The sequence below is a fragment of the Streptomyces sp. NPDC051173 genome (genome assembly GCF_040689515.1).
Taxonomy (GTDB): Bacteria; Actinomycetota; Actinomycetes; order Streptomycetales; family Streptomycetaceae; genus Streptomyces.
This window is the reverse complement of record NZ_JBFBBD010000043.1, coordinates 1-57671: the sequence shown is the minus strand read 5'-3', so window position 1 is coordinate 57671 and position 57671 is coordinate 1. Positions and strand designations below refer to the sequence as shown.

Annotated in this window: 42 protein-coding genes and 1 pseudogene (1 of these 43 running past the window's edge); 32 read left to right on the top strand and 11 right to left on the bottom strand. The window is 71.7% G+C overall.

Translation table 11 applies throughout. From position 1 onward, the window contains the following. The 3 genes in view from AB0435_RS22085 to AB0435_RS22075 are tightly spaced (at most 56 nt apart) and all read right to left on the bottom strand, a layout consistent with a single transcriptional unit that may run on beyond the window. Positions 1–78, bottom strand: the 5' end (the start) of a protein-coding gene (locus tag AB0435_RS22085; protein WP_366005299.1) for an MbtH family protein. Its footprint begins 168 nt before the window's first position; 78 of the gene's 246 nt are visible here — the first part of the coding sequence; the start codon lies at positions 76–78; its stop codon lies beyond the left edge, outside the window. Between the two features lie 56 nt (positions 79–134). After that, entirely contained in the window at positions 135–3920 is a 3786-nt protein-coding gene (locus AB0435_RS22080; RefSeq protein WP_366427759.1) for a beta-ketoacyl synthase N-terminal-like domain-containing protein, read from the bottom strand. Beyond that, entirely contained in the window at positions 3913–12669 is an 8757-nt protein-coding gene (locus tag AB0435_RS22075; protein ID WP_366427758.1) for an amino acid adenylation domain-containing protein, read from the bottom strand. The genes AB0435_RS22080 and AB0435_RS22075 overlap by 8 nt, the downstream gene beginning before the upstream one ends. Positions 12670–13472: 803 nt before the next feature. Between AB0435_RS22075 and AB0435_RS22070 the strand changes: the two genes are divergently transcribed. The 6 genes from AB0435_RS22070 to AB0435_RS22045 all read left to right on the top strand — a co-directional run bounded on the left by AB0435_RS22070 (position 13473) and on the right by AB0435_RS22045 (position 18275). Then, the gene (locus AB0435_RS22070) at positions 13473–14753 is read left to right on the top strand and encodes a condensation domain-containing protein (RefSeq protein WP_366427757.1); all 1281 of its coding nucleotides are present in this window, start codon (positions 13473–13475) and stop codon (positions 14751–14753) included. 61 nt (positions 14754–14814) lie between these two features. Beyond that, positions 14815–15342 carry an RNA polymerase sigma factor gene (locus tag AB0435_RS22065; RefSeq protein ID WP_366005295.1) on the top strand — a complete coding sequence of 176 codons (528 nt, stop codon included), beginning with the start codon at positions 14815–14817 and terminating at the stop codon, positions 15340–15342. A gap of 276 nt (positions 15343–15618) precedes the next feature. After that, positions 15619–16026 carry a cell division protein SepF gene (locus AB0435_RS22060; protein WP_116214386.1) on the top strand — a complete coding sequence of 136 codons (408 nt, stop codon included), beginning with the start codon at positions 15619–15621 and terminating at the stop codon, positions 16024–16026. 24 nt (positions 16027–16050) lie between these two features. Then, positions 16051–17232, top strand: a complete 1182-nt coding sequence (locus AB0435_RS22055; protein WP_366005294.1) for an ATP-binding protein — start codon at positions 16051–16053, stop codon at positions 17230–17232. Positions 17233–17261: 29 nt separating this feature from the next. Then, positions 17262–17675 (top strand): nucleotide pyrophosphohydrolase, encoded by a 414-nt coding sequence (locus AB0435_RS22050; protein ID WP_366427761.1) that lies wholly within the window; start codon positions 17262–17264, stop codon positions 17673–17675. A gap of 141 nt (positions 17676–17816) precedes the next feature. After that, positions 17817–18275: a DUF6099 family protein gene (locus AB0435_RS22045; RefSeq protein WP_366427756.1), complete on the top strand. Its 459-nt coding sequence runs from the start codon at positions 17817–17819 to the stop codon at positions 18273–18275. Positions 18276–18286: 11 nt separating this feature from the next. On the opposite strand, the gene AB0435_RS22040 is transcribed toward AB0435_RS22045, so the two are convergent. Continuing rightward, the gene (locus AB0435_RS22040) at positions 18287–18490 is read right to left on the bottom strand and encodes a hypothetical protein (RefSeq protein WP_366005292.1); all 204 of its coding nucleotides are present in this window, start codon (positions 18488–18490) and stop codon (positions 18287–18289) included. Positions 18491–18726: 236 nt separating this feature from the next. Between AB0435_RS22040 and AB0435_RS22035 the strand changes: the two genes are divergently transcribed. The 10 genes and pseudogenes from AB0435_RS22035 (at position 18727) to AB0435_RS21990 (ending at position 30563) form a co-directional block, all read left to right on the top strand. Then, on the top strand, positions 18727–19650 hold the full coding sequence (locus tag AB0435_RS22035) for an LLM class F420-dependent oxidoreductase (protein WP_366005291.1): 924 nt from the start codon (positions 18727–18729) through the stop codon (positions 19648–19650). Positions 19651–19687: 37 nt separating this feature from the next. Then, the gene (gene mmuM, locus AB0435_RS22030) at positions 19688–20614 is read left to right on the top strand and encodes a homocysteine S-methyltransferase (protein WP_366427755.1); all 927 of its coding nucleotides are present in this window, start codon (positions 19688–19690) and stop codon (positions 20612–20614) included. Between the two features lie 296 nt (positions 20615–20910). Continuing rightward, positions 20911–22425 carry a hypothetical protein gene (locus AB0435_RS22025; protein ID WP_366427754.1) on the top strand — a complete coding sequence of 505 codons (1515 nt, stop codon included), beginning with the start codon at positions 20911–20913 and terminating at the stop codon, positions 22423–22425. 5 nt (positions 22426–22430) lie between these two features. Further along, complete coding sequence (locus AB0435_RS22020) at positions 22431–23111, top strand: NUDIX hydrolase (RefSeq protein WP_366005288.1); 681 nt, start codon at positions 22431–22433, stop codon at positions 23109–23111. 105 nt (positions 23112–23216) lie between these two features. Continuing rightward, positions 23217–23396, top strand: a complete 180-nt coding sequence (locus AB0435_RS22015; RefSeq protein WP_366005287.1) for a hypothetical protein — start codon at positions 23217–23219, stop codon at positions 23394–23396. An 11-nt stretch (positions 23397–23407) separates the two neighbouring features. Beyond that, positions 23408–24718 (top strand): annotated as a pseudogene (locus AB0435_RS22010) (AAA family ATPase); the annotation flags it as partial. A 225-nt stretch (positions 24719–24943) separates the two neighbouring features. After that, complete coding sequence (locus tag AB0435_RS22005) at positions 24944–26200, top strand: arginine deiminase (protein ID WP_366427753.1); 1257 nt, start codon at positions 24944–24946, stop codon at positions 26198–26200. Between the two features lie 75 nt (positions 26201–26275). Next, on the top strand, positions 26276–27277 hold the full coding sequence (gene argF / locus AB0435_RS22000; RefSeq protein WP_366005285.1) for an ornithine carbamoyltransferase: 1002 nt from the start codon (positions 26276–26278) through the stop codon (positions 27275–27277). Positions 27278–27474: 197 nt separating this feature from the next. Beyond that, complete coding sequence (locus tag AB0435_RS21995; RefSeq protein ID WP_366427752.1) at positions 27475–28302, top strand: enoyl-CoA hydratase family protein; 828 nt, start codon at positions 27475–27477, stop codon at positions 28300–28302. A gap of 2 nt (positions 28303–28304) precedes the next feature. Further along, entirely contained in the window at positions 28305–30563 is a 2259-nt protein-coding gene (locus AB0435_RS21990) for a bifunctional salicylyl-CoA 5-hydroxylase/oxidoreductase (protein ID WP_366427751.1), read from the top strand. A 15-nt stretch (positions 30564–30578) separates the two neighbouring features. Here the strand turns inward: AB0435_RS21990 and AB0435_RS21985 are convergent, their stop codons facing one another. Both AB0435_RS21985 and AB0435_RS21980 read right to left on the bottom strand, forming a co-directional pair. Then, on the bottom strand, positions 30579–31418 hold the full coding sequence (locus AB0435_RS21985; protein WP_366005282.1) for a PaaX family transcriptional regulator C-terminal domain-containing protein: 840 nt from the start codon (positions 31416–31418) through the stop codon (positions 30579–30581). Then, a complete protein-coding gene (locus AB0435_RS21980; RefSeq protein ID WP_366005281.1) occupies positions 31411–33051 on the bottom strand; it encodes an AMP-binding protein in 1641 nt (546 codons plus the stop codon). The genes AB0435_RS21985 and AB0435_RS21980 overlap by 8 nt, the downstream gene beginning before the upstream one ends. A gap of 185 nt (positions 33052–33236) precedes the next feature. Between AB0435_RS21980 and AB0435_RS21975 the strand changes: the two genes are divergently transcribed. After that, positions 33237–34361, top strand: coding sequence for an acyl-CoA dehydrogenase family protein (locus tag AB0435_RS21975; RefSeq protein ID WP_366427750.1), 1125 nt, complete (start codon positions 33237–33239; stop codon positions 34359–34361). Continuing rightward, complete coding sequence (locus tag AB0435_RS21970; RefSeq protein ID WP_366005279.1) at positions 34358–34786, top strand: RidA family protein; 429 nt, start codon at positions 34358–34360, stop codon at positions 34784–34786. Before AB0435_RS21975 ends, AB0435_RS21970 begins: the two co-directional genes overlap by 4 nt. A gap of 8 nt (positions 34787–34794) precedes the next feature. Here AB0435_RS21970 and AB0435_RS21965 read toward each other — a convergent pair whose 3' ends face one another. Both AB0435_RS21965 and AB0435_RS21960 read right to left on the bottom strand, forming a co-directional pair. Then, positions 34795–34968 carry an Rmf/CrpP fold protein gene (locus AB0435_RS21965; RefSeq protein ID WP_366005278.1) on the bottom strand — a complete coding sequence of 58 codons (174 nt, stop codon included), beginning with the start codon at positions 34966–34968 and terminating at the stop codon, positions 34795–34797. Between the two features lie 62 nt (positions 34969–35030). Then, a complete protein-coding gene (locus tag AB0435_RS21960; protein WP_366005277.1) occupies positions 35031–36560 on the bottom strand; it encodes a UDP-N-acetylglucosamine 1-carboxyvinyltransferase in 1530 nt (509 codons plus the stop codon). A 321-nt stretch (positions 36561–36881) separates the two neighbouring features. Between AB0435_RS21960 and AB0435_RS21955 the strand changes: the two genes are divergently transcribed. The 5 genes from AB0435_RS21955 to AB0435_RS21935 all read left to right on the top strand — a co-directional run bounded on the left by AB0435_RS21955 (position 36882) and on the right by AB0435_RS21935 (position 42167). Continuing rightward, entirely contained in the window at positions 36882–37055 is a 174-nt protein-coding gene (locus AB0435_RS21955; RefSeq protein ID WP_366005276.1) for a hypothetical protein, read from the top strand. Between the two features lie 210 nt (positions 37056–37265). Then, positions 37266–39980 (top strand): aconitate hydratase AcnA, encoded by a 2715-nt coding sequence (acnA, locus tag AB0435_RS21950; protein ID WP_366005275.1) that lies wholly within the window; start codon positions 37266–37268, stop codon positions 39978–39980. Positions 39981–40183: 203 nt separating this feature from the next. Continuing rightward, positions 40184–40453 carry a hypothetical protein gene (locus tag AB0435_RS21945; RefSeq protein WP_361526097.1) on the top strand — a complete coding sequence of 90 codons (270 nt, stop codon included), beginning with the start codon at positions 40184–40186 and terminating at the stop codon, positions 40451–40453. Between the two features lie 32 nt (positions 40454–40485). Beyond that, positions 40486–40815 carry a hypothetical protein gene (locus tag AB0435_RS21940; protein WP_366427749.1) on the top strand — a complete coding sequence of 110 codons (330 nt, stop codon included), beginning with the start codon at positions 40486–40488 and terminating at the stop codon, positions 40813–40815. A 107-nt stretch (positions 40816–40922) separates the two neighbouring features. After that, a complete protein-coding gene (locus AB0435_RS21935; protein WP_366005273.1) occupies positions 40923–42167 on the top strand; it encodes a hypothetical protein in 1245 nt (414 codons plus the stop codon). Positions 42168–42232: 65 nt separating this feature from the next. Here the strand turns inward: AB0435_RS21935 and AB0435_RS21930 are convergent, their stop codons facing one another. Continuing rightward, the gene (locus tag AB0435_RS21930; RefSeq protein ID WP_366005272.1) at positions 42233–43267 is read right to left on the bottom strand and encodes a VCBS repeat-containing protein; all 1035 of its coding nucleotides are present in this window, start codon (positions 43265–43267) and stop codon (positions 42233–42235) included. A 91-nt stretch (positions 43268–43358) separates the two neighbouring features. Then, entirely contained in the window at positions 43359–47204 is a 3846-nt protein-coding gene (locus AB0435_RS21925; protein WP_366427760.1) for a GH92 family glycosyl hydrolase, read from the bottom strand. A 546-nt stretch (positions 47205–47750) separates the two neighbouring features. Here AB0435_RS21925 and ngcE point away from each other — a divergent pair. The 3 genes from ngcE to AB0435_RS21910 are packed head-to-tail and all read left to right on the top strand — an operon-like array spanning position 47751 to position 51086. After that, positions 47751–49193 carry an N-acetylglucosamine/diacetylchitobiose ABC transporter substrate-binding protein gene (gene ngcE, locus AB0435_RS21920; RefSeq protein WP_366005271.1) on the top strand — a complete coding sequence of 481 codons (1443 nt, stop codon included), beginning with the start codon at positions 47751–47753 and terminating at the stop codon, positions 49191–49193. A 37-nt stretch (positions 49194–49230) separates the two neighbouring features. Next, entirely contained in the window at positions 49231–50154 is a 924-nt protein-coding gene (locus AB0435_RS21915; RefSeq protein WP_366005270.1) for a sugar ABC transporter permease, read from the top strand. Positions 50155–50165: 11 nt separating this feature from the next. Next, entirely contained in the window at positions 50166–51086 is a 921-nt protein-coding gene (locus AB0435_RS21910; protein ID WP_366005269.1) for a carbohydrate ABC transporter permease, read from the top strand. Positions 51087–51125: 39 nt separating this feature from the next. Here AB0435_RS21910 and AB0435_RS21905 read toward each other — a convergent pair whose 3' ends face one another. Beyond that, positions 51126–51527, bottom strand: coding sequence for an ATP-binding protein (locus tag AB0435_RS21905; protein ID WP_366005268.1), 402 nt, complete (start codon positions 51525–51527; stop codon positions 51126–51128). A 146-nt stretch (positions 51528–51673) separates the two neighbouring features. On the opposite strand from AB0435_RS21905, the gene AB0435_RS21900 reads away from it, so the two are divergent. The 6 genes from AB0435_RS21900 (at position 51674) to AB0435_RS21875 (ending at position 57534) form a co-directional block, all read left to right on the top strand. Continuing rightward, positions 51674–52522: a helix-turn-helix transcriptional regulator gene (locus AB0435_RS21900; protein ID WP_366005267.1), complete on the top strand. Its 849-nt coding sequence runs from the start codon at positions 51674–51676 to the stop codon at positions 52520–52522. After that, positions 52519–52776 (top strand): DUF397 domain-containing protein, encoded by a 258-nt coding sequence (locus AB0435_RS21895; RefSeq protein WP_366005266.1) that lies wholly within the window; start codon positions 52519–52521, stop codon positions 52774–52776. Before AB0435_RS21900 ends, AB0435_RS21895 begins: the two co-directional genes overlap by 4 nt. A gap of 139 nt (positions 52777–52915) precedes the next feature. Beyond that, positions 52916–54115: an ROK family transcriptional regulator gene (locus AB0435_RS21890; protein ID WP_366005265.1), complete on the top strand. Its 1200-nt coding sequence runs from the start codon at positions 52916–52918 to the stop codon at positions 54113–54115. A gap of 176 nt (positions 54116–54291) precedes the next feature. Beyond that, a complete protein-coding gene (locus AB0435_RS21885; protein WP_366005264.1) occupies positions 54292–55395 on the top strand; it encodes a substrate-binding domain-containing protein in 1104 nt (367 codons plus the stop codon). 34 nt (positions 55396–55429) lie between these two features. After that, positions 55430–56242: an ATP-binding cassette domain-containing protein gene (locus AB0435_RS21880; RefSeq protein WP_366005263.1), complete on the top strand. Its 813-nt coding sequence runs from the start codon at positions 55430–55432 to the stop codon at positions 56240–56242. Continuing rightward, entirely contained in the window at positions 56239–57534 is a 1296-nt protein-coding gene (locus AB0435_RS21875; RefSeq protein ID WP_366005262.1) for a sugar ABC transporter permease, read from the top strand. Before AB0435_RS21880 ends, AB0435_RS21875 begins: the two co-directional genes overlap by 4 nt. Positions 57535–57671: the final 137 nt, after the last annotated feature.

The window sequence follows — 57671 nt, the reverse complement described above, 5'->3', positions numbered from 1 at the left end:
GGAGTGCTCCCCGGCCGCGTTCGTGAGCACCAGGTGCGACTCCTCACCCTGGCCTGGGTCCTCGAACGGACTGCGCACGGTTCTACCTTTCCTTGCTGTGCGTTGGTGCTGTGGTGCTGTGGTGCGTGCGGGGGTCAGTCCGCGGCCGGCCGGAGTGCCTCCGCGAGGACCGCGCCGATCCCGGCGAGCGGCTCCGGCTCGGTCATCTCGTAGTGGCCGCACGGCACGGGGTGGTCCTCGACGGTGCCGTCGACGTACGCCCGCCACTCCTCGACCTTGGCCATGGCGTCCGACGACCCGGCGGCCGCCGGGTCGCCCGCGGCGCTGAAGAACAGCACGTCGCCGGTGAACACCTCCGGCTCGAAGCCGGGCGCGATGCGCAGGTTGTTCCGCATGACCCGCGCGAGCGCCGTCGCCTCCTCCAGCGAGACGGCGGCCGTCCCGGCGTCACCGAGCAGGGCGAGCGCCCGGGAGACGTCCAGGGACCCGTCCTCCGGCAGGTCGAGACCGGCGACCCGGAGCAGCAGGGACGCCACTTGGCGCTCCGTCTCCTCCTCGGTGAGCGGCCGGCCGTGGGTCAGCGGGGCGTCCATCATGGCCAGCAGCTCGACCTGTTCACCCGCGCGCTGGAGCGCCGTGGCCATCACATGTGCCACGGTGCCGCCGTAGGACCAGCCCAGCAGCCGGTACGGGCCCTCGGGCTGCACCTCGCGCAGGTGCCCCAGATAGGACTCGACCATCTCCTTCGCGTCGGCGGCGGGGGCACTGACGCCGTCGAGGCCGTGCGCCTGGATGCCGTACACCGGCTGCCGTCCGCCGAGGTGCGTCAGCAGGCCCGAGTAGCGCCAGCCGATGCCGCCGCCGGGGTGCACGCAGAACAGCGGGCGCTGGTCGCCGTCGGCGCGCAGCGGCAGCACCGGAGCGAACGCGTCGTTGCCCGCCCCTGTGCGGCCCATCCCGTCGAGGACCCCGGCGATCGTGGGGGACGACAGCAGGGCGGCGGCGGGGATGTCGAGCCGCGAGGCGGTGCGCATGCGGCCGGCCAGCATGACGGCCCGCATGGAATCGCCGCCCAGGTCGAAGAAGTTGTCGTGGACCCCGATGCCCTCGATGCCCAGCGCCTCCTCCCAGTGCCCGGCCACGACCCGCTCCACCGGGGTGCGGGGGGCGACGTACTCGGTCGCGAGGTGCGGCGGCCGCGGCGCGCGCCCGGAGGCCCGCTCCGGGGTCTGTGCCGCGTCGTCGTCCGCGCCCGTACGGGGCCGGGCGGTGGGCGCGTCGATCCAGTGGCGCCGCCGGTCGAAGGCGTAGCCCGGCAGCGGCACCCGCCGCGGCTCCTCCGGGGCGCCCGGCGCGGCGAGGCCGACCTCGGCACCGGCCGCCCACAGCCGGCCGATCGCCTCGGCCAGCACCTGGCCGTCCGGGCGCTCCGCCTTGGCGTGCCGCATCGTCGCCACCGTCACCAGCGGCTCGTCCCCGAGCCGGGCCGTGGCCAGCTTGGCCAGCACGTCGCCCGGACCGATCTCCACGAGCAGCGGGTTGCCGCGCTCCCAGACGGAGGCGATGCCGTCGGCGAACCGCACGGTCCGCCGGGTGTGGTCGATCCAGTGCTTGCGGCTGGTCGCCTGCTCGTCGGTGATCCACGTGCCCGTCACATTGGTGACGAACGGGATCCGCGGCGGCCGCAGCGTGACCGTGCCCAGCGCGTCCTCGAACGCGCCCAGCACGGGGTCGAGCACATGGGAGTGCGCGGCGGCCGGCATCCGCAGCCTTCGGAACGTCACCTCGTCGGCCAGCAGCCGCTGTTCGAGCGCCGCCACCGCCTCCTCCCGCCCGGCGACCGTGCACGCCGTCGGACCGTTCACAGCGGCCAGCGACAGGTCGTCGGTGAGATAGGGCCGCAGCTCCTCCTCGCCCAGCGCCACCCCGACGGTGGCACCGCCCGCGGAGGCGATCAGCCGGATCCGCTCGGCGACCAGCGGCAGCATCTCCTCCAGGGTCATCACCCCCGCAAGAGCGGCCGCCGTGTACTCGCCCAGCGAGTGCCCGATCAGCGCGTCCGGGTGCACCCCCTGCTCCATGAGGGTCACGGCGAGGGCGTATTCGGTGACGACCAGCGCCAGGAACGCGTCCACACTGCCGGGGTCGGCGTGCTCGAACAGGGCCGTCCGCAGATCACGGCCCAGGACGGGCCGGAGGATCGTGGCGCAGCGGTCGACCGTGTCCCGGTAGACGGGGTGGTCGCGGTAGAGCTCCGCGCCCATCCCCACGTACTGCGTGCCGCCGCCCGGCAGCAGGAACGCGACCGCCGGCGCGCCGCCGTCCCGCACCTCCGGGAGCGCGGGCAGCGGGTGGCCCAGGGCCCGTACCGCGTCCTGTGCGGTCCGTGCGACGACCGCGGCCCGGTGCGGCATGGCGGGCAGGAACGTGGTCAGCGAGTGGGCGACGTCGGCGAGATCCAGGTCGGGACGGTCCGCCAGGTGCCGCCCGAGGTTGTCGGCCTGGCCCCGCAGGGCGCCCGGCGTGCGGGCCGACAACGGCAGGACGTGCCACCGCGGTTCGGTCTCCTCGCGGGGGGCCTCCTGGGCGGCCGGCGGGGCCTCCTCCAGGATGACGTGGGCGTTGGTGCCGCCCACGCCGAAGGCGCTGACGGCGGCCCGGCGCGGCTCGGCGCCCGCCTCCCACTCCTCCAGGGCCGTGGGCACCCGGAAGGGGCCCGCCGCGAAGTCGATCAGCGGGTTCGGCGCGTCGAAGTGCAGGCTCGGCGGGATCTGCCGGTGCTCCAGGGCCAGTACGGACTTGATGAACCCGGCGATCCCGGCGGCCGCGCCGAGGTGGCCGATGTTCGTCTTCACCGACCCCAGGGCGCAGAACTGCCGTTCGTCCGTGCTCTCCCGGAACGCCTGGGTCAGGGCGGTCACCTCGATCGGGTCACCGATCCTGGTGGCCGTGCCGTGCGCCTCCACGAAGCCGATCGTGTCGGCGCCCACCCCGGCGGCCGCCTGTGCCGCGAGGATCGCCTCGGCCTGGCCCTCCGGGCTCGGCGCGGTGAAACCCACCTTGCGGCGGCCGTCGTTGTTGATCGCCGAGCCCTTGACGACGGCCCGGATCCGGTCGCCGTCGGCCAGCGCGTCCTCCAGCCGCTTGAGCACCACCGCGCCCACGCCGTCACCCGACGACGTGCCCGCGGCGTCCGCCGCGAAGGCCCGGCAGCGCCCGTCCGGCGAGAACGGCCCGTCCGGCACGTGCCGGTAGCCGAGCATCGCCGACGGATTGAGCGACACGGCCCCCGCGAGCGCCACGTCGCACTTGAAGTCGATGAGGTCCTGGCAGGCCGTGTGGATGGCGACCAGGGCCGTGGAACAGGCCGTCTGCAAGGACAGGCTCGGTCCCGTCAGCCCCAGCTCGTAGGAGATCCGGGTGGCCAGCGCGCCCAGCGAGTTGCTCGTCGCCGCGTGCACCAGGGCCACCGACGCGCTCTGCCCCGCGAACCGCGGATGGACGTTCGCCGGGTAGTACCGGCTGTCCCCGGCGCCCGCGTACACCCCGACCTGCTGCTCGCCGTGGCCGCCGGCGTAACCGGCGTCCTCCATCGCGTGATAGGCGCTCTCCAGCAGCAACCGCTGCTGCGGGTCGACAAGTTCGGCCTCGGCGGGGCTGTAGCCGAAGAACGCCGAGTCGAAGCGGTCGATGCCCTCGATGACGGACGCCATCCGCACCAGGTCGGGGTCGTCCAGGTGCACCGGGTCGCCGCCCGCCGCCAGGAACTCCTCGTCGCCGACGGGCCGGATCGACTCCCGCCCGGCGGCCAGGTTCGCCCAGAACTCCTCGACCGTGTCGGCGCCGGGGAAGCGCCCCGCCATGCCGATGACCGCGATGGCCGGATCGGCCTCGTACCCGGTCTCTGCTGTCTCATCCATCGTTGCGGGGCCCCTTGTTCTTGGTGTTCTTGGTCGTACGGCGGGCCCGCGCGGCCCGCTGGCGCTCCGCCTGCTGCCGGGCCCGGTCCAGACCGGACGCGGGCGCGGCCCCGGCCGGAGCCTGCGGAGCGCCGGGCCCGTCCACGGCGCCGACGCCCGTCCGGGCGAGGTGCTTCGCCAGGGCCCTGACGGTGGGGTGGCTGAAGAGGTCCACGACCGTCAGGTCACAGCCCAGCTCCTGGTTGACCGTCGTCTGGGCGCGCACCAGCAGCAGCGAATGGCCGCCGAGGTCGAAGAAGTTCTCCTCCACCCCCACATGGTCGCGGCCCAGGACCCGGCACCAGATCGCCGTCAGCGACTCCTCCAGACGGCGCGCCCCGTCCGGGCCGGCGTCCGCCGGCCCCCCGGCGGAGTCCGCCGACGCACCGGCCGCCCGCAGCACCCACGCGCCGTCCGCACCACAGGCACGGGCCGCCGCCCCGGCCGCCTCGTACAGGGCGCCGAGATCGGCACCGTCCTCCAGCGCCACCCGGCCCGCCAGCCGGTGCACCGGACGCGCCGTGGCCCGCACATGGGAGCGCACCCACGGCGCGCTCCGGTCGGCACCGATCAGCACGTGCGGCTCGTCGAGCCTGAGCGCCAGGTCGAAGGAACGCAGCCCCGCGGCCGGTTCCAGCACGCGGTAACCACGCGCCTCGGTCAGGGCCTTGAGACCGTAGCCCTCGCTCATGCCGAGCTCGTCCCACATGCTCCAGGCCAGGCTGTGCGCGTCCAGCCCGGTACGCCGCTGGTGCGCGGCCAGAGCGTCCAGAAAGGCGTTCGCCGCGGAGTACGCACCGCTCATGGACCCGCCGAAGAACCCGTTGACCGAGGAGAACGACGTGAACGACGCCGCCCCCAGCTCCAGCGCGAGCCGGTGCAGCACCCAGCCGCCGGTGACCTTCGCGGCCAGCGCGGTACGCCACTGCCCGGTGCCGTAGTCGGTCACGGCCCGCTGGTCGAAGTCGCCCGCGAGGTGCAGCACCCCGGCCAGCGGCACCGACCACTCACCGGCCGCCTTGTCGACCGCCGCGCGCACCTGGCCCGGATCGGTGATGTCTGCCGCCTCGTACCGGACGGCACCCAGCTCCCGCAGGCTCCGGAAGGCCGCGACACGGCGGCCGAGAGCGCCGCCCTCGGCGACGTGCGCGTCCCAGGTGTGCTCGTCGGGCAGCTCGGTGCGCCCGACGAGCAGCAGCCGTGTGCCCGGCGTCCTCAGCAGGTGCTCCGCGAGGCGCACCGCCACTCCGCCGAGGCCACCACTGATCAGCTGGAAGCCCTCGGCGACGGCCGGCGTGGCGCGCGACAGCGGGGTGGACAGCGGAGCCAGGCGGCGCACCCAGCGGCCGCCGTCACGGTAGGCCACCTCGGCGTCGGCCGACGGCACCGCGATCTCGTCGAGCAGCAGCCCGGCCGTCTCCCGCGCGTCACCGGCGGGCAGGTCCAGGTGGGCCGTCCGCAGCCAGGGCAGCTCCTCCCGCAGGCTCTTGAGCAGACCACCGGCCGCGGCGTGCGCGTACGAGGCGCGCTCGCCCTCCACGACCGCCTGGCCGCCCGTACCGACGAGGTACAGCGCGACCTGCCGGTCGGCGGTGTGCCGGGCCGTCAGCGCCTGTGCCAGGCACAGCAGGCTGTCGGCGCTGTCCCGCTGCGCGTCCAGGAGCTCCTCGACACTGCCGGGCTCACCCTCGGAGGCGGCGAAGGCACCCAGGTGCACCACCGTGTCCACCGGCCGCCCGTCGGCCGCCAGGGCGTCGAGCAGCAGCCCGTGGTCCTCGACGGCGTCGATCCGGACCCGGTACCGCGCGGCGTCCACCCGGGCGAACTCCTCGCCCGCGGTGACGACCGTGCACAGGGAGCCCGCCGCGCGCAGCCGCCCGGCCACCGCGTCCGCGACCTCCGCGGCCGCGGAGTGCCGCCCGGCGAGCACCAGGGCGTGACCCGGCGCACCGGACGGCCGGTGCTGCCGCGCGGCCCGCTGCCACACCGGGCGCAGGAACCAGTCCGGCACGGTTGCGGAGGTGGCCAGCAGGATCTCCGACGCCTGCACCGGCTCGTCGAACTCGCCCGCCTCGAAACGCTTCCGCAGCTGCGTCCGCTGGATCTTGCCGATCTCCGTCTTGGGGATCGTCGCGGCCTCCACCGGCACCAGATAGGCCGGGCTGACCCCGATCTCGCGGGTCACCTTGCCGCGGATCGCCCGCAGCGCCCGCGCCACGTCCTGACCGGGCTCCAGGTGGAAGAACAGCGCGAGCTCGTCGGTGCTCGCCGACGCGTCACCGCGCACCGCGACGGCGGCGGTGAAGCTGCGCACGACGGAGGGCAGTTCCTCGACGCAGGTCTCTATCTCGTGGCTGTAGTGGTTGACGCCGTTGACGATGATGACGTCCTTGGCGCGGCCGGTGATGTACATCTCCCCGGCGCGCAGGAACGCCAGGTCCCCGGTCTCGAACCACCCCTCCGGGGTGAAGGACTCCGCGTTCGCCTTGTCGTTGTCGTGGTAGCCGCCGGTCACCGTCGTGCCGCGCACCTGGAGCCGGCCCACGGTGCCCTCCGCCACGACCTGGTCCTGGTCGTCGACGATCCGCATCGCGAAGCCCGGGTAGGGCAGGCCGCAGCTGACGAACAGCTCCTCACCGTCCGGCGCCTCGGCGGGCAGCACGGTGTCCGTCACCACCGACGAGGTCTCCGACATGCCCCAGCAGGGGTGCATGACGTCCTGTGGCATCCCGAAGGGCTTGAGGGTCTTCAGAAAGCCCCGCGCCGTCGCCGCGACGACCACCTCGCCCGCGTTCATCACCAGCCGCACCGGGGACAGGTCCCACCGGCGGTCGCCCGTCCGGTGCGCCTGCTCCGTCACGAGGCCGAACGCGAAGTTGGGCGCCCAGATGACGCTGGCACGGTGCCGGTCGGTGACGTCCATCCAGCGCAGCGGGTCCTCCAGGACCCAGGAGGTGAGCGCGTGGACCTGACGGCACCCGAGATAGACGTCCCGCAGGTGGAACATCACCACACCGGTGACATGGTCCAGCGGGATCCAGTTGAAGGAGACGTCGTGCTCCGACAGCGAGTTCATCGCGGCCGTGGCCGCCGCCCGCGTCAGCACGTTGCGGTGGGTGAGCCGCACCGCCTTCGGCAGACCCGTGCTGCCGGACGTCAGCAGCATGAGGATCACGTCCTCCGGGCGGGCCGGATGCCAGTCGGCGTCCGAGGGCCCCTCGCGCAGCGCGTCCACCGTCGTCAGCCGCAGCCCCGGCCAGTCCCGCCGCTCCGCCAGATCGCGCAGCCCCGCCTCACCGGACGCGGTCGTGACGATCCACGGGCGGTGCAGCATCTGCCACACGCCCTCCAGCTTCGCCAGCGGAGCGGACTCCGCCGCGTACGACGACGGCACGGTCAGCGGCACCGTCACGAAACCGCCGAGGATGCAGCCCCACAGGGCGGCCAGGAAGTCCTCGGTGTCCTCGCACTGGAGGATCACCTGGTCACCCGGGCGCAGCCCCAGCGCACGCAGGCCCCCGAGCACCCGGGACGCCTCCTCGATCAGCGAGGCGTAACTGCGCCGCGTCTCACTGCCGTCGGCGCGCACATGGACGACCTCCGCGTGCTCCCCGCCCCCGGCGGCCCGCCGCAGCGCCTCCGCCCAGGTGTGCGCGGTCAGCTCCGGCAGCGGCGGTCCCTCGCTGAGCGCGGGCACGGCCCCCACGGCCGCGCCCGCGGCCGGCGCACCCGACGCGGCGGTCTGCCGCGCGGCACCCGTACCGACGTACAGCCGACCGGTCTCCTCCGGCACGTCCTCCAGTCCGACCGACGCCGAACGGACACCGGGCAGCGCGGCCAGAGCGCCCTCCCAGGCACCGGCCGCCGCCGCGTCGATCACCGGCAGTGCGCCCAGGGCGGCGGCGTCCAGAGTGCCGTCCGCGTTCCTGGGCAGGTCCGACACGGCGGCCACCCGCGGCGCCCGCGCCGGGTCCCCGGCCGTCCGCAGCAGCTCCTTCGCCGCCTGCTCGACCGCACCGGCCCGGGCGGGCACGGCCAGCACCACCGGACGGCCATCCTCCGACGGCAGCGTCACCGCGTCCCGGATCCCGCCGCCCGACAGCAGCGACGCCGCGTCGAACGGCTCCTCCGCCACCGCCTCGCCGCGCGCGCCCCGCGCCTCGACGGACGGCAGCGCGCCGATCCGCAGCCCCGGGTCCGCGGCCACGGCCGCCAGCAGCGCGCGCAGCGCACCGCCCAGCCGCTCCGCCGTCTCCCGGTCGAACAGGTCCTCGCTGTACTCGACATGGCACGCCAGACCCTCCGGCGCGCCGTCGGCCCCACGCCGCTCCAGCACGTCGACGAACAGGTCGAACTTGGCCGTCCCCGTCGAACGGGGCTCCAGCGGCGCCCGGTTGCCACCCAGCGCCAGCACGGCCTCGGTGTTGTTCTGCAGCGCCAGCATCACCTGGAACAGCGGGTGCCGGGCCGGCGTACGGGCCGGGTTCAGCTCGTCCACCAGCCGGTCGAACGGCAGGTCCTGATGGTCGTACGCGGCCAGGTCGAACTCCCGCACCCGGGCGACGAGCTCACGGAACTCCGGGTCACCGGAGGTGTCCGCGCGCAGCACCAGCGTGTTGGCGAGCAACCCCACCACGTCGTTGAGCGCCTCGTCCACGCGCCCGGCCACCGGCGTGCCGACGGGAATGTCCGTGCCGGCGCCGCAGGCCGTCAGCAGCGCCGCCAGGGCGCTCTGGAGCACCATGAACAGGCTCGCGCCGCTCTCGTCGGCGAGCCGCAGCAGATCCTGGTGCAGACCCGCGTCCACCTCGACGGCCAGACCGCCACCGCGCCGGCTGGGCACCTGCGGCCGCCGCCGGTCGGCCGGGAGCGCCAGCTCCTCCGGCAGCCCCGCGAGGGCCTCCTTCCAGAACGTCGCCTGGCGCCCCAGCGGACTCGCCGGATCCGTCGCCGCCGCCAGCAGATCCCGCTGCCACAGCGCGTAGTCGACGTACTGGACCGGCAACGCCTCCCACCGCGGCGCCGCGCCTTCGGCACGGGCCGCGTACGCGGCCGACAGGTCCTCCGCCAGCGGCCGCAGCGACCAGCCGTCCGCCGCACTGTGATGCAGCACGAGCACCAGCGTCCGGGACGCACCCGTGCCGTACAGGCCCGCCCACAGCGGGGTGTCCCGCGTCAGGTCGAACGAATGCCGCAGCGCGCCCGCCACATGAGCCTCGACCTCCTCCCCGGGACAGTCGACGACCTGGAGCACCGGACGTACACTGCCGGGCGCGCACACCTCCTGCCGCGGCGCGCCGTCGGTCTGCGGCAGCAGCGTGCGCAGGCTCTCGTGCCGGTCGGTGACGTCCGCCAGGGCCGCCCGCAGCGCCGCGGGGTCGACCTCCTGGTCCAGCCGCACGACCAGCGGGATGTTGTACGTCGCCGCGGAGGTGTCCAGCTGATTGAGGAACCACATGCTCTGCTGCGCCGAGGACAGCGGGATCACCGCGGGCCGCTCGGCGGGCACCAGGCCCGGCCGGGCCTGCCCCGCCGCCGCGTCCTCGGGGAGGTGCGCGGCGATGCCCGCCGGAGTGGGCGTGGTGAACACCGCGGCCATCGGCACCTCGGCACCCGTCGCGGCACGCAGCCGCGTCAGCAGCCGGGTCGCGAGGAGCGACTGGCCGCCCAGGTCGAAGAAGTTGTCGTCCGCCCCGACGGTGCCCTCCGGCAGGCGCAGCAGCTCCTCGTACAGCCGGCACACCAGCGCCTGCGCCGCGCTCACCGGTGCGCGGCCGCCGGCCGCCGCCGCGAAGTCCGGCGCGGGCAGGGACTTGGCGTCCAGCTTGCCGTTGGCGGTCAGCGGCAGCTCATCCAGGACGACGCACGCGCTGGGCACCATGTGCTCGGGCAGCAGCTGCGCCAGGTGGGCGCGCAGCTGCGCCGGGTCCGGGGTGTGTCCCGGCGCGGGCACGGCGTAGCCGACGAGCATCCGGTCGGCGGCGCCGTCCGTCTGCCGGGCGACGACCGCGGCGAGCGCGACCGAGGGGTGTGCCGCGAGCGCCGCCTCGATCTCCCCGGGCTCGATGCGGAACCCGCGGATCTTCACCTGCTGGTCGGAGCGCCCGGCGTACTCCAGGGTGCCGTCCGCCGACCGGCGGGCCAGGTCGCCGGTGCGGTACATCCGCTCGCCCGCCCGCCCGAAGGGGTCGGCGACGAACCGCTCCGCGGTCAGCGCCGGACGGCCGAGGTAGCCGCGCGCCAGGCCCGGTCCGGCGACGTACATCTCGCCGACCCAGCCCGGCGGCACCGGCTGCAGGCAGTGGTCGAGGACGTACACCCGCAGGTCCGGCAGCGCGGTGCCGATGACGCTCCGCGCCCGGCCGTCCTCGATGATCCGGCGCGTGATCCGCTGGTACGTCACGTGCACGGTCGTCTCGGTGATGCCGTACATGTTGATCAGCTCGGGCGCCTCGTCGCCGTGCCGCTCCAGCCATGGACGCAGGTGCGCCGGCTCCAGCGCCTCACCGCCGAAGACCACGTAGCGCAGTGCGAGCGGACCGCCGTCGGCGCCGGCCGCCAGGTCCGCCTGGATCAGCTGCTGGAACGCGGACGGCGTCTGGTTGAGGACGGTGACACCCTCACGGCGCAGCAGTTCGAGGAACTCCCCGGGCGCACGGGTCGTCGTGTGCGGCACGACGACGAGCCTGCCGCCGTGCAGCAGCGGACCCCAGAACTCCCACACGGAGAAGTCGAAGGCGTAGGAGTGGAACAGCGTCCACACGTCGTCCGGGCCGAAGGCGAAGTGCGCGGCGGAGGTCTCGAACAGCCGGATGACGTTGGAGTGCGGGATCACCACACCCTTGGGACGGCCGGTGGAACCGGAGGTGTGGATGATGTACGCGGTGTCCGCCGGGGTGAGCGGGGCGGACCGGTCGGCGTCCGTGAGGTCCGTGGACGCGAGCGCGGCCAGCTCACGGTCGGTGGCCTCGTCGCCGAGGACCACGGCGGTGGCGCCGGTCTCCGGCAGCCCCGCCGCCACCTGGGCGTCCGTCACCAGCAGCGCGGGAGCGGCGTCCTCGGCCACGGCACGGATGCGCTCGGCGGGGTAGCCGGGGTCCAGCGGCAGATACGCGGCACCGGACTTCAGCACGGCGAGCAGACCGACCGTCAGCTCCAGTGAACGGGGCAGCGCCAGGGCCACGATCCGGCCCGGGCCGGCACCCCGCTCGACGAGGAAACGGGCCAGCCGGTTGGCGCGCGCGTTCAGCTCCGCGTAGCTCAGCGCGGTGCCCTCATAGGTGACGGCCGTCGCCTCGGGCGTACGGGCCGCCTGGGCCTCGAACCGCGCCGGGAGGGTCGCGTCGGCAGGGGCCTCCACGGCACCGGCGGAGACGTACGCCGGGTGCTCACCGTCGCGCAGCAGCGTCGTGCGCGCGAGCGGCAGATCCGCGTCCGCGTCGGCGAGCCGGTCCAGCAGCAGCAGGAACCGCTCCTGGTGGTCGGCCAGTTCGGCCTCGGTGTAGAGCGCCGGGTTGGCGTCGAAGGAGAGCCACAGACCGGTGTCGTCGGCACCCGGCCGCACATTGATCTGGAGGTCCTCGACGGGCCCGCCCGTCAGATGGTGCGAGGTCGTCGGGTGGCCGGCGAACGTGAGCTCGTTGGTGAAGGGGATGAGGTTGACGACCGGCCCGTACAGCCGCCGCCCGCCCCCCAGCAGCTTCAGGTCGCGGCGCAGGTCCTCGCCGCGGTACTGCTGGTGCTTGCGGACGGCGCGCTGCTCGTCGGCCACCGCGCGGACGAGCTCGGAGACGGTGGTGCCGGGCCGGACGTCCAGCCGCAGCGGCAGGATGTTGGAGACCGTGCCGGGCACCCGCATGGCGGTGGAGCCGAGCCGGCTCCAGGTGGTGAGCCCGAGGATCACGTCCTGGCTGCCGGTGACCCGGTGGAGGTAGGCCGCGGTGGCCGCGAGGAGCAGGTCACCGCGCGCGCCACCGAGCCGTGCCGCGGCCCGGGAGAGCCGGTCGGCGTCGGCGGCGGACAGCAGTGTGGTGCGGCGCAGGAAGGGCGCGGACGGCGCGGCGGCGCCCTCGGTGAGGCCGACGGCCACGGGGGCGTCGGCGAAGCGCCCGGTCCAGTGGGCGCGGTCGCGCGCGAAGCGCTCCGAGGCGCGGTACGCGACGTCGTCGTCCAGGAGCGCCCCGGCGGGCGCGAAGGGCGTGTCGGAGGGCTCGTCACCGGCCACCAGCGCGGTGTACGTCTCGGCCAGCCGGCGGGCGACGAGCTTGAAGCCGTAGCCGTCGAGGAGGACGTGGTGCGCGCGCAGGTACCAGAACCAGCGGTCGGGCGCCGCCTTGACGAGGGCCTGGGTGAACAGCGGTCCCTCGGTGAGCTCGACGGCCGTCGCGAGGTCGGCGGCTATCCACGCCTCGGCCGCGGCGCGCGGGTCGGGCTCGGTGCTGACGTCCATCAGGCGCAGGGGCCAGTCGGCGGCGGGTGCCAGGGTGCCACGGGGACCGTCGGCGGACTCGGTGATCCGCAGCCCGAAGACGTCCGCCTCGGCGACCGTGCGACGCAGCGCGGCCTCGAAGAGCTCCGTGTCGACCGGGCCGTGGATCTCCACGTACTCACCGGTGTTGTAGGCCGCGTTCGCGGGGTCGAGTCGCTGGGCGAACCAGATGCCCTCTTGGGCGCCCGACAGCGGGCGACCGGCGTCCTCGTGAACAGACATGGCACCAACCCTCAGTAGGTGTATGGAATTTTCTGCCGGAGACCGGAGAAAGGCAGGCCCTGCGGGACTACCGCGCAGGGCGACGTTGGGCGGGCGCTTGCGATCGGCTCCACGACCGGGAAACGGTATGTGCGAGGACGCTCAAGGGATCGCAAAACACGGCAGGATGCGGCGCATTGGGTCGGCCTTGAGAGCGCCACGGCGAGGCGGCCCTTCCACCGGCATTAACCCTGCATGAGGGGAACTCGGGCAGTCAAGGGAAGATCGTTCCAAGTTCCGTTTGACTTTTCGGCGGGGAGTCAACTTGCTTTGATTTCAACCTGAACCAGGGGTTCCGGTCTGGTGTCCACGCATGCATAAAGAGCAAACTCCTGATGCCAGGAACGCATACGGAACGCGTCAAGGAACTGTTTCGGGATGGTGTCCGTTCCCCTTCCGCAGGTGGTCCGGACCAACGGAAGGATGCCCGGGGCAACCCCTGTACCGCGCCCGCGCGGAAACGGCGGGCGGGCCTGATGTGGCATCAGGCGATTGCCTCAACCTAGCGGTTCCGTACGGGAAAGAATAGCGACACCCGGCCGGACCGCCATGAGAGGTAAGCCACGCCCCGGTACCGCGCGAAGCCTCTTGAAAGACGACGGAAATCCCGCTTCACTGAAACCGCGATTCCGCTTCGGCGGGCGAGGCGATCCGAGGGCAAGCCCCACCGCACACCATCGATTTTCGGCCAACGTCCGGCCGAACCCCCTCGCCGGACCGGCGATTCCGCCCCGCTGAAGTCTGAAACATGAAAGGCAAGTGGTATGCACCGCAAGTTGTGCCCGGCGGAGACGCTCTACGTCGCCCAGCGGAGCCGCGCCGTGCTCTCCTGCACCGTCCACGGCGACCTCGACGAGAAACTCCTCGCCGCCGCCTTCGACGCCAAGGTCGCCGAACACCCCTCCCTGCGCTCCCGCATCGGCCTGGAGGGCGACACGTACGCCCTCCGGCCGCTGGACGACGCCGACCTGCCCCGCCTCGTCGTGCGCCCCGGCGGCCCCACCGCCCTCATGGACGAGCACAACACCCCACTGCCGGAGGGCGGTCCCCTCGTGAGGGCCGTCCTGCTCCGCGGCGAGAACGACCACACCGTCGTGCTGAGCGTCGACCACACCATCACCGACGGCCACAGCGCCATAGCCCTCTACGACGCGATGTGGCGCACCTACGCGGCACTCGCCGACGGCGCCACCGCCGCCCCGCAGGCCACGGCGTACGACTGGCCCGCGCCCGCGACCGACCTGCTGCCCCCCAGCGCGCCCGAGGAGACCGAGCGGTACGTCGCCCGCCGTGTCGAGCGCACCCAGCGCTTCCCCATCACCGCCCTGCCCTACGAAGCCGCCGGCACCCGACGCCCCGCGGGAGAGCACAAGGTCGCCGTCCAGCGCGTGCTCCTCCGGCCCGAGGAGACCACCGCCCTCCTCCGCCACTCGAAGGCCACCGGCGTCTCCGTCCACGGACTGGTCAGCGCGGCCCTGCTCAAGGCCGTCCGCGCACGGCTCGACGGCGACGGCGCCACGGCACTGGGCTGCATGTCACCCGTCGACCTCCGCTCCCGCGTCACCCCGCCCCTGCGCCGCGAGGTCATGGTGCCCGCCGTCACCTCCTGCCTGGACGTCGTGGACGTCGCCCGCGACACCGACCCGCTGGAACTCGGCCGCCAGATCACCGACAACCTGCACGGGTCCATCGAGCGCCGCGAGTTCATCCACGAGACCCGCATCCTCGCGCAGGTCGTCCGCAACCCCGCCCTGCTGGCCACCAGCGTCATCGTGACCAACATGGGCCGCGTCCCCGCCCCGCCCGCACCCCGCGGCCTGGAACTCACCGACGTACGCCTCATCCCCGTCCGCGACAACTACTACCCCCAGGCCGGCCGGGGCCCCGTCATGGGATGCGTCGTCTCCTTCGACGGCCGCCTCGCCATCGAACTGCCCTACAGCACCGAATGCTTCGCCCACGAGCAGATCCTCGGGATCCGCGACAGCGTGCACACGGCCCTGCTCGAATTCGCCGCACACGGCGAAGCCGCCGTCGCGAGCTGACGGCCCACCGGCCGCACGCACAGCATCCCCGTCATCAGGCTGAGTCAGGAGCGCGCCTGAAGTGAGAACACTGAACGACCCGTGTGCCTTTACCGTCACGCCCCTGCTGCGCCGCGCGCAGGCCGGTGACCGGCAGGCCATGAACGACCTCCTCCTGCACATAGCCCCCTACGTGGGACGGCTCTGCCTGCCGATCGCCCACGGGCACAGCTCCGATGCCGCGCAGGAGGCGATGCTCGCGATCTACCGCGGCATCCGCGGCCTGCGCGAGCCGGCGGCCTTCTACGGCTGGGTCCGGGCCGTGACGGTGCGGGAGGCGATCCGCACCTCCAAGCGGCTCAGCCAGGGCTCGGCCGACGGCCTGCCCGACCTCGCCCAGGACGCGAACCCGCTGGACACCGTCCACATCTCCGACGTCATGGACCGGCTGCCCGACCAGCACCGCCAGATCCTCACCCTCCGCGCCGTCTACGGCATGAACGAACAGGAGATGGCGGCGACCCTCTCGCTGCCCGTCGGCACCGTGCGCTCGCGGCTGCACCGCGCCCGGCGGAACTTCCAGGACGCCTGGCACCAGCGCGCCGCCTGACGGACCGCCGGATGCTCTCCGGACCGCATGGTCACCGCGGTCGACTGTACGGAATCCACCGTCACCGCATCTGACCTGCTGGTATTCTGAAGGGATGTACATCCGACCCTTTCGCGGCCCGCTCGGCGGCCACGCACCGTGCGCACGCGCGGCGACCCACGGGCCCGTGTCGGCATGACCGAGGCCCCCACGCGTGTCATTCGGAGCAACGCCGAGTCCCAGTCCCTAGGATTGCGGGATGTACATAGCCAGCACGTTCCCCGGAGGGGTGATCCGGTGAACAGGTCCGAGGCCACCGATGAGCAATGGGAGGGCCTTGCGGAGGTCGTCCCCTTGCGCGGACACCATTCATGGCCGTCCTGGCCCAACCACCGGGCGCTGCCCGAGGAGGAGCCGGAGCCGAACCGCCGTCAGCTCGTCGTCCTGCGCGTCCAGATCTTCGCCGACGCCCGCGAGGTCGCCGAGCACCTGATGGCCCGTATCCCGGTGCTGCTGGACCTCACCAGCGCCGACACCGACGTCGCGAAGCGGATCCTCGACTTCTCCAGCGGCGTGGTCTTCGGCCTGGGCAGCGGCATGCACCGGGTCGACACCAATGTCTTCCTCCTCGCACCCGAGGGCACCGAGGTGGCCTCCGGGTACCCCGATCGTAGGAAGAGTGATCAGCTGAAACGGTTTGGCTGAGCGGTCGCCCCATACGGTCCGGGCATGGACACTCACCGTGCCCGACCGGCCGCCGCCCCCCACTCCCAGCGCCCCGCGGTGACCGAACTCCGGCTCTCCGCCTTCAAGTCCCACCGCAACGCCGTCTTCCCCCTCGGCCCGCTGACCCTCTTCCGGGGCGCGAGCGGCAGCGGCAAGTCCAGCGCCCTCCAGGCTTACGAGGCGTTAGCCCGCCTCGCGGGCGGCGACAGCCTCGACGAGGCCCTCGCCCCCATCGCGGGTGGCGCCCCCGCCTGCGTTCCCCATCAGGCGAGACCCGACGCCCAGGGGCGCCGCGGCTTCCGTATCGGCTGCACCGTCGACGGCCCCGCGGGCACGGTCCTGCTCGATGTCGCCGTACAGGCCGAACCCGAACTCCGCGTCGTCGGCGAACGCCTGACCGGCTCCGGCCGCACCCTCCTGTCCACGGCCCTGCGCGACCCCGGGCTGCGTACGGTCGAGGCCGCCTGGCACACCGCCGGCAGCGTGCCCGTCACCCGGGCACCCCTGCCCGACGACCGGCTGGGCACCGCCCTGTTGCCGCTGCGCGTCGCCGGCAAGACCGCGGGCCAGCGTTTGGTCCTCGACGCCGCCGAGCAGGTCGTGGTGGCGCTGCGTTCCGTCTTCGCCTGTGACCCCCGGCCCGAGCTGATGCGCACTCCGGTCGCCGCGCGCGACGGACTGCTGCGGAGCGCCTGCGACAACCTGGCCGCGGTGCTGGGCCGTACCCGCCACGAATGCGCCACCCGTCACGCGGCCCTGGTCACCGCGGTGGGCGCGGGCTGCCGGGGCCCGGTGGAGGGCCTGTCCGTGCAGGGCCTGGACGGCGGATTCGTCCGCGGCGTGCTGGCCCGCGACGTGGGCCCGGACACCCCGCTGGAACGGCTGGGCGACGGCGAACTGCGCTACCTCGCCCTGAGCCTGGTGCTGATGACCGGACCCGGCGTGCTGGACATGGACCCGGTCGCCGAGGTGCTGCCCGCCCGGCAGGCCCTGACCGTGCTCGCCGACGGCTTCGACCGCTGCCTGGACCCCCGGCAGGCCCGCTCCCTGCTCGCCCTCGCGGCGCGGATGTGCGAGCGGGGACATGTGCGCCTGGTGGGAAGCATCAGGGGAGACGTGGCCCAGGAGTCCCAGGAGGTGGGGGAGGAGACAGGGGTGGCGTCGATGGTAGACCTGGGTGTGTGACCGGAGAACATCATCAGGAATCAGGGCGGATCGACGAGCCGTCGCGAGGGCAGGGCGACGGGCCTTCGCGGACGGCGCGGCCGGGCGGCGAACTCGACGCGCTCCAGCGCCGGCTCGCGGACTTCGCGGCGGCCCGCCGCTGGCAGCCCTTCCACACACCCAAGAACCTGGCCGCGGCCCTGAGCGTCGAGGCGTCCGAACTGGTCGAGATCTTCCAGTGGCTGACCCCGGAGGAATCGGCGCGGGTGATGGACAGCCCCGGCACGGCGGGGCGGGTGGAGGACGAGGTCGCGGACGTCCTCGCGTATCTGCTCCAGTTCTGCCAGGTCCTGGGGATCGACGCCGCCGCCGCGCTCGCGGCGAAGATCGAGCGCAACGAACACCGCTTCCCCGTACCGGAGGAATCCACTCCGGATTCGCCAGGTCGTCACTCTCCGGAGTGATTGAGTTATCCACACCGCATCTGGTATCCACAGATTTCTGAATTCCCCTGGCTTTTCCGGCGGTTACTCATCACTCTGGGTAGTGACGAAGTGGCGGACGCGCAACCGGGAATCCGGCAGTCGGAATGTGGGGGACCAGACATGGAGGCAATGCGGCTCATCGGGGCCACGCGAACGGCCCTGGCGCAGGCCAGGGCCGTCCAGGACATCGTCGTCGAGGCCTGGCAGACACAGGCCCTGGCCGGAGCGATCGGCAGTCACCTCGCCGTCCACGGCCCCTTCGAGGCCCGGGCCGCCGCGGGCGGCCTCAGCGAAGCGGGCACCCGCGCCTCCGGCGCCCTGCGCCAGGCCCTGCGCGCCGGCCCCATAAGGGCCGCACAGCTCACCGAAGTCCGCGACCACTGGAGCGTGTTGACCGGGCTCTGCGCCCTCCTCGGAGAGGTCGGCATAGCCCTGGTGGGCGTCGCCTGCTCCTCCGACGAGGACGCTCTCTACTGGCAGTGCATCGAAGCCATCGACGCCGCGGACGAGACGAGCGACCGGGTGCGCTGGTTACAGAGACGGCTCGCACTCCGCGAGCGCGAAGGAGGCGCCGCGTGAAGCGCCGACGATCAGCTCGCACCACCTTCGCCGGACGAGGGCCCCTCGCCGGGCGACTGCGCGGGCGACTGCAGATCGGCGTCGAGCTGCGACAGATCGGCGTTCAACGCGGCCATCAGCTCCTCCATCTGCTGAAGCAGTCCCTTGGGTGCGCCCTGCTGCGGGGGAGCGGACTGTGCGGGCACCGATCCGTCGGGCACGGCTTCCTGGGTCATCGCGGCCTCCTCGGCCCTGGCCCTCCCGGTGCGGGCGGGCGGCGTTGCGGTCGTCGCCTCCGGCAGCGGACACCGGTGCGGGAGCCGGGCGGTCCGGCTCCGCCCGAGCCAACGATCACCGGGCCCGGCGGACACTTCCCACCCGGCGCCGACGACCGAATTTCACCCGACCGGGGTGGGTGGGGCGAAGGAGGGTACGGACGGTTGACGCACGTGCGGCAGTGCAGGATGGGGGCATGGATCTGCGTATCTTCACCGAGCCCCAGCAAGGGGCGAGCTATGACACCTTGCTCACCGTCGCCAAGGCCACCGAGGCCCTGGGCTTCGACGCCTTCTTCCGGTCCGACCACTATCTCGCCATGGGCTCCGCCGACGGGCTGCCGGGCCCCACCGACGCCTGGATCACGCTGGCCGGGCTCGCCCGGGAGACCCGCCGCATCCGCCTCGGCACCCTGATGACCGCCGGCACGTTCCGGCTGCCCGGCGTCCTCGCCATCCAGGTGGCGCAGGTCGACCAGATGTCGGGCGGACGGGTCGAGCTGGGGCTGGGGGCGGGCTGGTTCGAGGAGGAGCACCGGGCCTACGGCATCCCCTTCCCCAAGGAGAAGTTCGGGCGCCTGGAGGAGCAGCTGGAGATCGTCACGGGACTGTGGGAGACGGAGGCCGGCAAGACGTTCAGTTTCCACGGCACGCACTATCAGCTCATCGACTCCCCGGCGCTGCCCAAGCCCGCACAGGACAAGCTGCCGGTGCTCATCGGCGGGCACGGCGCCAAGCGGACCCCGAGGCTCGCCGCGAAGTTCGCGGACGAGTTCAACATCCCCTTCGCCTCCATCGAGGACAGCGCACGGCAGTTCGGCCGGGTCCGCGCGGCCGCCGAGGAGATCGGCCGGAAGGGCGGCGACCTGGTGTACTCCAACGCCCTGGTCGCCTGTGTGGGCAAGGACGACGCGGAGGTGGCGCGCAGGGCGGGGGTCATCGGCCGTGACGTGGCCGAGCTGAAGGCCAATGGTCTGGCGGGCTCGCCGGACGAGGTCGTCGACAAGATCGGACGGTACGCGGAGATCGGCTCGTCCCGGATCTACTTCCAGATCCTGGACCTCGACGACCTCGACCACTTGGAACTGATCTCCTCGAAGGTCCAGTCCCAGCTGACCTGATGTCACCGACAGCCGACGTGGCCCGAGGAGCGAACCCGTGACGCCTGCCCCCACTGTCCCTCTTGCCGACGCGCTCGCGAGCGGCCCGCTCGTCCTCGACGGCGGTCTGTCCAACCAACTGGCGGCGCAGGGCTGTGACCTGTCCGATGCCCTGTGGTCGGCCCGGCTGCTCGCCGACGGGCCGGAGCAGATCGAGCGGGCGCACGCGGCCTATGTGCGGGCGGGCGCGAGGGTGCTCATCACGGCGAGCTACCAGGCCACGTTCGAGGGCTTCGCCGCCCGGGGCATCGGCCGGGCGAAGGCGGCGGAGCTGCTGCGCGGCAGTGTGCGGCTGGCGAGAGGGGCGGGGGAGGGGGAGGGAGGGGAGGGGGGAGGGCCCCCACCCCCCTGGGTCGCCGCCTCCGTCGGCCCTTACGGCGCCATGCTCGCCGACGGCAGTGAGTACCGCGGCCGGTACGGGCTCAGCGTCGCGGAGTTGGAGCGTTTCCATCGGCCCCGCATCGAGGTGCTGGCCGAGGCCGCCCCCGATGTCCTTGCCTTGGAGACGGTGCCGGACGTGGATGAGGCCGAGGCGCTGTTGCGGGCTGTCGAGGGGTGCGGGGTGCCCGTGTGGCTGTCGTACAGCGTGGCCGGTGAACGCACTCGTGCGGGGCAGCCCCTGCGTGAGGCGTTCGCGCTCGCCGCCGGCGACGACCGGGTCATCGCGGTCGGCGTCAACTGCTGTGATCCCGATGACGCCCACCGGGCCGTCCAGCTGGCGGCGGAGGTCACCCGCAAGCCTGTTGTGGTCTATCCCAACAGCGGCGAGCGGTGGGACGCGCGGGAGCGGGCCTGGCGGGGGAGTGCCACGTTCGGTCCGGGCAGGGTGGCGGCGTGGCTGGAGGCGGGGGCCCGCCTCATCGGCGGCTGCTGCCGCGTCGGTCCCGAGGGCATCGCGCGGCTGGCTCGCGCCCTGGAGTCGTAGCCTCGCGGGCTGGGGCCAGGGCTCCACAGGGCGGTCGGTGTGCGTGTCCCCGGCCGCCCCGTTCGCCGCATGCCGGGCAACCCCTCCGACACGGGCGGCCCGGCGCAGCAGACGCCCTCGTTCACCCCTCCGTTCGCCGTATGACCGGCAACTCCCCTCACACGCGCCCCACTTATGTCGACGCCCGCCCCGGGCCATGGGTTCACCGATAGCGTGGGAGGCGCCGGAAGCAGAGTGCGGAACGGGGAGTCTGGGGCCTCTTCGGCCCAGGAAATCCGGACGATCGGGTGGTGGGCATGACTACTCAGGGCGCCGATGACGCCATATCCAGGAAACAGCCGGCCGAGCTGGCGCCGGGAGCGGTGATCGCGCAGTCGCTGGACAACGAGTGGGTCAGCGCGCGGCTGACCAAGGACATGATCGAGAAGGGGAAGTCGCTCCGGGACGTCGCGGACATCCGGAGCAAGGAGGCGCGCGCCGAGTACTTCCGCAGCCTCATCAACACCCGCCAGGTGGTGGTCAACCGGGTGTTCTTCTACAACAACCGGGCCGTGAGCTGCGACCTCGTGGAGGGCGGCGCCGCCCGGCGCGCCCATCAGAAGCTGCTGGGCGACGGCTCGCTGGTGCCCTATCTCGTCAACGAGCGCGAGCCGGCCGCCCGCCCGCCGAACGTGAGCGTCGACGAGGAGGCGTTCACCGCCTGGCAGGAGACCGTCGACGGCATGCCCGCGAGTTCGCGCATCACCTGCGTACGGCTGTCCTGGGAGGACCAGGAGAACAGGGACGCCACCAGGAACGGCCTCTTCAACCCCTTCGCCGGCCAGGTGCAGCGGCTCACCGCGACGGACATCCCGCTGCTCGCCGCCCAGGTCGGCGTCCCACCGGAGCAGACCCCGCAGTTCGGCGCCCGGCTCCACCGGCTCGTCGGCTTCAGCAGCGACCGGCGCACGCGTGACCAGCTCGTCTCCCGCAAGGTGCTCTACGACGAGTTCGTGTCCGTGCCCGGCCTGCCCGTGTCGGACGTCCGCTACGACCGGAGCAAACCGTTCGCCGGGGAGATCAAGCAGCTCCTGGACCTCATCTACAACGTCAACCTCGCCGACGCGCTGGGCATGTATCCGCTCACCCCCTCCGGCAGCCTCCGGCGGATCGCCCTCCAGGAGTGGCGGGACGTGCGGACGGCCCCCAGCGGTGTGGTCACCGACCCCGAACAACTGCTGCTGTTCCTGCGGCGGCAGGCGTTCTCCACCGTCCAGGACCGGCTGACCCCGGCGGCCGTCGACACCCTGACCCTGGAGGACGTCTGGAGCCTGCGGCAGAGCGACGCCTGGCACGAGTACATCGGCGCCTTCGACGCGCTGACCGCCGACCCGGCCGCCTTCCACGACCGGGTGGGCCGCGTCTTCGACCGCTACGTCAAGCTCAACTCCGAGATCGTCCGGATCGCCGCGGGCCGCCGCGCGAGCCGCGCGATGGCCCGCAAGTGGGCCCCCGTCATCGAAGTGGTCGTCGTCGTGGGCGGCGCCGTGTTCAGCGCGATCACCGGTGACGACACCTGGGGCGTCGTGGGGGACGTCGGAGCGGTGTCCGCCAAGGCCGGTGGCTCCGTCCAACTGGTCCTGCGCAACAGGCGGGAGGGGCGGCGCGAGCAGAAGTTCGCCCGGGAGATAGCGTCCGTCCGGTTCGACAGCGCGCGTGAGTGGGAACAGTTCCACGGCATGGTGCGCCAGTTGCCGGGATACCGGGAGCAGCGCGGTTCCAGGATGGCCACCAGCTCCGCCACCGTCCAGGACGACATCCCGGAGTACTGACACCAGTGCGAGAAGAAGCCGCGTCCGCGTACGACCGTCTGCGTGCCGACCGCCCGGAGCTGTTCGGCAACGACCCGGGCGGCATCGACATCCTCCTCGACCCGGACGCTGTCGAGGAGGCGCGCCGGAGCGCGGGCTGCGGTGAGGACGAGCAGGTCGGCGTGGTGTACGCCGACCGGTTCGTCACGGTCGTACGCGACGCGGTCCGCTTCCCCGGCGGCTCGCTGGGGCTGTACGTACGGATGCTGTCCACCGCCACCGGCCCCGGAGCCGTGATCCTTCCCCTGGTGGGCGCCGACGGCGTCGTTCTCGTGGAGCACTACCGGCACGCCACCCGCGCCTGGCACTGGGAGCTGCCGCGCGGCATGGGCCTGCCCGGCGCCCCGGGCGCGGAGACCGCCGCGCGCGAGCTCGCCGAGGAGCTCGGCACCCCGCCCACGGAGCTGATCCCGCTGGGGCGGGTCCATCCGGACAGCGGACTGCTCGGTGACCACGTCGAGTTGTACGCGGCCCGCGTCGAGCGCGTCGGGGCCCTCGACGCCGCCGAGGGCATCCGGCGGGCGGTCACCCTGCCGTGGCCGGAGGTGGCCGCGATGATCGCGGACGGGACCATCACCTGCGCCTTCACGATCGCCGCGCTGACCCGCGCGCGGCTGCGCGGCGTGCTGGGCGGCGGTGCGCTGTGACGCGGCGGGACCGCTGAGCGGAGGCTGAGCGGAAGCTGAGAGGAAAGGACCGCTGAGCGGAAAAGGATGTGGGGTTACCGTACGAATGCGGTGATACTCAAGGGTGTGTTCCCGACAACAGGCACCACAGAGGCCCCAGCCATCGGCCTGACGCTCCCGCCGCACCGGCGCCCCGGCACGGCGCGGCGGTTCTCGACCGCGTGCGGTGTCGCCCATGCCTGCCACCCCGAGGCGGCCGCCGAGCGCCGCACGGCCGCGCTGCTCCTGGAGGCGGGGTCCGCATGACCGTGAACGCCATGGGCGGCAGTGTCCGTTCCCTCGGTGTGCCCGACCTCTGCCTCGTGGTGCTCGTCGGTGCCACCGGATCGGGCAAGTCCACTTTTGCCGCACGGCACTTCGCGCCTACCGAGGTGCTCTCCTCGGACTTCTGCCGCGCCCTGGTCGCCGACGACGAGACCGACCAGAGCGCCAGCGGCGACGCGTTCGACGTGCTGGAGTACATCGCGGCCAAGCGCCTCGCGGCCGGGCGGCTCACCGTCGTCGACGCGACCAACGTCCGGCCGGAGAGCCGCCGGCGGTTCGTACGGCTGGCGCGTGAGCACGACGTGCCGCCCGTCGCGATCGTCCTGGACATGCCCGAGGACGTCTGCGCCGCCCGCAACAGCTCCCGCCCGGAGCGTGCCGCGCTCCCGCGCGAGGTCGTCCAGCGCCACCGGCGCGAACTGCGCGGCTCGCCGGCGCATATGGAGGGCGAGGGGTTCCGTACGGTGCACGTTCTGCGGGGCGTGGCCGAGGCGGAGTCCGCCGAGGTCGTCCGCGAGCGAAGCAGCACCGACCTGCGCCATCTCACCGGCCCGTTCGACATCGTCGGTGACATCCACGGCTGCCGCTCCGAACTGGAGACTCTGCTGACCCGGCTCGGCTACGCCCTCACCCGCGACGAGGCGGGCCGCCCGGTGGACGCCGCGCACCCGGAGGGGCGGACGGCCGTCTTCGTCGGCGACCTCGTCGACCGGGGCCCGGACAGCCCCGGCGTACTGCGCCTGGTCATGGGCATGGTCGCCGCCGGGCACGCGCTGTGCGTTTCCGGGAACCACGAGCACAAGCTCGGCCGGCATCTCGACGGCCGCAAGGTCAAGATCACCCACGGTCTGGCGGCGACGGTCGAGCAGCTCGACCGGGAGGACGAGGGGTTCCGCGAGCGGGTCGGCGCGTTCATCGCATCCCTGATCAGCCACTACGTCCTGGACGGCGGTGCCCTCGTCGTCTGCCACGCCGGGCTGCCGGAGAGGTATCACGGCCGTACGTCCGGCAGGGTCCGCGCGCACGCCATGTGGGGCGACACGACGGGGGAGACCGACGAGTTCGGCCTTCCGGTGCGCCGTCAGTGGGCCGAGGACTACCGTGGCCGCGCCGCCGTGGTCCACGGCCACACCCCGACTCTCTCGGCCGACTGGCTGAACAACACCGTCTGCCTCGACACGGGCGCCGTGTTCGGCGGCAGGCTGACGGCCCTGCGCTGGCCCGAGCGCGAGCTCGTGGACGTACCCGCCGAGCAGGTCTGGTGCGAGCCGGCGAGGCCGCTCGCCGCCGGGGCGCGGGGCGGGGCGGACAGCTATCGCGCCGGCCCCGCGCCGTCCTCGTCGTCCGGGCGCTCTCCGGGATGATCGTGAGGCCGCTGGGGGAGCCGCCGCGTAGCGGTGGTGCGGACGACGACCATCCGCAGCACCGACCACAAGATCCGCCGGACAGGCCCTGGTGGCCGCTCGCCGCGATGATGTTCCGCCGTGGTGCACCGCGTGATCTCGGGTGATCCAGGTCAGGATGGAGGGATGGGATTCCATGTCGACTCCGAGGCCGGGCGGCTGCGCCGCGTCATACTGCACCGCCCGGGTCTGGAGCTCAAGCGGCTGACGCCGTCCAACAAGGACGCGCTCCTCTTCGACGACGTGCTCTGGGTGCGGCGGGCGCGCGCGGAGCACGACGGGTTCGCCGACGTGCTGCGCGAGCGCGGGGTGGCGGTGCACTTCTTCCAGGACCTGCTGGAGGAGAGCCTGGCCGTGCCGGGCGCGCGCTCCCACGTGCTGGACCGCGTCTTCGAGGAGAAGGAGTACGGGCCGCTCGCCACGGGCCGGCTGCGGGCCGCGTTCGACGGGATGCGGGCCCCCGAACTGGGCTCCTGGCTGGTCGGCGGGATGACGAAGCGGGAGTTCCTGGAGCGCTACCCGGAGCCGGTCTCGGTGCGCTTCCACGCGATGGACCTGGACGACTTCCTGCTCAACCCGCTGCCCAACCACCTCTTCACCCGCGACACCTCCGCCTGGATCTACGACGGGGTGTGCGTCAACGCGATGCGCTGGCCCGCCCGTTGGCACGAGACCGTGCACTACGAGGCGGTCTACCGCCACCACCCGCTGTTCGCGGCGGGCTTCGACAGGGGGGCGGAGGAGAGCGGCTTCCACGTCTGGTCCGAGGGGCAGGCCGCCTATCCGTCCACCATCGAGGGCGGCGACGTGCTCGTCATCGGCGCGGGCGCGGTGCTGATCGGGATGAGCGAGCGGACCACGCCGCAGGCCGTGGAGATGCTCGCCCACCGGCTCTTCGCCACCGGCTCGGCCCGCACGATCGTGGCCCTGGACATGCCGAAGCGGCGCGCGTTCATGCACCTGGACACCGTGATGACGATGGTGGACGGCGGCACCTTCACGCAGTACGCCGGGCTGGGCATGCTCCGCTCGTACACCATCGAGCCGGGGGTGGGCGAGCGCGAGCTGAAGGTCACCGACCACCCGCCGGAGCACATGCACCGCGCGATCGCCGCCGCGCTCGGCCTCGACTCGATCCGGGTGCTGACCGCGACGCAGGACGTGCACGCGGCGGAGCGCGAGCAGTGGGACGACGGCTGCAACGTGCTGGCGATCGAGCCGGGTGTGGTGGTCGCCTACGAGCGCAACGCGACGACCAACACCTACCTGCGCAAGCACGGCATCGAGGTCATCACCATCCCCGGCAGCGAGCTCGGGCGCGGCCGGGGCGGGCCGCGCTGCATGAGCTGTCCCATCGAACGGGACGCGGTCGGCCGGGGCTGAGGCAGCATTGAATACCCATACGTTCGATCGTATATACTTCCGATTTCCCGTAGTCGTGAGCTAGGAGCCCACCCCATGGCGACAGACCTCAAGGGACGTCATTTCCTGAAGGAAACGGACTTCACCGCCGAGGAGTTCCGCAGCCTCGTCGAGCTCGCCGCCGAGCTCAAGGCCGCGAAGCGGGCGGCCGTCGAGGAGCAGCGGCTCCGGGGCCGGCACGTCGCACTCGTCTTCGAGAAGACCTCCACCCGCACCCGCTGCGCCTTCGAGGTCGCCGCCGCCGACCAGGGCGCCCGTACGACGTACCTCGACCCGGTGGGCTCGCAGATCGGTCACAAGGAGTCCGTCCGGGACACCGCCCGGGTCCTCGGCCGGATGTTCGACGCCATCGAGTACCGCGGCCACGGCCAGGAAGTGGTCGAGGAGCTCGCGGCGTACGCGGGGGTGCCGGTCTTCAACGGGCTCACCGACGAGTGGCACCCGACCCAGATGCTCGCCGACGTGCTCACGATGTCCGAGCAGACGGCCAAGCCGCTGGAGCACGTCGCCTACGCCTATCTCGGCGACGCCCGCTACAACATGGGCAACTCCTACCTCATCACCGGGGCGATCCTCGGCATGGACGTCCGCATCGTGGCGCCCGAGGAGCTCTGGCCCTCCCCGGAGGTCATCGCCGAGGCCCGGCGGCTGGCCGCGAAGAGCGGCGCGCGCCTCACGCTCACCGCGGACGTCGCCGAGGGCGTGCGCGACGCGGACTTCGTCGCCACCGACGTGTGGGTGTCCATGGGCGAGCCCAAGGAGGTCTGGGACGCGCGGATCGCGCTGCTGGCGCCGTACGCCGTCACCATGGACGTGCTGCGGGCCACGGGCAACCCGGCGGTGAAGTTCCTGCACTGCCTGCCCGCCTTCCACGACCTCGGCACGACGGTCGCCCGCGAGATCCACGAGCGCCACGGCCTGACGTCGCTGGAAGTGACCGACGAGGTCTTCGAGTCCACGCACTCCGTCGTCTTCGACCAGGCGGAGAACCGCATGCACACGATCAAGGCGGTGCTGGTGGCGACGCTGGGGGACTGACGGTGGGCCTGCGATCGAGGGCAACGCGGCGAAGTCGTGCCGGGTTCGGGGCGCAGCCCCGGTTCAGGGAGCGAAACGAACCCGCACCCAGAAGCAGGGGCAGCAGCCTGCCCTATCGCGCACCCGTGACGACAGTCACAGCACGGTGATAACTTCACGGAGCAGGCACCAGCCCTCTGGCTGAAGGAGTCCGCACCATGGCCCCGTTCACCGGCTCCGCACCCCGCACCGAGAAATGGCGGCACCTGCGCCTCGCGGTCGACTCCGGCGTCGCCACCGTCACCCTCTCCCGCCCCGGCAAGCTCAACGCCCTCACCTTCGGCGCCTACGCGGACCTGCGCGACCTGCTGCCCGAGCTCGCGCGCGACGGCGGCGTACGGGCCCTCGTCCTCGGCGGCGAGGGCCGGGGCTTCTGCTCCGGCGGTGACGTCGACGAGATCATCGGCGCCACCCTGGCCATGGACACCGGCCGCCTCCTCGACTTCAACCGGATGACCGGACAGGTCGTGCGCGCCCTGCGCGAGTGCCCGTTCCCCGTGATAGCCGCCGTGCACGGCGTGGCGGCGGGCGCCGGCGCCGTCCTCGCGCTCGCCGCGGACTTCCGCGTCGCCGACCCCACCGCCCGCTTCGCCTTCCTCTTCACCAGGGTCGGCCTCTCCGGCGGTGACATGGGCGCCGCCTACCTCCTGCCCCGTGTCGTCGGCCTCGGCCACGCGACCCGGCTGCTGATGCTCGGCGAACCCGTACGCGCGGAGGAGGCCGAACGGATCGGCCTCATCAGCCAGTTTACCGAGGAGGGCGGCGCGGCCGCGGCGGCCCGGTCGCTCGCCCACCGCCTCGCCGCCGGGCCCGCCCTCGCCCACGCCCAGACCAAGGCCCTGCTCACCGCCGAGCTCGACATGCCCCTCGCCGCGGCCGTCGAACTCGACGCCGCCACCCAGGCGCTGCTGATGAACAGCGCCGACTACGCCGAGTTCCACGCCGCGTTCACCGAGAAGCGGCCGCCGGTCTGGCGAGGGCGGTGAGCATGCGGGTCGCGGTCATCGGCGGCGGCCCCGGCGGCCTCGGCGCCGCCGCCCTGCTGAAACGTCTCGGCCCCGACCGCCGGGTCACCCTCTGGGAGCGCAACGCCCCCGACGACACCTTCGGCTTCGGGGTCGTCCTCTCCGACGAGACGCTCGGCGGCATCGAGACCGCCGACCCGGCCGTCCACGCCGCCCTGCGCGCGGAGTTCGTCCGCTGGGACGCCATCGACATCGTGCACCGGGGCCGCACCCTCACCTCCGGCGGCCACGGCTTCGCCGCCCTCGGCCGGCACCGGCTCCTGGAGATCCTCCACGCCCGCTGCCGCGAGCTCGGCGTCGACCTCCGCTTCCGCACCGAGGCGCCGCCCGCCGCCGAACTGGCCCGCTCCCACGACCTCGTCATCGCCGCCGACGGCGTGCACAGTGCCACACGCGACTCCCACCGCGACCACTTCCGGCCCACCCTCACCACACACCGCTGCCGCTACATCTGGCTCTCCGCCGAATTCGCGCTCGACGCCTTCCGCTTCGAGATCGCCGAGACCGAGCACGGGCTGATGCAGCTCCACGCCTACCCCTACGCCCGCCCCACGGGCGGCGGACCCGGCGCGAGCACCGTCATCGTCGAGATGCGCGAGGAGGTCTGGCGGCGCGCCGGGCTCGACCGCTGCGACGAGGCCACCTCCGTCGAACGGTGCGGCGCCTACTTCGCCGGCCTCCTCAAGGGCCGCCCTCTGCGCGCCGACCGCTCCGCCTGGACCGCCTTCCGCACGGTCACCAACGCCCGCTGGTCCCACGGCAACACCGTCCTCCTCGGCGACGCCGCCCACACCGCCCACTTCTCCATCGGCTCCGGCACCAAGCTCGCCGTCGAGGACGCCGTCGCCCTCGCCGCGCACCTCCAGGGCGCCACCCCGGTCACCGAGGCGCTCACGGCGTACGAGGCCGAGCGCCGCCCCGTCGTCGAATCCACCCAGCGGGCCGCCCGCGCCAGCCTCGAATGGTTCGAGGACCTCGCCGTCCACGTGGGCCGCCCGCCCCGCCGGTTCGCCTTCGACCTCCTCACCCGCAGCCGCCGCGTCACCCACGACAACCTCCGCCTGCGCGACGCGGACTTCGTCGCCTCGGTGGAGGCGGAGGCGGGCATACCTCCCGGCACCCCGCCGATGTTCACCCCCTTCCGGCTGGGCGGGCTGACCCTGCGCAACCGTGTCGTCGTCTCGCCCATGGACATGTACTCCGCCGTCGACGGCACTCCCGGCGACTTCCACCTCGTCCACCTCGGCGCCCGCGCCCTCGGCGGCGCCGGGCTGGTGATGACCGAGATGGTCTGCGTCAGCGCCCGAGGGCGCATCACCCCCGGCTGTACGGGCCTGTACGCGCCGGAGCACGAGAGCGCCTGGCACCGGGTCACCGGCTTCGTCCACACCCAGGCGCCCGGCGCGGCCATCGGCGTCCAGCTCGGCCACTCCGGGCGCAAGGGCTCCACCCGGCGCCAGTGGGAAGGCATCGACCAGCCGCTGCCGCACGGCAACTGGCCCGTCGTCGCCCCCTCCGCCCTGCCCTACCGGCCCGGCGTCAACCAGGTGCCGCACGCCCTGAGCGCCACCGAGATGGCGGTCATCCGCGGGCAGTTCGTCCGCAGCGCCGAAGCGGCCGCCCGCGCGGACTTCGACCTCCTCGAACTCCACTGCGCACACGGCTATCTGCTCTCCAGCTTCCTCTCCCCGCTCACCAACCGGCGCGCCGACGCCTACGGCGGCCCCCTCGCCGCCCGGCTGCGCTACCCCCTGGAGGTCTTCGACGCGGTCCGGGCCGTCTGGCCCGCCGGCCGGCCCATGACCGTACGGATCTCCGCCACCGACTGGGCGGACGGCGGGACGACCGGCGAGGACGCCGTCGAGATCGCCCGCGCCTTCGCCGGTCACGGCGCCGACGCCGTCGACGTCTCCACCGGCCAGGTCGTCCCCGGCGAGCGGCCCGCGTACGGCCGCTCCTACCAGACGCCCTTCGCCGAACGGATCCGTCACGAGGCGGGCGTCCCGGTGATCGCGGTGGGCGCCATCTCCTCCTGGGACGACGTCAACTCCCTGATCCTCGCGGGCCGCGCCGACCTCTGCGCCCTCGCGCGCCCGCACCTCTACGACCCGCAATGGACCCTGCACGCGGCCGCGGAGCAGGGCTACGAGGGCGCGTCCGCGCCGTGGCCCGCCCCCTACCGGGCAGGCAGCCGGAGGCCGCCGACGGGGCGGGGGACGTAGGCCGCGGCCACCGGCCTAGGCCAGGGCCGCGTCCACGAACCGCGACCCCGCCGCGCGCAGCCGCGCGTGCAGGCCCGCGAAGACGCGCGCGGACCGTACCCCCGGCCAGTCCGCCGGGAGCAGGGACGGTGGCAGGCCCGGGTCCGCGTAGGGGAGGTGGCGCCAGGAGTCCAGGGCGAGGAGGTGGTCGCGGTACGCCTCCTGCGGCGGTACGGTCCGGCGCCGTGCCCACCGGTGGAGCACGGGCTCGTGCGCGGCCAGGAAGGTGCGGTGCCGGCCGGCCAGTGACTCCAGGTCCCACCACCGGGCCACCGCCTCCGCCGTCGGCTCGAAGCCGAGGTGGCAGCCGCGGAACAGGTCGACGTAGGAGTCCAGTTCGAGGCGCTGCAGGGTGTGCCGGGTCTCCTCGTGGACGTGCGCGGGCGCGATCCACACCCCGGGCGCGGCCGCGCCGAAGCCCAGCCGGGCCAGCCGGGAGCGCAGCAGGTGACGCTTGTGCCGCTCCTCCTCGGGCACCGAGAAGACGGCCAGCAGCCAGCCGGTCGCGGGACGTGTCGCCGCGCGGCCGTAGATGCGCCGGTCGCCGTCGTCGAGCAGTTGCCGGGCTGCGTCGGACAGTCCGTATCCCGCCGCGCCCTGCGGGGTGCGGCCCGCGACGAGCAGCCCGCGGCGTTTGAGCCGCGAGACGGCGGACCGTACCGAGGGCGAGTCCACGCCCACGGTGGCCAGCAACCGGATCAGTGCCGCGATCGGCACGGTGCGGCCGGCCGGCTGTTCGGCGCGGGTGCGACCGTACGCGCCGTAGAAAGTGACGATGAGGGACCGAGGGGTGTGCGGTGGTTGCTGGTCAGTCACGGGGAAACTGTAAAGCTCCGGTACGCAGTCGGAAGCGCTGGAGCTTGCCGGTGGGCGTGCGGGGAAGGGCATCGTGGAACTCGATCTCGCGAGGGCACTTGTACGGGGCGATCTCCTTTTTGGTGAACTCCCTCAGCTCCTCGGCGGTTTCCGCGGTCCGGGGCACGCCCGGCCGCAGCACCACATGGGCGACGACGGCCTCGCCCCGCCGCTCGTCCGGCCGTCCGACGACGGCCGCCTCCAGCACCTGCGGATGGCGCAGCAGCGCCTCCTCGACCTCGGGGCCCGCGATGTTGTGGCCCGCCGAGATGATCATGTCGTCGGCGCGGGCGACGTAGCGGAAGTGGCCGTCGGGCTCGCGGACACAGGTGTCGCCGGTGAGGTTCCAGCCGTCCCGTACGTACGCGCGCTGCCGGTCGTCCGCGAGGTAGCGGCAGCCGGTGGGTCCGCGCACGGCCAGCAGTCCCGGTTGGCCGTCGGGCACGGGCTGTCCGTCCGTGCCGACGACGCGCGCCTCGTAGCCGGGCACCGGCACTCCGGTCGTGCCGGGGCGGGCGTCCTCGTCGGCGGCGGAGATGAAGATGTGCAGCATCTCCGTGGCGCCGATGCCGTTGATGAGCCGCAGGCCGGTGGCCCGCCGCCAGGCGTGCCAGAGCGCGGCCGGCAGGTGCTCGCCCGCGGAGACGCACCGGCGCAGGGACGAGGTGTCGTACGCGCCCAGCCGGGCGAGCATGGCGCGGTAGGCGGTCGGCGCGGTGAACAGCACGGAGACGCCGTGCCGTTCGATGTCCTCCAGCAGCCGCTCGGGGCCGTGCCAGTCGGCGAGCAGCGTCGAGGCGCCCGCCCGCAGCGGGAAGATCACCAGACCGCCGAGCCCGAAGGTGAAGCCGAGCGGCGGGCTGCCCGCGAAGACGTCGGAGGGGCGGGGCCGCAGCACTCGCTCGGAGAAGGTGTCGGCGACCGCGAGCACGTCCCGGTGGAAGTGCGCGCAGCCTTTGGGCCGTCCGGTGGTGCCGGAGGTGAAGGCGATCAGGGCGACGTCGTCGGCGGAGGTCGCGACGGATGCGTACGATGAGGGTTTGTCCGCGGCCAGCCGCAGAAGGTCGCCGGGTGCGCTTCCGCCGTACGGCGTGACCCGTAAGGAGGTCACGGACGCCCGTTCCAGGTCGGCCAGCGATCTGCTGTCGCACAACGCGTGCCGTATCCGGGCCAGTTCGCAGACCGTCGCCAGCTCCTGCGGGCGGTGCGCGGCGAGAACGGTCACTGCCACGGCCCCCGCCTTCATCACCGCCAGCCAGCAGGCCGCCAGCCACGGCGTGGTGGGGCCGCGCAGCAGCACCCGGTTGCCGGGCACCACACCGAGGTCGCCGGTGAGCGTGTGGGCGATCCGGTCGACGTGCCCCCGCAGCTCGCCGTACGACCAGACGCCGCCCGTCCCGTCGCGCACGGCGGGCCGGTCCGCGCCCAGCCGGTCCACCGTCGCGTCCAGCAGCTCCGCACCGCAGTTGAGCCGGGCGGGGTAGCGCAGCGGGGGGTGGTCCGCCAGGTCGAAGCGGAGCGCGGGCCACTCGTTCGCGGGCGGGAGGTGGTCGCGGGGGAAGGTGTCGGCGTGGGCCGACGGCTCGAGCTCCATCGCCGGGACGCCCCCTCGTGCCGAGGAATGGGATGGACAAGAGACAGACAACGGTCAGACAAGGGACGGGCAAGGAACGGACGGGGTCTTGCCAGCCGTACGGATCCGCTGTCAGCGTAGCGAGTTGGTGACGGCAGTCAACACAGCGCGATAAGCGACCGAGTGGACCGGGAGGGAGGCGGCCGGTGGCCCCTTCGTTCGCCCTCGACCCGGAACAGCGCGCCTGGTGCGCGGAGTTGCGGGCCCTCGCCGCGCGGCGGCTGCGCCCCCTCGCCGCCACGGGCGAGCCCGGCCGCGTCAACCGCCCGCTCGTCGCCGCCCTCGGTGAACTCGGGCTCCTGGCCCGCCTCTTCCCGGCGGACGGGCCCGTGCGCGCCATGGACCTGTGCCTGCTGCGCGAGTCCCTCGCCATGGAGTGCACGGAGGCGGAGACGGCCCTCGCCCTCCAGGGCCTGGGGGCCGCGCCGGTCGCCCGGTACGGCACCGGGGCGCAGCGCTCGCGGTGGCTGCCCGAGGTGGTGGCGGGCCGCGCCGTCGCCGCGTTCGCGCTGAGCGAGCCGGGCGCCGGGTCGGACGCCGCCGCCCTGGAGCTGCGGGCCGAGCCCGACGGGCGCGGCTGGCGGCTGACGGGGGAGAAGTGCTGGATCTCCAACGCCCCCGGGGCCGACCTGCACACGGTCTTCGCCCGCACCGGCCCGGGCGCCCGCTCCCGTGGCATCACGGCCTTCCTCGTGCCCGGCGGCCGGCCGGGCCTGGGCGGGCAGCCGCTGGACATGCTGAGCTCGCACCCGGTCGGCACGCTCACCTTCGACGGGGTCCGGGCGGAGCCGGAGGAGGTCGTCGGGGAGGTGGGCGGCGGCTTCCGCGTGGCCATGGGCACGCTGGAGGTGTTCCGGCCGAGCGTGGGGGCGTTCGCCGTCGGCATGGCCCGCGCCGCGCTGGGCGCGGCCGTGGCCCACGCGGGCGGACGCCAGGCGTTCGGCGGCCCGTTGAAGGACCTCCAGGCCGTCTCCCACCAGCTCGCCGAGATGGCCACCCGGACCGAGGCCGCGGCCCTCCTGGTGTACGCGGCGGCCGAGGCCCTGGACGCGGGGGAGCCCGGCGTCGCGGCCCGCTCGGCGATGGCCAAGCTGTTCGCCACGGAGACCGCGCAGTACGTGGTGGACGCGGCCGTCCAGATCCACGGCGCCCGCGCGCTGCGGCGCGGCCACCTCCTCGAACACCTCTACCGCGAGGTCCGCGCGCCGCGCGTCTACGAGGGCGCCACGGAGGTCCAGCGCACCGTCATCGCGAAGGAGCTCTACCGATGAACCCACCGCCCCCGCCGGACCCGGACGCGGCCCTGTGCCGGATCAACCCCGGCGAGCTGTCGCCTCCCTCCGGCTTCACCCACGCGGTGACGGCGACCGGCGGGCGGCTGGTGTTCCTCGCGGGGCAGACGGCGCTCGACGGTGACGGCCGGGTGGTGGCGGGCGGCCTGCCGGAGCAGTTCGCGCGGGCGCTGGCCAACCTCCTCACCGCCCTCCGCGCCGCCGGCGGCGCACCGCACCACCTCGCCCGCGTCACCGTGCACACCACCGACGTCGCGGCCTACCGCGCCCACGCCGCCGAACTCGGCCGCGTCTGGCGCCGGCAGGCGGGCCGGGACTACCCGGCCATGGCGGTCGTCGGCGTGACCCGGCTCTGGGACGAGACGGCGCTGGTCGAACTCGACGGCATCGCCGTCCTGCCGTAGCCGGGCCGTCAGCTCCCGTCCTCCGCCGCCGCGCGCTCCTCGCGGGCCGCGGCGAAGCCGCGCAGCCAGGCGGCCCGCAGCGGGTCCCCGGGCCCGTACGGGCAGTCGCCGGTCCCCTCCCCGAGCTCGAAGGCCAGCCGCCCCTCCTTGAGCGCCACCACCAAGTCGGCACGTGTCGCCACGCGGTCCCCTCCCTTTCCGGTCCTTTTCCGGTCCCTTTCCGGTTCGTCGGCCCGGGGCCGTCCTAGATGTCGCGGAAGATCTCGATCTGCGCGCCGATCGAGTTGAGCCGCTCCGCGAGGTCTTCGTAGCCGCGGTTGATCACATAGACGTTGCGCAGCACCGAGGTGCCCTCGGCCGCCATCATCGCCAGCAGGACGACCACGGCGGGGCGCAGCGCGGGCGGGCACATCATCTCGGCGGAGCGCCAGCGGGTCGGTCCCTCGACGAGCACGCGGTGGGGGTCGAGGAGCTTGACGTCGGCGCCGAGGCGGTTGAGGTCGGTGAGGTAGATGGCGCGGTTGTCGTAGACCCAGTCGTGGATGAGGGTCTGTCCCTGCGCGGCGGCGGCGATGGCCGCGAAGAACGGCACGTTGTCGATGTTGAGGCCGGGGAACGGCATCGGGTGGATCTTGTCGATCGGCGCCCGCAGCTTGGAGGGGCGCACGGTCAGGTCGAGCAGGCGCGTACGGCCGTTGTCCGCCGGGTACTCCGGGCTGCGCTCGTGGTCGAGGCCCATCTCCTCCAGGACGGCGAGCTCGATCTCCATGAACTCCACGGGGACGCGGCGGATCGTCAGCTCGGACTCGGTGACGACGGCTGCGGCGAGCAGGCTCATGGCCTCCACCGGGTCCTCGGAGGGCGCGTAGTCGACGTCCCGGTCGATGGTGGCCACGCCGTGCACGGTGAGGGTGGTGGTGCCGATGCCCTCGACCTTGACGCCGAGCTCCTCCAGGAAGAAGCAGAGGTCCTGGACCATGTAGTTGGAGCTGGCGTTGCGGATGACGGTGACGCCGTCGTGGCGGGCCGCCGCCAGGAGCGCGTTCTCGGTGACGGTGTCGCCGCGCTCGGTCAGCACGATCGCCCGGGTGGGTGCGACCGAACGGTCGACCTGCGCGTGGTAGGTGCCGTCGGTGGCGGTGACCTCGAGGCCGAAGTGGCGCAGGGCCGTCATGTGCGGCTGCACGGTCCGGGTGCCGAGGTCGCAGCCGCCCGCGTACGGGATCTTGAAGTGGTCCATCCGGTGCAGCAGCGGGCCGAGGAACATGATCACGCTGCGGGTGCGGCGGGCGGCCTCGGTGTCCATCGCCGCGAGGTCGAGCTCGGTGGGCGGGACGATCTCCAGGTCGTTGCCGTCGTTGATCCAGCGGGCCCGGACGCCGATGCTGCCGAGGACCTCCAGGATCCGGTAGACCTCCTCGATCCGGGCGACCCGGCGCAGTGTCGTGCGGCCCGCGTTGAGGAGGGTCGCGCACAGCAGTGCCACACAGGCGTTCTTGCTGGTCTTGACGTCGATGGCGCCGGAGAGACGGCGGCCGCCGACGACCCTCAGGTGCATGGGTCCCGCGTATCCGAGGGAGACGATCTCGCTGTCCAGCGCCTCGCCGATCCTGGCGATCATATCAAGGCTGATGTTCTGATTTCCCCGCTCGATGCGATTGACGGCGCTCTGGCTGGTGCCGAGGGCGTCTGCGAGCTGGGACTGCGTCCAGCCGCGGTGCTGCCGCGCGTCACGGATGAGCTTGCCGATGCGGGCGAGGTAGGCGTCTGTCATGAGTCAGACGGTATCTCAGATATGAGATTTCTTCCTGTGGGGGCCGCTGCCCGCCGCCGACCTGCTGTGTTGTGTCGTATTCCTGACGGTCATTGCTTTCCCCGTGTGACGGAGGACCAGACACCGCCGCCGCTCCTTTCCCACCCGCCGGGCGCATCGCGTGTCGTCGCGAGCGAGGGTTCGCCTCCGTGCGCCGGGGTGGCCGGCCCGGCGCGGCCGTGGACCGCCCGACATGCGCACCCGGAGGCCCCCGTGCCACGCTGATCGGGGCGGGACGGACTCACCCGGCCCGCCCGATCCACCTCGTAGAGGAGGGCCGGCATGACCGACAGGGAACGCGACCCGCGGTACGTGGACGACATGACGGAGGAGACGCTCGGCGCCAAGGAGCAGGAGCGTCAGGAGCGCCAGCGGCAGCAGGAGGCGCAGCGCGGCCGGCCGGAGGGCGACGCGGGCTCGCGCGCCGGCCGGGACGACTCCGACGACGACCGGTGACGGCCTGCCGGGGCGTATCGGGGCCAGCCGGGACATGACCGTGCGGCGGCGATGTACTAGAGTTATCTCGACATCGAGATATCTGCCGAGAGGCGTACCGCTGTCGCGCCAGTAAGGCATGCCTAACTAAGGCACACCTTAGCGGATTGGCGCGAACCCGTGACGGCAGGATTGCCGCAGTACGCGAATTCATGCATGAAGGAGACTGTCGTGTCGGCGAACAGCTTCGACGCCCGCAGCACGCTGCGCGTGGGCGACGAGTCGTACGAGATCTTCCGGCTGGACAAGGTCGAGGGCGCCGCGCGCCTTCCCTACAGCCTGAAGGTGCTGCTGGAGAACCTGCTCCGCACGGAGGACGGCGCGAACATCACCGCCGACCACATCCGCGCGATCGGCGGCTGGGACTCCCAGGCCCAGCCCAGCCAGGAGATCCAGTTCACGCCGGCCCGCGTGATCATGCAGGACTTCACCGGCGTGCCCTGCGTCGTGGACCTCGCCACCATGCGTGAGGCCGTCAAGGAGCTCGGCGGCGACGCGGCGAAGGTCAACCCGCTGTCCCCGGCCGAGCTGGTCATCGACCACTCCGTCATCGCCGACAAGTTCGGCACGAAGGACGCCTTCGGCCAGAACGTCGAGCTGGAGTACGGCCGCAACAAGGAGCGCTACCAGTTCCTGCGCTGGGGCCAGACCGCCTTCGACGACTTCAAGGTCGTCCCCCCGGGCACCGGCATCGTCCACCAGGTGAACATCGAGCACCTGGCCCGCACGGTCATGGTCCGGGGCGGCCAGGCGTACCCCGACACCCTCGTCGGCACCGACTCGCACACCACCATGGTCAACGGCCTCGGCGTGCTGGGCTGGGGCGTCGGCGGCATCGAGGCCGAGGCCGCGATGCTCGGCCAGCCGGTCTCCATGCTCATCCCGCGTGTCGTCGGCTTCAAGCTGACCGGTGAGCTGCCGGCCGGCACCACCGCCACCGACCTGGTGCTGACCATCACCGAGATGCTGCGCAAGCACGGTGTCGTCGGCAAGTTCGTCGAGTTCTACGGCGAGGGCGTCGCCGCCACCTCGCTGGCCAACCGCGCCACCATCGGCAACATGTCGCCGGAGTTCGGCTCCACCGCCGCGATCTTCCCGATCGACGGCGAGACGCTGAAGTACCTGAAGCTCACCGGCCGCTCCGAGCAGCAGGTCGCGCTGGTCGAGGCGTACGCCAAGGAGCAGGGCCTGTGGCTGGACCCGGCCGCCGAGCCGGACTTCTCCGAGAAGCTGGAGCTGGACCTCTCCACCGTGGTCCCCTCCATCGCCGGCCCGAAGCGCCCGCAGGACCGCATCATCCTGGCCAACGCCGCCCAGCAGTTCGCGCTGGACGTCCGCAACTACGTCGAGGACGACGACGAGGCGGGCAAGGAGTCCTTCCCGGCCTCCGACGCCCCGGCCTCCACCAACGGCGTCCCGAGCCGCCCGACCACGGTCACGGCTCCCGACGGCACCACCTACGAGATCGACCACGGCGCCGTCACCGTCGCCGCGATCACCTCCTGCACCAACACCTCGAACCCCTACGTCATGGTCGCCGCCGCGCTCGTGGCCAAGAAGGCGGTCGAGAAGGGCCTGACCCGCAAGCCGTGGGTCAAGACCACCCTCGCCCCGGGCTCCAAGGTCGTCACCGACTACTTCGACAAGGCGGGCCTGACCCCCTACCTCGACAAGGTCGGCTTCAACCTCGTCGGCTACGGCTGCACCACCTGCATCGGCAACTCCGGCCCGCTGCCGGAGGAGGTCTCCAAGGCCGTCAACGAGCACGACCTGGCCGTCACCTCGGTGCTCTCCGGCAACCGCAACTTCGAGGGCCGGATCAACCCCGACGTCAAGATGAACTACCTGGCGTCCCCGCCGCTGGTCGTCGCGTACGCCATCGCGGGCTCCATGAAGGTGGACATCACCAAGGACGCCCTGGGCACCGACCAGGACGGCAACCCGGTCTTCCTCAAGGACATCTGGCCCTCCGAGGCCGAGGTCAACGACGTCGTGGCCAACGCCATCGGCGAGGACATGTTCAACAAGTCCTACCAGGACGTCTTCGCGGGCGACGCCCAGTGGCAGGCGCTGCCGATCCCGACCGGCAACACCTTCGAGTGGGACACCGAGTCCACCTACGTCCGCAAGCCCCCGTACTTCGAGGGTATGACGATGGAGACCACCCCGGTCTCCGACATCGCCGGCGCCCGCGTCCTCGCCAAGCTCGGCGACTCGGTCACCACCGACCACATCTCCCCGGCCGGTGCCATCAAGGCCGACACCCCGGCCGGCAAGTACCTCACCGAGCACGGTGTCGAGCGCCGTGACTTCAACAGCTACGGCTCGCGCCGCGGCAACCACGAGGTCATGATCCGCGGCACGTTCGCCAACATCCGCCTGCGCAACCAGATCGCGCCGGGCACCGAGGGCGGCTTCACCCGCGACTTCACCAAGGGCGACGCCCCGGTGTCGTTCATCTACGACGCGTCGCGCAACTACATCGAGCAGGGCATCCCGCTGGTCGTCCTGGCCGGCAAGGAGTACGGCTCCGGCTCGTCCCGCGACTGGGCCGCCAAGGGCACCGCGCTGCTCGGCGTCAAGGCCGTCATCGCCGAGTCCTACGAGCGCATCCACCGCTCGAACCTCATCGGCATGGGCGTCCTGCCCCTGCAGTACCCCGAGGGCGCCACGGCCGAGTCGCTCGGCCTGACCGGCGAGGAGACCTTCTCCTTCACCGGCGTGGAGGAGCTGAACAACGGCACCACCCCGCGCACGGTCAAGGTCACCACCGACACCGGCGTCGAGTTCGACGCGGTCGTCCGCATCGACACCCCCGGTGAGGCCGACTACTACCGCAACGGCGGCATCATGCAGTACGTGCTGCGCTCGCTGATCCGCAAGTAAGCGGTTCCGCACGGCCGGTTGAGGGCCGCACCCCCGTCTCGTACGGGGGTGCGGCCCTCGCCGCGTTTTCGGCAACCTCGTGAGGCATCCCAACTCGTAAGGGTGATCAGGGGGTTGGGAAAGTGTTGGCCAATCCCTTCCCGGTTAGTCTCCGGCGGGGGTCGATGCCGGGACGATATCGCTCCCCAGGGAGGGAAATACCTATGGGAACCGCCATCACTTTCGGGGAGCTCGCGTGCCTTTCGGGCGAGGAGCTCCCCCAGCGGCTCGTGCTGTCGAGTGTGCTGTCGGCGGGATCCGACCAGCCGGTGTATCCGGCCATGGTGAAGTCCGACCACGGCACGACGGTCGCCTACGCCTGCCAGTACCGGCAGAACGCGGGAAGTCCTCCGCTCCTCGTCTTCCTGGGACTCGCCTCCCGGGACCCCGGCTATACGACGACGTGCATTCCCGCGGCCATCTCCAGTCATTGAGCCGATTCAGGCACTTGCGGAAGGGAAATGGAATGGACAACACCATCAGCTTCGAGGAACTCGACAACGTCACCGGCGAGGTGCTGCCCGAACGGACGGTCATGGGCATCATGGCCACCCCACTCGGCTTCGGCGACGGTGACGGCGGCGCCGGAGCGGGCGCCTCCAGCAGCAGCTCCGCGGCGGCCACGGGCGGCGGCGTCTTCGCCCCGCAGCCGAGCCACCACGGCGCCACGATGCTGTCGTCCTGCCAGTCCATCGACCGGCAGGGCACCCCGGGTCTGTTCGGCTCGCTCGGCCTGGGCTCCGAGAACCCCGCCTCCAACGTGACCTGCACCCCGGCGGCCGTCGCCAGCTACTGATCCCCTAGCGGCCCGTCGTACGCACGTCGTACGCACGTCGTACACACGGGGGAGGACCGGGCGCGTCCGGTCCTCCCCCGCACTCTGTCCCCCTACGGAGAGCGCCCATGTCACTGCCCGCGCTGGTGCCCGGCACGGAACTGGTCGGCGAGTTCGAGGATTCCGGATACCGCGAGCCGCCCCACCTGGTCTGCCGCCCGGACGGGCAGGTCGTGCGCCTGCCGCCGCTGCTCTACCAACTCGCCCGCGCGCTCGACGGGCAGCCCCTGGAGCGCGTGGCCGAGCGGCTCAGCCGGGAGACGGGGCGGGGCTTCACCGCGGAGCACATCGTCTTCCTCATCGACAAGAAGCTCGTCCCGCTCGGCCTGACGACCTACAGCGACGGCTCACCACCCCCGCCCACCCGGAAGAGCGACCCCTTCCTGGCCTTCCGCTTCCGGCTGGCGGTACTGCCGCGGCGCGCCACGTGGTTCCTCTCCGGCCTGTTCGCCTGGCTGTTCCACCCGGTGCCGGTGCTCGCCGCCCTCGGCACGTTCGCCGGCGGCGAGGTGTGGCTGTGGATGACCCAGGACACCGGAGCCGCACTGCGGGCGGTCCTGACGTCCCCGGCCGACGTGCTGCTCGTCGTCCTCCTGGCCATCGCCTCCTGCGTGTTCCACGAAATGGGCCACGGCGCGGCCTGCCGCTACGGAGGCGCCCGGCCGGGGGCGATGGGATGCGGCATCTATCTGGTGTGGCCCGCCTTCTACACCGACATCACCGATTCCTACCGGCTGGGGCGCGCCGGGCGGATCCGGGCCGACCTGGGCGGCGTGTATTTCAACGCGCTGTTCGTCCTCGGCCTGCTCGCGCTGTACGCGCCGGCCGGCAGTCCGCTGCTCCTGGTGGCGATCCTCTCCGTCCACCTGGAGATGATCCAGCAGCTTCTTCCCACACTGCGCTTCGACGGCTATTACATCGTCGCGGACCTGGTCGGCATCCCCGACCTCTTCAAATACATCGCGCCCATCCTGAAGCGCTTCGTACTCCGCCGCCCCCAGGACGAACGGCTCCGGGCGCTCAAGCGGTGGCCGCAGATCGTCGTCGCGGTGTGGGTCATGTTCCTGGTGCCGGCCCTCGCCCTCCAGCTGGGCATGGTGCTCGTCAACCTGCCCCAACTGCTCAGGTCGGACTGGCGGACGGCCGACCTGCTGGTGACCCGGGTCGGCACGGCGGGCTTCCCGGTCCTCGGCACGGTCTCGGCGTGCCTCCAGATCGTGCTGCTCACCCTCCCCGTCGCCGGGCTCGCGCTCGCCCTGGGGCGGCCCGTGCGGTCGCTGGGCCGCCTGGCCCTCAGGCGCCGCACCGCGTGAGGGCGGGGCGCGGCCCGGAGCCACGGGATCCGGGCCGCGCGGAGTTCACCTGAAGTGACGCACCATCAGAACAGCATCCGGTACTGGTTCCAGCCGGAGTTGCCGATCTTGACCTTGTACTCGAACGGCTGGGACGCCTTGCCCGTGCCGCGGTAGAGCCACAGGGTGCCGTCGTTGTCGCGCGCGATCAGGTCGGCCTTGCCGTCCTGGTCCACGTCACCGGTGGCCGCCAGCTTGTTGAACTGGTTCCAGCCGCCGCCGATGCGCTGCTTGGTCTCGAACGGCTTGGTGTAGTCGCCGGTGCCCTTGTAGAGCCACAGCACGCCGTCCTTGTCGCGGGCGACGATGTCGGTCCTGCCGTCACCGGTGAGGTCGCCGCGGCCTTGGATCTCGGTGTACTGGTTCCAGCCCGGACCGACCTTCTTACGGCCCGTCAGGGTGCCGTCGGGATAGGCGAGGTAGAGCCACAGGACGCCCTCGCGGTCGCGGACCAGGATGTCGGACTCGCCCGCGCCGCCGAGGTTGCCCGGGGAGATGAACTGGTCATACTGGCCCCAGTCGTCCGCGACGACCTTCGAGCTGTTCGCGGTGGCGTAGATGATGTTCTGGTCGTTGTCCCGGACGTAGAGCGCCTCGCTCAGGCCGTCGCGGTCGTTGTCGACCCGCGCCGCGGCGTTGATCCTGCCCCAGTTGCCGGTGACGAACTCCTTGGGCGTGATCCCGCCCTTGCCGTCGGGCCAGTAGAAGTAGAGGTCCTCGTTGTTGACGGCGCTCAGCGGGAAGAACGGGGCCTCGGGGGACGGGCCGTCGGCCTTGACCTTGCCGCGCGGGGCGGCCAGGCGCGGGGCGGCGGATCTGGGGGCCTGGGCGCCCGACTTGGGGTAGTCGCCGGACTTCGCCTCGCCGCGCAGCGCCTCGGAGCGGTGCTTGGCGGAGGTGTCGGCGGAGAGCTTCGCCGCCGACTTGGCCGCGCCCGGGGCGGGGGCGGCCGAGGGGCCGTCGGCCGTCGCCGTGCCGGCGGTGGTGCCGAGCACGGCGGCGGCTATGGCCGCGGTCGCGATGCGACGCACGGCCCGCGTACGGCCGGGGAGTTGAGCCACGTGGGTCTCCAGGAGGTCTCAGGTGAAGAACGGCGGGCCCGGTCCGGGCCCGCCGCAGAGACTCCATGATCTTTCACATTTTCTTTACCTGTCAATCACCATGTGGGGATCTCGGGCCGATCAGCTCGATCTCAGCGAGTGTGCCCTCACCGGCCACCGTCTCCAGCCGGTAGTGCCGGAAGAAGCCCGGTGTGTGCACCGAGAACACCCGGGTCTGCCGGTCCCAGGCGAAGGACTCGCCCGTACGCCGGTCGACCTCCGTCCAGGTCTCGCCGTCCGTCGACCCCTTGAGCACCCAGCCGCCCGGAGCCTTGGTGCGGTCGGCCGACGTGAGGGTGTACGAGGTCACGCGCGAGCCGGAGGGCACCTCCAGCGGGGCCACGGTGAAGGTCGCCTCGGTGGCCGAGGTGTTGTCCGTGAGCGCCGAGGTGCCCGGCGCCGTCAGGTCGCCCTCCGGCTCCGCCACCGCGTCGCCCCGGGTGAGCGAGGTGGGCCCCGCGTCCCGGCCGCTGCCCCACGACGAAGGCCGGGGGCCCATGGTGAACTCCAGCGTCCCGCCGTTCGCCACCACCGAGTGGGGGAGCGCCGTGGAGGTCCACTTCTTGCCGTTCACCCGCAGGCCCTGCACGTAGACGTTCCGGGCGCTGTTGCCCGGCGCCTTCACGACCAGGTCGTGCCCGTTCTCCAGGTGCACGGTGGCCTGCGTGAACAGCGGCGAACCGATGGCGTACTCCCCGCCGCCCATCACCAGCGGATAGAAGCCGAGGGCGCTGAAGACGTACCACGCCGACATCTCGCCGTTGTCCTCGTCGCCCGGGTAGCCCTGGCCGATCTCGCTGCCGAGGTAGAGGCGGGACAGCACCTCGCGGACCTTCGCCTGCGTCTTCCACGGCTGCCCCGCCGCGTCGTACATGTAGGTGATGTGGTGCGAGGGCTGGTTGCTGTGGCCGTACATCCCCATCCGGACGTCCCGGGCCTCGGTCATCTCGTGGATGACACCGCCGTACGAACCGGCGAACTCGGGCGACCCGGTCTCGGGCGTGCTGAAGAAGGCGTCGAGCTTGCGCGCCAGGCCGTCGCGGCCTCCGTAGAGGTTGGCCAGCCCCCTGCTGTCCTGCGGAACCGTGAACGCGAAGTTCCAGCCGTTGGTCTCGGTGTAGTCGTAGCCCCAGACGCGGGGGTCGTACTGCCGGGGCGTCAGCCGCCAGGTGCCGGAGGGGTCCTTGCCCTGGAAGAAGCCGACGGCCGGGTCGAAGAGCTTCACGTAGTTCCGGGCGCGGTTCAGGAAGTAGTGGGACTCGTCCCGGTAACGGGCCTTGTGGGTCTTCTCGTAGAGGGCCCGGCCCATCTGCCCGAGGCCGAAGTCGTTGATGTAGCCGTCCATCGCCCAGGACATGCCCTCGCGCGTCGTGGTGCTCGTGTAGCCGAGGAAGGCGGAGGTCTCCATGCCCTTGCGGCCCACGCCGGGATTGGGCGGGGCCACCGTGGCGTTCTTCAGCGCCGCCGCGTACGCCGCCTCGGCGTCGAAGCCGACGCCCTTGGCGTAGGCGTCGGCGAAGGCGACGTCCGAACTGGTGCCGGTCATCAGGTCGGCGTAGCCGGGGGAGGACCAGCGGGAGATCCAGCCGCCGTCCTTGTACTGCTGGACGAAGCCGTCGATGAGCTTCCCCGCCCGCTTCGGGGTCAGCAGGGTGTACGCGGGCCAGGCGGTGCGGTAGGTGTCCCAGAAGCCGTTGTTGACGTAGACCTCGCCGTCGACGACCTTCGCGCCGGTACGGGTCGGGGTGGGCTCGCCGGCGGGCGGGCTGAAGGGGCTGGCGTAGCGGCTGTGGGGGTGCGCGGCGGAGCCGGTGTTCTCGAAGCCCGAGTTGGGATAGAGGTAGAGGCGGTAGAGGCTGGAGTAGAGCGTGGTCAGCTGGTCCCGGCTCGCGCCCTTGACCTCGATCCGGCCCAGGACGTCGTCCCACGCGGCGCGGGCGCGGTCGTGCACCTCGGCGAAGGAGGTGCCGGCCGGGATCTCCTGGTCGAGATTGGCCTTCGCCTGGTCGACGCCGATGAGGGAGGTCGCGATGCGCAGCGTCACCGTGTGGTCCTGGCCCGGCTTGAAGCGCAGGTAGCCGGTGACACCGTCACCCCGGGTGCCCTCGGTGTCCGCGTGGCGCGTGCCGTCCGGGTCGGCCGAGCTGATCGCGCTGGAGGGGAGTTCGGGAGGGCCGCCGAGCTTGCCGCTCGCGGTGACGGGCGCGTCGAAGACGCCGTAGACGAAGAGCCGTCCGGCGCCGGTGGAGAGCCCGCTGCGCACGTCGGAGTAGCCGGTGATCACGCCGTGGTCGGGGTCGAGCGTCAGCCCTCCCTGGTCCCGGACGTTGTCAAGGATGACGCTGGCGTTCTCACCCGGAAAGGTGAAACGCATCAGGGCCGCGTGGTCGCTGGGGACGATCTCGGACTTCAGCCCGTTGTCGAAGGTGACGCCGTAGTAGTGCGGCTTCGCGATCTCGTGGGAGTGGTGGAAGGGGAGCGCGCGGGCCGTCCGCCCGGCGTCCGGGGTGCCGGTGGCGGCCGACGGCATCACCTGGAAGGTCTGCCGGTCGCCCATCCAGGGGCTCGGTTCGTGACTGGCGCTGAACGCCTGGATGGTGGGGAGGTTGTCGGCGTTGTCGGCGGCTGCGTACTGGTAGAGCCAGTCCGTCGAGCCGGCGTTGGTGACGGGGGTCCAGAAGTTGAAGCCATGGGGGACGGCGGTGGCGGGGAAGGTGTTGCCGCGGGAGAAGGTCGAGCTGGAATGCGTGCCGCGCGTGGTGAGGGCGTAGTCCGCCAGGTGCGCCGCGGGCTTCTCCGCGGGCGCGGGGGCGAGCGAGATGTCGTCCACCCAGCCGCGGAATCTCGCCGGGCCGACCGGCGAGTCGTAGGCGATGAGCACCCGGGCGACGGTCCTGCCCGCGGCGACCGCGCCGATCCGCGACTCCTTGGCGTTCCACTGGTTGACGTAGAGGGTCTTGGACTCGGCCTGGCCCTGCGGCGTGAGGCGCGCGCCGTCCTGGTCGACCGCGCCCAGCTCGCTGAGATAGGTGCCGTCGGTGAAGGCGAGGTCGATCGCGGCGTGGGTGGCCGGATAGCGCGAGTCGGGCTCCGGCATCGAGGGGAAGATCTTGTAGGAGAGCAGGGTCTCGGGGGTGACCGCGACCTTCACGGCGAAGATCTTGTTGTAGGCGTACGCGTGGCCGGTGGCCTGGTGTCTGCCTCCGTAGCGCAGGGCGTGGGTCCCGGTGAAGCCGGCGCGCGGTTTGGCCGTCGGCGAGCCGGTGGGCCCGCTGTCGACGTAGCTGCGCATGTCCGGGGGCGGCGGGCCGCCGGTGTCCGCGGTCGCCAGCTGGAGCTCGGCCAGCTGGGTGATGCCGTCCCCGGCGTTGCGGGTTATGTCCAGCCGGTACTGCCGGTAGGCGGTGCGGTTGGTGAAGGAGAACTCCTTGGTCTGGAGGCGCTTTTCGAAGAGGACGTCCTTGCGGTCGTCCAGCACCGTCCAGCTGTGCCCGTCGTCGGAGCCCTGCAGCTGCCAGTCCCTGGGGTCCCGGCCGGGGGCGTCGTTGGCGGAGGTCAGCGCGTAGCGTACGGCGGTGACCGGCTCGGACAGCTCGAATTCGAGCCAGGGCGTCCGGTCGAAGGTGAGCCACTTGGTCGTGGGCTCGCCGTCGATCAGGTTCTCCTTGACCTCCCCGGCCCCGGCGTTCTCCCCGCTCGCCCGGACGGCGGTCACCTTGTCGGTGATGTTCCCGGGGATCCCCGCGGCGTCGCTGCCGTCTATCCCGGCCGCCCGCCGCCGCCCGTCCGGCCCGGTCTCCACGGCGTTGCGCCAATCGGGCTGCGGCTCGCCCGGCTCGAAGGAGGAGCTGAAGCGCTGGGAGGCGGCCGCGTCCCGCGCGGCGGCCGCCGAGGCCATGGCCGCGGCCCCGTGCGGGGTCTGAGTGGCCGTCACCACGAGGGCGGCGGCGAGGAGGGCCAGGGGGCGGGTGAGTGTACGCCATCGGTGGCGGAACCCCTGTCGCTGACTCTGCCGCATCCCTTGCCTCTCCACGAAACCGACAACGTTGTCAACCGAGTCGCGCAGAAATAAGTAGGGCGTGAGACGCCAGTGGTGTCAAGGGTCCGGATGTTGGTGTCGTCGCGGGGGCGGCGTGGGTTGAGGAGGTCTCAACTCGGGAAAGACTGACGGTCAAAGCCGCTTTCGATCTTGCCCAGTTGATGCGAAGTGGACTATACCTGTCGGCGTCCGGGGCGGCCGCAGGCCGCCGCGGCGGATCCGGGGGAGAGCGGCGGACGGGAGCGCCGTGGGAGCGGTACCGATCCCGGCGCACACCCAGCACACCCAGCACACCAAGCTTCAACTGACCTGCGGTGTCGGGACCTTCGTCCTTGGCCGGTTCGCACGTGCGCGAGGGAAAGACCGTCACACCGCCTGAGTCCTGGAGAAGGCGAGGACTTGAGCATGGGATCCACATCGGAATTCAGCCGGAGAGATCTGGTCAAGCGGACCGCGGCACTCGGTCTGATCGCGGTGCCGTCGATGAGTGTGCTCACCGCGTGCGCCACCGGCGGTGGCAGCGACGACAAGAGCAGTGACAAGGGCGACCAGGGGAAGAAGTCGGAGAAGAATCCGCTCGGCGTCAAGAACGGTGCCCCGCTCGACGCGTTCATCTTCAAGGGCGGCCTGGGCGATCAGTACGCCAAGGACGCCGAGGCGGATTACAAGGCCACGTACGGAGCCGAGGTCAAGCACACCGGCACGCAGCAGATCGGCCCCAAGCTCCAGCCCCGCTTCGCCGGTGGCAATCCGCCGGACGTCATCGACAACTCCGGTGCCGACCACCTGGACATGAACAAGCTCTCCTCGCAAGGGCAGTTGCTCGACCTCACCCCGCTGCTCGACGCGGCCTCGCCGGACGATCCCAAGAAGAAGGTCCGGGACATCCTCTATCCGAGCGCCATCGAGAAGGGCAAGCACAAGGACGCCTTCGACGTCCTCTATTACGCCTTCACCGTCTATGGCACCTGGTATTCGCAGAAGCTGCTGTCGGACAAGGGCTGGACCTATCCGAAGTCCCTCGACGACATGATCAAGCTCTGCGAGGAGATCAAGAAGACGGGCATCGCGCCCTGGACCTACCCGGGCAAGTATCCCTACTACGTCCACTTCAACGTCTTCCCGCAGATCGCCAAGATCGGCGGTCTGGACAAGTGGATCGCGATCGACAACCTGGAGCCCAACGCCTGGACGTCCAACGACGCGGTCAAGCAGGTCATCGGGCACTACGAGGAGCTCGCCGCCAAGGGGTATTTCCTGTCGGGCAGCCAGGGCCTGACCCATATCCAGGCCCAGACCTCCTGGACCAAGGGCAAGGCCGTCTTCATCCCCAACGGCTCCTGGGTGGAGAACGAGGCGACCCCGACCACCCCCAAGGACTTCGGCATGGCCGTCGGCCCGCTCTTCGACGGCGGCTCCGGCGACAAGATGCCGCACGGCACGGTGCGCGCCGAGCCCAGCGAGCCCTTCATCGTCGCCAAGGGCGGCAAGAATCCCACGGGCGGCATGGAATTGCTGCGCATCATGCTCTCCAAGAAGCACGCGCAGAACTTCGCGCAGAAGGTCCATTCCCTGACGAGCAACATGCAGGGCGCCGAGGGCGCTTCGCTCTCCCCGGGCCTGGCCTCGGCGGCGCAGGCCGTCAAGGACGCGGGCGGCAACCAGAACCTGCTGATGATCCAGTTGCAGGAGTGGTACCCCAAGCTGACGGACGAGAAGATGGGCGGCCTGACCAGCCAGCTGCTCACCGGTGACCTCAAGGCCGCCGAGTGGATCAAGAAGACGCAGCAGTACGCGGACGAGACCGCCAAGGACAGCTCCGTCACCAAGTTCCACCGGTCGGCCTGACGGGTCCGGCGGCTCGGGACAAGGGCCGGGAGGCAGCATGCAGCACGGCAAGTACCGGTTCATCGCGGGGTTCCTGGCCCTGCCGCTGGCGGTCTACGCGATCTTTGTGATCTCGCCGTTCGTCCAGGCGTTCCAGATCGCGATGACCGACTGGAGCGGCCTCAAGGGCGCGGCGAAATACATCGGGTTCGACAACTACGACAAGCTCGTGCACAGCGACGAATTCTGGAACGCGCTCAAGCACAACGTCATCATGCTGGTGCTCGTGCCCATCGTGACGCTGGCGCTCGGCCTGTTCTTCGCCTTCATGCTCAATGTCGGCGGCAGGGCCCGGCGGGGCGCGGTGGTCACCGGGGTGCGGGGCTCGAAGTTCTACAAATTCGTCTTCTTCTTCCCCCAGGTCATCTCCATCACCATCATTTCGGTGATCTGGTTCAACATCTACAACCCCGACCCCTCGGACGGCATGCTCAACTCCCTGCTGGGGGCCGTGGGTCTGGACTCCTTGCAGAGCGCCTGGCTGGGGGAGAAGAGCATCGCGCTGGCCTGCATCATGCTGGTGATGGTCTGGGCGAACGTCGGTTTCTACGTCGTCCTCTTCTCGGCCGCCATGGCCTCCATCCCCCGGGACATCTACGAAGCGGCGCTGCTGGACGGCGCCGGCCGCGCCCACACGTTCTTCCGGATCACCCTGCCGCTGCTGTGGGACACCGTGCAGACCGGCTGGGTCTATATGGGCATCATCGCGATGGACGCCTTCGCGCTGGTGCAGATCATGTCGGTGAACATGGGCGGCCCGGACGGTGCGACGGACGTCGTCCCGCTGCGGCTCTATCAAACCGCTTTCCGTGACAGCCAATTCGGCTACGCGTCGGCCATGGGCATCGCCATGCTCATCGTGACTCTGCTGTTCGCCGTGCTCACCATGCGCTTCGCGCGTCGTGAGCGGATCGAGTTCTAGGGGTACGACGAATGACGACGGAAGCAGGCGCGGTACCCGCGAAGGAAGCGGCCGAGGCGGAACGGCGGGGCGGGCGGGACGCCGAGCGCCGCCGCCCCGAGGGCGCGGTGCTGAATGTCTTCTCGCACGGCATTCTCGTCCTCTGGGCGGTCATGGTGGGCCTGCCGCTGATCTGGGTGCTGTGGAGTTCCTTCAAGAGCAGCGGCGACATCCTCAGCTCGCCGTGGTCGCTGCCGCGCTCGTTCCACTTCGAGAACTGGGCGCACGCCTGGGAGCGGGCCAACATCGGCCGGTATTTCGCCAACACCATCATCGTCGTGGGGTGTTCGGTCGTCGGCACGATGGTGCTCGGGTCAATGGCGGGCTATGTGCTGGCCCGCTTCTCCTTCCCCGGCAACCGCTTCATCTACTACCTCTTCGTGGCCGGGATGTCCTTCCCGGTCTTCATGCTGGTCATCCCGCTGTTCTTCGTGCTGCGGGACTTCCCCGGTGTGTCCCTGCTGGCGACATATCCCGGGCTGATCCTGGTCTACATCGCCTTCTCGCTGCCGTTCACGGTCTTCTTCATGACGGCCTTCTTCCGTACGCTGCCGACCTCGGTCGCCGAGGCCGCCATGATCGACGGGGCTTCGCACACCCGGACGTTCTTCCAGGTCATGCTCCCGATGGCCAAGCCGGGTCTGATCAGCATCGGCATCTTCAATTTCCTGGGCCAGTGGAACCAGTACCTCCTGCCCATGGTCCTCAACCAGAACGAGCACCACTACGTCCTGACGCAGGGCCTCGCCCAGATCGCCCTTCAGCAGGGCTACGACGGGGACTGGGGCGGTCTGATGGCCGGCATGGTGATCGCCATGCTGCCGGTCCTGGTCGTCTATTTCCTCTTCCAGCGGCAGGTGCAGGCGGGCCTGACGGCGGGCGCGCTGAAATAGCCGCCGGGGGCGCGGACGCGCCGCTGCCCGGCCGAATGGTCAGCGGAGCGTGAACCAGACCGCCTTGCCGGGCCCCTGCGCGGCCGGGCGGACGCCCCAGGATCTCGCGCAGCTGTCGATGAGGGTGAGCCCGCGGCCCGACTCGTCGTCCCAGCCCGCGGTGACGCGGGCCGGGACCTCGGGGCTGGTGTCGTGCACGTCGACCCGCAGGAGGCCGGCGCGGCAGCTGAGGTCCACGGTCACCGGGGATTTGGTGTGCACCACGCCATTGGTGACCAGCTCCGTGACCAACAGACAGGCGGTATCGGCGAGATCGAGGCGGCCGTGGCGTTGCAGCGCGAGCCGCAGGGAGCTGCGCACGACGCTGATCATCCAGGGCTGGGCAGGGATCCGGAGTGTGTACCACCAGTCCGCGGTGGTCAGTTGGGGGTCCTCGCACATTGTGGGCTCCGTTCGGGGGGTGGAATCAAGAGTGGGATGGGATCGACCGCGAGTGCATAAATTCGGTGGGCTTTCGTCCCTGTGAGTGACTGTGCTCACGGGGTGTGTGCAGGCAGACTCTCTGCCCAAAGGAAGGGAGGATTGTCATGCCGCAGAAGCCCCCAACTATCCGACAGAAGCGCCTCGGTGCGGAGCTGCGTAAGCTCCGTGAAGCGGCGGGTATGTCAGGTGAAGATGCCGCCGAGGCGCTGGAGTGCGGACAGGCCAAGATCAGCCGCATCGAGACCGGCACCAACGGGATTCGCCCATTCGAGCTACGCGGCCTGCTGAAGGCATATGGGGTGACCGATCAGGCGCTGGTCGACTCGCTCGTGGACCTCGCCCGCGAGGGGCGCCGCCAGGGCTGGTGGAACACGTACGTGAGCGCCTTTCCCGGCATCGCCGATCTCGCGCACCTGGAGTCCAAGGCGGTGTCCGTCCAGGTCTGGCAGACCGTGCTCGTGCCCGGCCTCCTCCAGACCCCCGGCTATATGCGCGCGCTGTTCAAGGGCGGCCGGCACGGTTACGACGACGCCGCGGCCGAGCGGTGCGTGGCGGCCCGGACCACCCGGCAGGCCGTGCTCGACAAGCCGGACGCCCCCGAGCTCACCGCGGTGGTCTACGAGGCGGCGCTGCGCTGCGGGGTGGGCGGGCCGGAGGTGATGCGCGGCCAGCTGGGGCACCTCGTCGGCCTTGTGGAGCGCGGGCGGGCGCGGATCCAGGTGCTGCCGTTCGACGCGGGGGTGCACGGCGGACTGGACGGGCCGTTCGTCGTCTACGGACTGCTCGCGTCCGGCATGGACGTCGTCATGACGGACAGCCTCGCCGGGGCCGCCTATCTGGACCGGGAGGAGGATGTCCGGCGCTACCGCGCGCTCTTCGACTCCCTGCGCTCCCTCGCGCTCACCCCGGACGCCTCGCTCGTGACGATCAAGAAGCTGGCGGTACGGGCGTGACCGCCCCGCGCCCCGGGGCCCCCGGCGCCCCGGGCGGATGGCAGCGGTCCCGCTTCTCCGGCAGCGGCGGCGGCCAGGAGTGCCTGGAGGCCGCGCCCGGCTCCGGCGGGCGGCTGCGGTTCCGCGAGAGCGACCGGCCGCGCACGGTGCTGACACCCGCGCCCGACGCCTGGGCGGCCCTGCTGCGCGCGGTGAGATCCGGCGTCCTGGACGGCCCCCGGCCCGCCCGCCCACCGGGCACGGGAGCTCGATAGGGTTCAGGGCCTTGACGGGGGTTACCCCGGACAGCTCAGCTTAGAGTTCATATGTTGTACGGATGGCTGGGCTCCAGTGCTGTGGCCCGGCCTCGGGGCGGCGGTCGTGCCGTGCCCGGCGAGGCGGGAGTGAACAATCGTGGAGACTCCGGGGTCGCAGTCGTCGCTGCACCGGGCCAACCTGGAGCGGGTCGTGCGGGCCGTACGCATGGCGGGCTCGCTCACCCAGGCGGAGATCGCCCGCGCCACGGGCCTTTCGGCGGCCACGGTCTCCAACATCGTGCGGGAGCTCAAGGACGGCGGCACCGTCGAGGTCACCCCCACCTCCTCCGGCGGCCGCCGCGCCCGCAGCGTCTCCCTGTCCGGTGACGCCGGGATCGTCGTGGGCGTCGACTTCGGGCACACCCACCTGCGGGTGGCCGTCGGCAACCTCGCGCACCGCGTGCTGGCCGAGGACGCCGAGCCGCTGGACGTGGACGCCTCCGCGGCGCAGGGCCTGGACCGGGCCGAGCACCTGGTCAAGCGGTTGATCGAGGAGGCGGGCATCAACCCCGCCAAGATCCTCGGAGTGGGCCTGGGCGTGCCAGGACCGATCGACGTCGCCTCCGGGACGCTGGGCTCGACCGCGATCCTGCCGGGCTGGGCGGGCACCAACCCCCGCGACGACCTCGCCGCCCGCATCGGCGTCCCCGTCCACGTCGACAACGATGCCAACCTCGGCGCGCTGGGCGAGCTGGTCTGGGGCGCGGGCCGGGGCGCGGCCGACCTCGCGTACATCAAGGTCGCCAGCGGCGTGGGCGCCGGCCTGGTGATCAACGGACAGATCTACCGGGGCCCGGGCGGCACCGCGGGGGAGATCGGGCACATCACGCTCGACGAGGCAGGGCCGGTCTGCCGGTGCGGCAACCGCGGCTGCCTGGAGACCTTCACCGCGGCCCGCTACGTACTGCCCCTGCTCCATTCGGCCCACGGCACCGACCTGACCGTCGCCCGCATGGTGGAGCTCGCGCGCGAGGGCGACCCCGGCTGCCGCCGGGTGATCGGCGACGTCGGCCGGCACATCGGCAGCGGCGTGGCCAATCTCTGCAACCTCCTCAATCCCAGCCGTGTGGTGCTCGGCGGCGATCTCGCGGACTCCGGCGAGCTGGTGCTCGGCCCGATCCGGGAATCCGTCTCGCGGTACGCCATTCCCAGCGCCGCGCGGCAGTTGGAGGTACTCCCCGGAGCGCTGGGCGGCCGGGCCGAGGTGCTGGGCGCGCTGGCGCTCGTCCTGAGTGAAATGGGCGATTCCACGCTGCTGGACGATTCCCGTCCCGCGGGCGCTCCCCTGCCCTCCTGACGGCCGTCAGCGTTTTCCGACAGCACGCCACGGTCGTATCTTGAGTTCACGCAGATAACGAATGGCATCGTTGCCATCTCGTTAAGGATTTACTTCTTGACGCCCCCTTGGGGGCCGAGTTGACTTCCAGCCACCTCGGCCGCGATGACGCGGCCTCGTCAGGGAGGTATCTGCAAGTGAACACGCATGTGCGGCGCGCTGCCGTGGTCGTGGCGGCCGTCTCGATGGCAGCTGGGCTTGCGGCCTGTGGCAGTGCCAAACAAGCCGGTGGCGGGGACAAGAAGGAAAAGAAGGGCGCGCTGACCATCGGCCTCCTTCTGCCGGAAAACCAGACCGCCCGTTATGAGCGATTCGACAAACCGCTGATCGAGAAGAAGATCAAGGAACTCGCGGGCACCCGGACGACGGTCCTCTACGAGAACGCCAAACAGGACGCGTCGGTTCAGCAGCAGCAGGTCGACACAATGATCACCAAAAAGGTCGACGCGCTGATCGTGGACGCGGTCGACGCGAAGTCGATAGCGAGCTCGGTGAAGAAAGCGAACGGCAAGGGAATTCCCGTCGTCGCCTACGACCGGCTGGCAGAGGGGCCCGTCAAGGCGTACACCTCCGTCGACAACGAACGCGTCGGAAAGATCCAGGGCGAATCCCTGCTGAAGGAACTCGGCGACAACGCCGCCAAGGGCGACATCGTCATGATGAACGGCTCCGTCACCGACCCCAACGCCAAGATGTACAAGGACGGCGCCCACTCCGTGCTCGACGGGAAGGTCACCATCGGCAGGGAGTACGACACCAAGGAGTGGAAGCCGGAGAACGCCAACGAGAACATGAAGGGCGCCATCTCCTCGCTCGGCAAGGACAAGATCGTGGGTGTCTACTCCGCCAACGACGGCATGGCGGGCGGCATCATCACGGCCCTCAAGAGCGCCGGCTTCACCAAGCTGCCGCCGGTCACCGGCCAGGACGCCGAGCTCTCCGCGGTCCAGCGCATCCTCGCGGACGAACAGTTCATGAGCGTCTACAAGCCCTACAAGCCCGAGGCCGACGCCGCCGCCGAGCTGGCCGTCGCCCTCGCACAGGGCGGGAAGACCGACGGCATCGCCAAGTCCACGGTGGACAGCGGCTCCGAGAAGAAGATCCCCTCCATCATCGTCACCCCCTTCGCCCTCACCAAGTCCGACATCGCCCAGTACGTCGGCAAGGAGGGCTTCTTCACCCTGGACGAGATCTGCACCGCGAAATACAAGGCGCAGTGCGACAAGGCAGGACTGAAGTGAGCCCCCAGCGTGCCGCCTTCGGGCGGTGAAGGAGATGATGAACGTGTCCGCTGCGCCCGTGCTGGCGTTGCGCGGGATCTCCAAGCGGTTCGGTGCCGTCCAGGCGCTCACCGACGTGGAGCTGGAGATCTGTCCCGGCGAGGTGGTCGCCCTGGTCGGCGACAACGGCGCCGGTAAGTCCACCCTGGTCAAGACCATCGCCGGAGTCGGCCCCGCCGACGACGGGGTGATCGAGTGGGAGGGCCGGAAGGTCACCGTCGACCGGCCGCACATCGCCCAGGAGCTGGGCATCGCGACCGTCTACCAGGACCTCGCGCTGTGCGACAACCTCGATGTCGTCGGCAACCTCTTCCTCGGCCGGGAGATCGTCCGCGCCGGGGTGCTCGACGAGGTCGAGATGGAGCGCCGCTCCCGTGAGCTGCTCGCCACCCTGTCCATCCGGATCCCCAGTGTCCGCATCCCCGTGGCCTCGCTCTCGGGCGGGCAGCGGCAGACCGTCGCCATCGCCCGCTCGCTGCTCGGCGAGCCCAAGGTCGTCATCCTCGACGAGCCCACTGCGGCGCTGGGCGTCGAGCAGACCGCGCAGGTCCTCGACCTGGTCGAACGGCTGCGGGAACGCGGCCTCGGGGTGATCCTCGTCAGCCACAACATGGCGGACGTGCGGGCCGTGGCCGACCGCGTCGCCGTGCTCAGGCTCGGCCGCAACAACGGCACCTTCGAGGTGCGCGCCACCTCTCAGGAAGAGATCGTCTCCGCCATCACCGGTGCCACCGACAACGCTGTCACCCGCCGTGTGGCCCGTCGGCGGGGCGAGGGCGACAGCGAGAGTGCGGAGGGGAACCCGTGAGCACGAATCTGTCCGAGTCCCACAACGGCGAGGTCCCCGACGGCAACGGCCAGGAACCCGCCGAAGGCACCGTCGTCCCCGTCGACCCCCGGCTCCTGGTCCGGCAGCAGGGTTTCGCCGGGTACTGGAGCGAATTCGGCCGCAAGCTGAGCAGCGGGGAGCTGGGCTCGCTCCCCGTGGTCGTCGGCCTGATCATGATCGCCGTCATCTTCCAGCTGCGCGACCCGGCCTTCCTGGGCGCGGAGAACCTCTCCAACCTCTTCGTCACCGCCGCCGGCACGGGCCTGATCGCGGTCGGCATCGTCTTCGTCCTCATCCTCGGCGAGATCGATCTGTCCGTGGGCTCCGTGAGCGGCCTGGCGGCCGCCGTCTTCGCCGTGCTCAACGTCCATCACGGCATGCCGGAGTGGCTCGCCTTCGTGCTGGCGCTCCTCTCGGGCGCGCTGATCGGCGCGCTGCACGGCTTCTTCTTCGCCCGGATCGGCGTGCCCGCGTTCGTCGTGACCCTGGCCGGTCTGCTGGGCTGGAACGGCCTGATGCTCCAGGTGCTCGGCTCCGACGGCACCATCAACCTCGACGACACGGGGCTGGTCGCCGACCTCACCAACCACTACTTCACCGACATCTCCGCGGCCTACGGCCTGGCGACCCTGGCCGTGGCCGCGTTCTTCCTGCTGTCGTTCCGCGACAGCAGGCGCCGTGAGGCCGCGGGCGTCCCCAGCCGGCCGCTCAGCGAGATCGCCCTGCGCACCGCGGCGCTGGCGGTCCCGGCTTATGTGGTGGCCTGGCTGTTCAATCAGTACAAGGGCCTGCCGCTGGCCGTGGTGATCTTCCTCGGCGTCGTGGTCGCCCTCGACTTCGTGCTGCGCCGCACGCCGTACGGGCGCAAGGTGTTCGCGCTCGGCGGCAGCGTCGAGGCGGCCCGCCGGGCGGGCATCAACGTCCCGGCGGTCCGGATCTCGGTGTTCGCGCTCTCCGGGACGATGGCGGCGCTCGGCGGGATGTTCCTGGCCTCGCAGATCAACGCCGCGAACCAGTCCTCCGGGTCGGGCAGCCTGCTGATGAACGCCATCGCGGCGGCCGTCATCGGCGGTACGAGCCTCTTCGGCGGCAGGGGCAAGACGTGGTCCGCGCTGCTGGGCGTCCTCGTCATCCAGTCCATCGCCTCGGGCATGGCCCTGCTGGGGATCGCGTCGGCGGTCCAGTACATGATCACGGGCGCGGTGCTGCTGGCGGCCGTGGTCATCGACTCGCTGTCGCGCCGCACGCAGCGGAGCGCGGGGCGCGCGTAGCGCTCGCGCCCGGCGGGTCCTGTGGTCGGGTGCGGGTTGCTTCGTCCTCACCACCGCTGCGCGGCGGTGTCCTCAAGCGCCGGACGGGCTGACATCAGCCCGTCCGGCGGGTGTTGTAGGATGCCGGGTTTGGTAGG

Excerpts from the sequence above, each read along its gene's own strand:
- AB0435_RS22080 (WP_366427759.1), bottom strand. The coding sequence starts at position 3,920 with ATGGATGAGACAGCAGAGACCGGGTACGAGGCCGATCCGGCCATCGCG.
- AB0435_RS21915 (WP_366005270.1), top strand. The coding sequence starts at position 49,231 with ATGCAGCACGGCAAGTACCGGTTCATCGCGGGGTTCCTGGCCCTGCCG.
- AB0435_RS21980 (WP_366005281.1), bottom strand. The coding sequence starts at position 33,051 with ATGGAGCTCGAGCCGTCGGCCCACGCCGACACCTTCCCCCGCGACCAC.
- AB0435_RS21960 (WP_366005277.1), bottom strand. The coding sequence starts at position 36,560 with ATGACAGACGCCTACCTCGCCCGCATCGGCAAGCTCATCCGTGACGCG.
- AB0435_RS21880 (WP_366005263.1), top strand. The coding sequence starts at position 55,430 with ATGATGAACGTGTCCGCTGCGCCCGTGCTGGCGTTGCGCGGGATCTCC.
- AB0435_RS22075 (WP_366427758.1), bottom strand. The coding sequence starts at position 12,669 with ATGTCTGTTCACGAGGACGCCGGTCGCCCGCTGTCGGGCGCCCAAGAG.
- AB0435_RS21910 (WP_366005269.1), top strand. The coding sequence starts at position 50,166 with ATGACGACGGAAGCAGGCGCGGTACCCGCGAAGGAAGCGGCCGAGGCG.
- AB0435_RS21935 (WP_366005273.1), top strand. The coding sequence starts at position 40,923 with ATGTCACTGCCCGCGCTGGTGCCCGGCACGGAACTGGTCGGCGAGTTC.
- AB0435_RS21925 (WP_366427760.1), bottom strand. The coding sequence starts at position 47,204 with ATGGCCTCGGCGGCCGCCGCGCGGGACGCGGCCGCCTCCCAGCGCTTC.
- AB0435_RS21900 (WP_366005267.1), top strand. The coding sequence starts at position 51,674 with ATGCCGCAGAAGCCCCCAACTATCCGACAGAAGCGCCTCGGTGCGGAG.
- AB0435_RS21995 (WP_366427752.1), top strand. The coding sequence starts at position 27,475 with ATGGCCCCGTTCACCGGCTCCGCACCCCGCACCGAGAAATGGCGGCAC.
- AB0435_RS21990 (WP_366427751.1), top strand. The coding sequence starts at position 28,305 with ATGCGGGTCGCGGTCATCGGCGGCGGCCCCGGCGGCCTCGGCGCCGCC.
- AB0435_RS22025 (WP_366427754.1), top strand. The coding sequence starts at position 20,911 with ATGACTACTCAGGGCGCCGATGACGCCATATCCAGGAAACAGCCGGCC.
- AB0435_RS21970 (WP_366005279.1), top strand. The coding sequence starts at position 34,358 with ATGAACCCACCGCCCCCGCCGGACCCGGACGCGGCCCTGTGCCGGATC.
- AB0435_RS22005 (WP_366427753.1), top strand. The coding sequence starts at position 24,944 with ATGGGATTCCATGTCGACTCCGAGGCCGGGCGGCTGCGCCGCGTCATA.
- AB0435_RS21945 (WP_361526097.1), top strand. The coding sequence starts at position 40,184 with ATGGGAACCGCCATCACTTTCGGGGAGCTCGCGTGCCTTTCGGGCGAG.
- AB0435_RS21940 (WP_366427749.1), top strand. The coding sequence starts at position 40,486 with ATGGACAACACCATCAGCTTCGAGGAACTCGACAACGTCACCGGCGAG.
- AB0435_RS22055 (WP_366005294.1), top strand. The coding sequence starts at position 16,051 with ATGGACACTCACCGTGCCCGACCGGCCGCCGCCCCCCACTCCCAGCGC.
- AB0435_RS22070 (WP_366427757.1), top strand. The coding sequence starts at position 13,473 with ATGCACCGCAAGTTGTGCCCGGCGGAGACGCTCTACGTCGCCCAGCGG.
- AB0435_RS22040 (WP_366005292.1), bottom strand. The coding sequence starts at position 18,490 with ATGACCCAGGAAGCCGTGCCCGACGGATCGGTGCCCGCACAGTCCGCT.
- ngcE (WP_366005271.1), top strand. The coding sequence starts at position 47,751 with ATGGGATCCACATCGGAATTCAGCCGGAGAGATCTGGTCAAGCGGACC.
- AB0435_RS22045 (WP_366427756.1), top strand. The coding sequence starts at position 17,817 with ATGGAGGCAATGCGGCTCATCGGGGCCACGCGAACGGCCCTGGCGCAG.
- AB0435_RS21905 (WP_366005268.1), bottom strand. The coding sequence starts at position 51,527 with ATGTGCGAGGACCCCCAACTGACCACCGCGGACTGGTGGTACACACTC.
- argF (WP_366005285.1), top strand. The coding sequence starts at position 26,276 with ATGGCGACAGACCTCAAGGGACGTCATTTCCTGAAGGAAACGGACTTC.
- AB0435_RS22035 (WP_366005291.1), top strand. The coding sequence starts at position 18,727 with ATGGATCTGCGTATCTTCACCGAGCCCCAGCAAGGGGCGAGCTATGAC.
- AB0435_RS21955 (WP_366005276.1), top strand. The coding sequence starts at position 36,882 with ATGACCGACAGGGAACGCGACCCGCGGTACGTGGACGACATGACGGAG.